Origin of the sequence: Gilliamella sp. CG35 (assembly GCF_046635745.1) — a bacterium.
In the GTDB taxonomy this organism is placed as follows: Bacteria; Pseudomonadota; Gammaproteobacteria; order Enterobacterales; family Orbaceae; genus Gilliamella; species Gilliamella apicola_I.
Map to the genome: position 1 here is coordinate 1 of NZ_JBIDFH010000007.1, position 57,671 is coordinate 57,671.

A 57,671-nucleotide genomic window follows, 5' to 3' on the forward strand; every position below is an offset into this window, starting at 1 on the left:
ACAGTAATATTTATTTGGAAATTTTTGAATAAAAAGGTTTCAATTTTTTTAATCAGTATTATAATAAGAATTCATCATATTTTCGTTAAGAAGATTGATGAATATTAATTTTTTATAAAAAATTGGAAAATAAATATAGTTATACTAAATTATGTATGTTTTTATAATTTAGTTTAAGGATGGATAAAGTGAAGTTGAATTCTGTTAAACGATCGATAAGATTTATATTATTGATCCTCTTTGTAATAGTAATAGCTTATGCATATTTTTTTGATGATCTTTTAGAAGCTATTAATCATAATAAAATTATCAATACCGCTATTATTTCAATGCAAGTTATTGGTGTAATTTATACTTTTATTGTTTCTGTTTCACTAATGAGCGGAATCAATAGCTGGAAAAAGTTTTTATCAGTAGCCTCAGAAAATCCCAATAATTTTGATAAATTAAATAACTTTCCTTTTAAAGGTGCAGTTAAAGGGTTAAGAGGGCGTGTATCTGATTTGGCACTTTCAGGTCCAGAAATCCGTAATTCTGTTCTAGACAAATTAAAAGATAGCTTTTCCCACCGTGTATCTGGCGCAGATTATTTATCAGGTTTATTAGTTGGTTTAGGGTTATTAGGTACGTTCATAGGATTAATCTTAACAATGGGCAGTATCCGTGAATCAATGGATATTGTTACTAATAATACCAGTGATATTTCAGCTTTACTTGGTGGTATTGCCGCACCTTTAGGTGGCATGTCAGCAGCATTTACTGCATCATTTCTTGGATTAATGGGTTCTTTAGTAATGGGCTTATTAGCGCATTTATTAGGCTCAATAGTTGATAATATCTATTTTTCAGTTGAAGATTGGGCTAAAACGAATGCTAATGATGTAGGCGTTTCTATATCAAGTGTAATTAATGGTTCTACTGAGTCTGCTCTTGCATCACCTTCGGACGTTAAATTGCAAACAACGAATTTAAATGCAGCTTTATTAGATTCATTTAATCAATTTCTTAATTATCAGAAAAAATTCGAAGATAATCAATTACAGCAGATTGAAAGCACCAATAAATTATCTAATTATTTTGATAAGCTTATTCAACAGCAAGAGCAGAGTTTTGCCTCACAAAACCAAATATTCAATTCTATGCAATCTGTGTTGGGGCAAATACAAAGTGAGTTAGAAGGTGTCAATTCAATGCTTGCCTCTATTGATGGTCAACAACCTATTTTACGAAGTATTCAAGTCGAATTAGAAACAGCGAATAATGCGTTAAATGCAATTGATGAACATACGGTGAAAATTAATGAGGTTCAAAGTCAAACAATTGAAGTTATTGAAAATGTTTATACCTCAACAGATAGAAATCGTACTGCTCTAGTTGAAGCAATTGGTGGAATGAATGCGGATCGCATACAAATAGTTCAAACATTTAAAGAAGTAGCTGAAACACTGACTTGTTTGCAATCTGAAATGGAAGGTGTTCGCCAACAGTTATTAACAATTGAATCCGTTGCTCGTATGAAAACAAGTGATTCCGAAGCAGTAGTACAAGTAGTGCGTCAACAAAATGAACTTTTGCAAGAATGTGTTAGTCAAATGACTACATTAAGAGCATCTGTTCAAAATTGAGTTAATACTTTGTGTAGCACAGTTAATTAACTCTATTTTATTAAAGATAAGATGGAGTTAATTATTTTTAAATAGTTATTTGTTATATGGATTATGTTGTGAAAAATAAAATTATCGTATTAAGTGTGCTTTCGTCCCTTATGATTGGTTGTACTGTTAAACATGAGCTACCAAATACCCAAAATACTTACGAAGCAAATGAAAATATTCTATTAGCTAATAAACAATTACCTAGCATATTGCAAAATGGTTTTGATATTGAATCAAGAGGATTATCTTTAGCAGAAGCCATAGAACTTGCTCAATATTACTCCTTGCGTACTGTTTCTGCGAACTCAAGATTAGAAGAAGCAGATGCAAGAATAGATGAAATGAAAGCAACATACTATCCTAAAGTTAATGTGTTAGCTAAAACCCGCGATAAAGCCTTCGATCGAATGAGCTCGATATCAAGGTCTAATGATGAATATGCTCAAGCTCAGGTCTCTTTTCAATATAACCTGCTTGATTTTGGTCGTACTCGTTATAGTGTAGATAGTGCAAAACAACTTCGTGAATCAGCTAAATATGTTGCTGATTATGAAAAAAATAAAGTTACGTTCAATGTAGTGAAAGCTTACTTTAATGTACGTCGTTACACTCAACAAAAAGATTACGCTCAAGATTATATAAAAGAAATGTCACAACTTGTAAATACTATTGGTGTACAAGTTACAGGAGGGCTTTCACCTCAGTCAGAATTAATCAGGGCACAATTAGCATTAACCAATGCACAAAATGCTTCTAAATCAATTGAACTTCAATTGAAAAAATCGATACAAGAGTTGAATTCTTTGTTGGGTCGTTCAGCGCCAACCCATCCTGTAAAATTGAAAGAAGTATTTATTACAAGTCAATTATATGACCAAATCTTGAATAATGTGTTGGAAAATAACCCTGATATTAAATCTTCTGAGGCTCAGTTAAACAGTGCTCGTTCAGAAATTGAGGTTGCAAAAAGTGCACGATATCCTTCAGTTGATGCTGTCGGATCGTATAGTAAACCTTTCCAACATCCAAGTGATAAAAATGGCAATTTCATCGGTGGTAAAGTGTCACTACAAGTTAGTATGCCTGTCTTAGATGGTGGTATTAATTCATCAAGAATCAGTCAAGCAGTAGCTCGATATAGTTATAGTATGGCTTCTTACAATCAACTGGTACGTGATATTAAAGAGGTTTCAAATAATTTGGTAGAAGATGCGCTTAACTCTACTGATACTTACCTAATACAATCGAAAGCCGAAGATGATGCAAGTAGAACTCGCAAATTATATATGGATGAATTCATTTTAGGTAAACGTAATCTAAACGATTTATTAACCGTAGAAACAGATTACTTTAGTGCGAAAGTAAGTCGATCATCAGCATTATATGATTATTATCTTTCTACACTCGGTTTATATTTACTTGCTGATAAGTTAGATGATGGAATGTTCAAACTTAGCTTAAAATAATGAAAAGAAAGGTATTTCTATGAAATCAAATTCACATTTCTGGCCAGCATATGTTGATATGATGACAGTATTATTACTTGTATATCTTCTAATCACGTTACTTTTTCAAATATTAATGATTATTGCTCAACAAAATGTTGGGATTAAATTGCGTGAGCGTAATCAATTAGTGACTAATGTTTATAAGTATGATCAGGGTGTCAATCCAAATGAATTACGTCTGGATTTTCAGGGGCCTAAAAATCGAAATTTCTTAACAGAAGCAAATAAAGAAAAATTGATTCAATGGATTGATGCGAATAAAGACCAAATCGAAGAAAAAGGTGCTGTTATTTTTGCTACTTCGTCAGATGACGCACAAGTTGGTTTTTCTTTAAGTCTACAATATCAACGAAGTTTAGAAGTGTTTAGTATTTTACAATCTCGAAAAGTTTCCGTTCAAAAAGTAAAAATAGAAAATGCTTCTGTTAATAGGAGTGATATTGGATTTGTATCTATCCGTATATTACGTGATGATGAAGTCAATGTGGTTGAAAATCAGCCTTCAGAGATTCAAAGTCAAAGAATGATACAGAACTAAAATATAGGCGCAATAAATTACTAGAACAGGTAAATTAAAGTGGTCATCGCTGCCAATTAATACCAACAAATTAATGACAATATTTGAATCAAAATGAAAGATAGATTTAGAGAAAAATTTCAAGATGGAGTGGTAGTTTTAAAAAAACTAGCTAACTATATGCCAACAGGAATAGCAGGTAGAACACTACTTGTTATCGTTCTATTTCTAATTTGGATTTCATTATTTAAAGTTGATGTGTTAGTTAAAGGTGTTGGTGTTATTCGTGTCGAAAGTCGAAATATCACTCTTCAACACCCTGAAGGTGGCGTTATTCAACAACTTTTGGTGCATGAAGGGCAGCATGTTACAAAAGGACAATTAATTGCGATTGTTGATAATAGCTATGTTAATGAAAGCTTTGCCAAAAATGAAATTGAACGCAAAGCTTTATTGGTCAGAATAGAACGACTTAATGCAGAATTAAGTAATGAAAAATTTGAACCTAAATTTACGGGTGAAAAATCATTAGATGAAATTATAACAAATGAATTGCATTTATTTGATTCAAGATCCGTAGCTTTACGGGCACAAAAACAAGTCATTAATGCTCAAGTAGAACAGAAGAAAGCGCAAATTTTAGAATTGGTCACTAAAATTGATGATCTTAGCAAACAAGCGGAGTTGGCTAAACAAGAAGTACAGCTTTACAAAAACATGGTAGCTAAGGGAGCAGCAGCACAAGGAGCTTTGCTTCAGAAAAAACTTGAAAATCAGCAAATACAAACCGCACTTAATGAGTCCAGATTAAGAGTACCACGATTAAATAGTGAACTTTCAGAATATGAAGCAAGATATGAACAGATTCAAGCTGACTTCATATCTGATGTTCAAAAACAACTAACTCAAGTTAATATCAATTTAAGCGATGTTGATAACTCGCGAACGCACAGTGAAGGACGACGAGAAAACTCAAAAATTGTCAGTCCTGCCGATGGCGTAGTTCAGCGTCTGTTTGTTGCTCATACAGGTGCAGTTATTCGAGCAGGGGGAGAAGTAGTTGAAATAGCACCTTCAGAAGTCCCTCTCATTGCTGAAGTAAAAGTAAGACCAGAAGATAGGGATCGTATTTGGGAAAAAATGGTTGCAAGATTGCATATCAGTGCTTTTGACGTTTCATATGCTAACACACTAGAGGGAAGAGTATCTGTTATCAGTGCAGATGCTGTTTCAGACGAAAATTTAGGTCGATATTACCTTGTTAGTATTGAAGTTCCTTCTGAGAAATATAATGTAACTATGTACCCAGGTATGAGTGTCGATGCATATTTGCTGACTGGAAAAAGGACATTACTGGAATACTTTTTAAAACCCTTATTGTCAAACAGTTCTCTTGTTTTTTCAGAACCTTAACTTATTTAGATGAATGGATATAAATAGATGTCACAATATAATGAATTACCAATGCCTGCATCATCAGAAACAGCTGTTGTTCCTGTTACCTATGCAGAAAACTATATACCCGTTAATTATAAAGATGTTGAATTATTAATTAATGGTACTGATTTGATTGTTCAGTCTGGTGATAAAAAATTAATATTACCATTAGCGGCTAAACTAGCATCATTAGACCCAAATATATTTACTTTTTCATTTAAAGATGGGGTTACAATCAATGCTAATGAGTTAATTTCCAAGTCTCAATCTATTAATACTGCGCCAAAGTTAACTGAAAATAATGAATCTGATGTTACTGAAAAAAATGAGATGAAGGGGCAAGATGAACATGAAGTTATCGAACCTGTCGCTAATGAATCTGTTGAAATTATCGTAGTCAATAATTTAGACAGTCAATTACAAAAAGATGAAGAGAGTATTGAAGATCTTGAAAAGTTTATTTCAAAAAATTCTTCATCAACTATCAGTGATAATGATAACAATATTTCAGAAAATATCCCGTATCCATCAACATCCGATACAGCCGAATCTTCAAAGGAAAAATTTATTGCAGAATCGCATGAAATTATCGATATCAATGATAATAATAACAATAACGACGATAGCTCTGATGAAATCGATATTCCTTCAATAAAGTTATTACAAATCAAATCGGTTGTTAATAACTCAAGTAAAATTTGGATAGCGGGTACCGGTAATGACGAAGCAGCTGAATCAGAAAATTTTAATATCCAATATGAAAATATTCATATAGATCTATCGGGAGAAACAGAAAATTGGACAATTTACGCTAATGATGAAACGAAGCTACCTATTGGGCAAATAGGGCGCGTTATAGAAATTAATGATGCAACAAGTGTCGTTTCTGTTACTGGTCAACTCGGAAATATGAAAATCATTACAGCTGATTCGGCACTCGGTAAAGAATTTGGATTAGCTGCAAATCAATTTTTAATTATTTATCCTGAAGGAATAAAATCGTCTTTTAGTCTTGCTTTAAGCTATATTGATAATCAAGGCAATACAGTAAATGAACAGGCTAATTTTGATATTACCGATCACCCAGCAATTATTGTTGATAATACTGGGCATTTTCAACTTTCATCAACCAAAAATAATGTTGATATCACCGCTGGTAGTGGGGATGATACCATTTTTGCAGGCAATCAAAATGGACATTATGATGGAGGTGCTGGTACAAATACAGTTAATTATAGCCAACTTAAAGAATCACTGGTTATTGATTTAAATAATGGAAAAACTGACGCCAAAAATACCCACCATACATTAAAAAATATTCAAAATGTAATTGGAAGTAATAATGGCGATACCATAATTGGGCATAGCCAAGAAAATAATATACTCACTGGCGGTGATGGTAATGATACGATTATGAGTGGTGGGGGTAACAACATTATTGATGGCGGTAAAGGTATCAATACCATTGCCTTTGAAAATGTGACTAGCGGTGTTCACGTTGATTTATCTGCAAATAAAGTTATTAATAACGGTAATGGCGGCACAGACTCTGTTAAAAATATTCAAAATATCACCGGTAGTGATTTTGATGATATTTTAATAGGCGATGATCAAGACAACCTCATTGTCGGTGGTAAAGGTAATGATACTTTATCAGGTCGAGGTGGAAATAATACACTCGATGGTGGTGAGGGAATTAACACCGCTGACTATTCAGACGCTGAATCTGGAATTGAAGTGGATTTAACAAAAGATAATAACCAAGTTGAAGATAATGGATTCGGTGGAAAAGATACACTAATTAATATCCAAGCTATTGTTGGAAGTGATTATGATGATAAATTCATAACAGGTGTTGGCACTACCATTATTGATGGTGGCGCTGGTGATGATCACTTTAAAGTTGGTGGTAATGAAGCGAGCATCACATTTTTAAGTGGAAATAGTGGTAATAACACCTATGAAGCAGGAGCAGGATTTAACAATTATTTAGGGGGAACAGGTTTTGACACCCTTAGTTATGTAAATGCAGCTTATGGAATTAGCATTGATTTCAATAAAAGTATTGTTTATGACAATGGCTTTTCAGGTATTGATATTTTAAAGGATATTAATAAAGTCATTGGAACTAATTTTGATGATTATTTCGTTTTAGGTAATGGCGATCATTCAGTCGATGGGGGTCTTGGTAATAATACAATCATAGCAGGTTCTGGCAACAATAAAATTGATGGAGGAAGTCAAGGCGCAGGTTTCATTAATACTGTTGATTACAGTAATGCAACTTCAGGTCTGGAAATGGATTTAGTAACGGGTGATGTTGCTAAAAATGGCTTTGGTGGTCAAGATAACATAACAAACATTCAAAAAATTATAGCGACTGATTTTGATGATGTAATCTACAGTAGTGCTAACGATCTAAGTATTTTAGCTGGGGCTGGAAATGATACAGTTTACGGCAATTATGGTAATGATATTCTTGATGGTGGAGAAGGTGTAAACACACTAAGATATGATGCTCTCAGTGACGGTGTTACTATCAATATGAGTAACGGCACTGTTACTAAAACCTCTGGTACAGATAATTTTACCAATTTCAATACTTTTATTGGTTCAAAAGGCAGTGATGTTTTCATCGCTGCAGCAGGCAATCAAACAATTGATGGTAGCTCAGGTCACGATGCCATAGATTATAGTGGTATGTCTGGAAGAATGGTGGCTCATCTTGATACTAATCAGATTGATGATGATGTTAAAGATAGACATTTATTTCATCACACCGTAAAAAATATTGATGAAGTTAGATTTTCAAATGCTTCAGGTAATGTTGGTTATACTAAAACATCGGGTTCAACAAAGTTTGTCGGCGGTTCATTAAATGATACCTTCTATATTTTAGGCGGAAATAATGAAATTTTTGGTGGAAGCGGCACAGATATAATCAGCTATCGATACTCTACTACTGGAAAAGGTGTTGTAGTAGAACTCAATCAAAGTGGTACAGGTTATGCAACACAAAATAGCTATGGTGGTAAAGACCATATTGTGGATGTCGAAACCGTTCATGGTACCGAATTCAATGACTATATTAAATCTTTCGCTGAAATGAGAGGATTTTCTGGTAACGATACACTAGAAGGCGTTGGTAAAAATGCGTGGGTTGATTATGGCGATGCATCAAATGTGGATATCGATTTAGAGAAAGGTATTGCTGTAAAAAGTGGTGGGAAAACCACAGGTACAGATAAACTAATCAATATCAATAAAGTTGTAACTGGTTCGGGTGATAGTATTGTTCGAGGCAATGATAACGACAATGTTATAACCGGACGATTTGGAAACGATACATTTTACGCTTCTACAGGAAACGATAGTTACAACGGCGATCGCGGTAATGATACGTTAATTTATAATGAATTAAATAATACTAAAATTGAAGTTAATCTTAATACTAACACAATTGTCAAAACCCATGATAATGGTAATCAAGGTGTGGATAACTATAAAAGTATTGAAAACATCATTGGAACCAATGGTAATGATATATTCAAAATTACCTCATTAGCAGATTTAAATGGCTATCAATGTATTGACGGAGGTCAAGGATTTGATGTTGTTAAAAAATCTGGTCAAACAGATAATTTCTTTTTTGGAAGTTCAACTATTTTTAAACATATAGACAGTTTTGATTTCAAAGACAATAGCATGGATAGAATTTCCATTGATTTATCGACCTTTTTTGATGCTTTGGATACAGATTCAGTTGAGTTTGTTTTAGATAGTAATGACAGTTTAGCATTAATAAATTCCTCTTCTTGGTCACATAGTGTAAATGGTTCAAAAGAAATTTGGACAGATGGTACACATGAATTAATCGTTGACCGAGTATAAATAGAGATAAGAAGTGAGACAAGTTTATGAGTAACACAAATACAGCCTTAACACCGATGGAGCCAGCTCTTTCAATTATTCCTTTTACTTATGAAGACAATAAAATTAATGCTTCATGGGAAAAAGATAAAGTATCTTTATCAATTAATGGTTCGGATTTAATCATTACTACAGGTGACAATCGTAAATTGATTTTAACGATGGGAGCCGAATTAGCTTCTTTAAATGGAGGCGTGCTTTCATTAGCATTTAATGATGGAAAAAAATTAAATTCATATGAAATTATGAGTTTAGCGAAAATTGAAGATATTACACCAGAGATAATTGAAACAAAAGCACCTGAACAACTTACCACTAAAGAGGATGACATCACTGTCGAAAGTGTCGAAGATAAAACGGTTGATCTCACGACAAACATGACAGACAATTTTATTGTTATTGATACAAGTGGTGGTGCGGACACGTCATCAAATGAAATTCAATCTTCACTTGAAAATATGATGGATTTAGACATGCAAGTGAAGCCTGCTAAACTTAAGTCACCTCATGCAGATATTGTTTTTAAGAAGAGTTCATCATCCAGTTCGGATTCTGAAAAGTTTCAATCAAGTATCGATGGCGAAGTTCCAATTGTTGAAAGTAAACCACCTGCAAGTATTACGCCAAAGATGCCTAATGTTAAACTTTATCAATGGGAAGGATTAATCGATAGTGCTCAACATGTTTACGATGTCGGTGGTGGTAATCTAACAGCAAGAACGGATGTTACAGCCAATGCGCAGTATTCAACAACACTGGTTGATCTTTCGCAAGAAAATGCTGATTGGACGGTTAACGTAGCTAATCAAAATTATATTGAAGAAGGTAAAATTCTTCGTATTGTCTCTTTTGATGATGCTCAATCAATAGGTAACATAACAGGGCTTCCTTCTGACTATGAAATTATTCGAGGCGGTACAGCGCAGGGTGATAAATATGGTTTATCGCTCAATGAAATCATTATTTTATATCCAAAAGGTCAGATTAATAAATTCTCGATTTCGGTAACATACACTGATTCAAATGGAAAAACTGTAACAGAAGACTTTAATTTTTCAGTTGTTGATTCCCCTTCATCACTTATTGATATCGATGGAAACATACTGTTATCAAGTTCCGCTAATAATGTTCATGTTGTTGGTGGTGCTGGAGATGATGTCATTATTGCTGGCACAACACAAGATATTTATGACGGTGGAGCTGGAATTAATACTGTAGATTATAGCCAAGTAAAAGGTGACTTAATTATTGATTTACATACGAAAACTGTTACAGGAGCTGTAAATCAACAGGTTGAAAATATTCAAAATATTATTGGTAACAATGGTGATAATACTTTTATCGGAAGCTTAACAGAAAGTAACAACTTGATTGGCGGTGATGGCAAGGATATCTTTTTTGTTGGTGGTGGCAAAGATAATCAGATAGATGGCAAAGGCGGTATTAATACAATAAGTTATGAAACCACTGATAACGGAGTCAATGTTGATTTAACTAAGGGCATTGTTACCGATGCATTTGGTCGAAACGACTCAATTCGAAATATTAATAACATTACTGGTACACATTTTGATGATGTCTTAATTGGAGATGATAAAGACAATATCATAATTGGTAATGGTGGTAATGATATCCTTGTAGGTATGGGGGGTAACAATACGCTAATAGGCGGTAATGGTGGAAATAGTACGGCCAGTTATCAAGAATCCGTAAAAGGAATTAATGTTGACCTTTCTAAAACAGATAAACAAGTTATCAATAATGGCTTTGATGGTTCGGATACTTTAACGAATATTCAATCAATTAAAGGTAGTCAACATGATGATATTTTTAAAACCGCCAAAGGTAGTATAACGATATATGGTGGTGAAGGTAATGATACTTTTTATATTGAAGGTGATGCAATTAGTCGAGCTGTAATTCACGGTGAAGCAGGTAATAATCTTTATGTTGCTGGGCAAGGTTATAACTCCTTTATTGGTGGTTCAGGAATTGACGTTGTAGATTATCATCTAGCGTCTTCGGCCATTGATGTAAATCTTAAAACACGACGTGCCTATTCAAATGGTTTTGGCGGTGCGGATCAGCTAACTAACATAAATGGCATTGTTGGAACTGATTTTGACGATCGTATTGAATTGGCTAATGATACTAATTATCTCATTAGTACAGGCGCTGGCGATGATTATCTTATTGTAGGCAAAGGCGGAATGTCTAATTATTATGATGGAGGAGATGGTGTCGATACTATCGATTATAGTAATGTCGCTAATGGCATTGAAATCAGCCTGAAAAATCAAGTAGCAACAAAGAACGGTACCAAAGATAGCAATGGTCTTGATGGTGTAGATAAGGTCTCAAATTTCGAAAATATTGTTGGTTCAGCTTTTGATGATATCATTGAAGGAAGCGATGCTGATAATATTATTCATGTTGGTGGCGGGTCGGAAAATATCATCTATGGTTCTTTGGGTAATGACCAAATTATCACTAAAGGTAATGGAACGAATACGTTAGATTATAGTCGTTATTCTATTGTTGCACAGAATTCTGGGATTGAGATAGACGCTACTAATGGAACAGTAATAAAAGATATCAACGGACAGACATATCAGGATAGTTTTACAGCGGGTGGATTCGCAAAATTTGTTGGTACGGAATATGATGATACATTCATTATAAACCAGAGTACAACATTTGTTGACGGTAGTGGTGGAACTAACTCGCTTATTTTAGATGAAACAATGCAAGGATCGTATATTGTTGATTTAGAAAACAATCGTATTACAGCTAATAATTATGATGCTGAAATAAAGAATATAAATAATGTGACCATTAAAAATGGTACTTTGCAGTTTTATGGAAACGAAACAGAAGGTAATACCGTTATTGCTGGTGCAGGTGATGATCATATCCATGCTAAAGGTGGTGATAATTTTATAGACGGTGGCGCTGGTAGTGACTGGCTCTATTACGATGATGGAATTCAAGGTGTGGTTGTTTCGTTAGATGCAAACGGTAATGGTACGGCGACTAATGGTTTTGGCGGAAAAGATACGATAAAAAATATCGAAAACATATATGGTTCACAATATGACGATATAATATCAGGAAAAGGAATTTTAATTGGTGGTGATGGAAATAATACATTAATTGGTATTGGCAATAATGCAGTTGTTCAATATAAATCACCAAATGGAATTAAAGCAAATCTTGACACAGGTATAGTAAGCGATAATGGGTATGGTAAAGAAGATCGTATCGTGAATATACACAAAATCATTGGAACTGATAAAGATGATGAATTTTATGGTAGTAGTGTAAGTGATGAAATTCATACTGGTGCTGGAAATGATATTGTTTACGGCAGTAGTGGTAATGATAGAATAGTGAATACTAGTGGTAATACGAAAATAGATTATACTAATTTAAGAGAAGGTATAAGAGTTTATATTACTAACAATAAAGATATGACAGTTTCTAAAGGTAATTGGGGGAGAGATACACTTACTTCCATTACCGATATTTCAGGAACTAATTTTAATGACGAGTTTCAATTCAGTTCGCTTACCGATTTCAATCGATATCACTCAATTGATGGTGGTTTAGGTATAGATAGTGTCACCAAAAAAGGAAGAGCTGGAACGTTTGATTTTAGTGTCGTTAATAAAAATTTATTTAAACATATTGATATTTTCAATTTTAAAGATGGGGTCGCTGGTGATTTTATCCTCGTAAATTTAAGTGATTTATTTGAGAATATGGATAATAACAATATTCGATTTGATACCGATAGCACTGATTCATTACAAATTTTAGATAGTGCAGGTACTTGGGTACATTCTGAAATTTCACCGGGTGTTGATCAGTGGACAGATGGAACCCATACATTAACTTGGAATCATGTATAGGTATCAGATATCTTTATGAATAGTGAATTATCTACAAATTCTGGTGATATTTTTCAACTAAAGTCGGTCTTGTCAGAGGCCGCAAAAAAATTATCTTTACCTGTTGGTCAATGGGAATGGCAGGAGCAGATTGAAAAACTAGAGCAGACTGCTAACCGAGAAATGTTGTTTGAGTTGGCACAAAAATATCTTGGTATAGAATTATTTCCTTGTTCCGAAGAACATAATGCTGTCAATAAAGGGTTATACGTTGCTTTTGAAGAACAAACAGGATGGTCTCTGCTTACCGTTCATTCTAATAAGATAAAAAATGAAAAAAATGTTAAATTAGATAAACTGCCAAAGGAGACTTGGCGTGTCTTGCTAACTGAAAGAAAAAATAAATTAAGTTGGCGTTCATTGTTGGTTATGGGGCAAAAAGAAAATAGGATTATCAGTCGTCTTTTTTGGACAACTCTGATAATCAATCTCTTTATCATGCTCATTCCATTATATTTAAATGCAATATATGATCGAGTAATACCTGGGCAAGCTGACTCTTCACTTTGGACACTATCCTTAGGCGTAATGCTGGCTATTTTAGTTGAGTATTACTTTAGAATGGATAGAATAAAATTGGGGTGTGAATATTCATCTTTAGTACAATATCGTTTAGAACCTAAAATTATTTCTGAACTTATTCAAGTTATGCCTAGCTTTAAAACTCAATGGGGACGCAAAGTAATTGAGGCAATGAACAACTGGAATGTGTTTAGAATGCAGTTTTTAACGTTCTTTTCAAGCACAGTATTAGATCTGGTTTTCAGTCTGCTTTATTTTATTGTTATTGCGATTGTTGCGGGTTGGTTAATAGTTGTTCCTATTTTTATTTTTATATGTGCAATCGTTCGTATTACGCTTTTTTATTTTGAAAATAAATCTATTCCAACGATAAATGCTCAAGTCCCTTTTTCACCGACAACTCTTGAATATTATCAGTCTTCGGTTTCTTATAAAGAAGCGACTTATACCTTTCTAGCCGGTAATGAAAAAGCGCAGCAAAATGAACAAAAACGCTATATTATTCATAACCGCTGTAGTTCTTTTTTAATGGGTTTAACTAGTTTACAAACTGTGCTTGCCGTGATTGTTGCTTTTTACCTAATACAGACAGGTCATATGTCGCCAGCAGGTTTATTTGCGACAATTATTATTGGTGGTCGTTTGAGTCAACCGTTTTTCTCGTTAATGCATATGTTACCTAATCTTGAACGTATGACTAACTCCATGAAACAGATTAATGCGCTTCTTGATAAAGAACAAAATGAAAACGGATTATTGAGTGGCTTCAACGGCCCTAAAAATGGTTGGGGGGCATCTAAAGTCAGTTTCAAATATCATCCTTCTTTACCTTGTTTAGACGATATCAGTTTGCAAATCAAGTCAGGTGAACGAATAGCGATAGTTGGTGGGCCAGGATCAGGGAAAAGTACTTTATTAAAATTATTATTAGGTATTTTAGAAGCAGATGAAGGCAACATAACATGGAATGGTTTTATGTTAACTAAATCTATTGCAGATTCATTACGAAGTGAAACTCACTATCTATGGCAATATAGTGGTATTATCGGCGAAACAGTATACGAATATCTAACATTAAATAATAAACCTGACCAAATTTCGCATGATCGCGCTTTAGAAGTATTAAAACAAGTGAATTTGCAAAATTTGTTACCTTTTTTAAATAATGGACTTGATACTTACTGGCGCCAATTGCCTGTTCCGTTAACGATTTTACAACGTCAAAAGTTAGCTTTAGCTCGATTTATCTTATCTCCGCATAGCATATCATTTTTAGATAATCCTAGCGCCGAGTTAGATCCGAATACTGAGCAGTTATTGTTAGCACAACTTGATTTACGTGCAAAACAAGGACAAACAATGGTTATTGCAACAGACAGAACTAATCTTTTGAGCTTTGTTGATCGAGTTATTATGCTTAATGGTGGCAATATTGTTTTTGACGGAAATAAGCAAGATTTCCAACAATATTTGCAAAAGACAGCTCAAGATAAATAAATTTGATTGATTACTGATAATCAATTCATTTTTCAATGATAAAAAAGGATTTGATAAGAATCCTTTTTTATTTGTTGTTTCCCTTCTATATTAAAATTATTGTCAGTAATACTGAATGATTAAAAATTCTCAAATTTAAACTTTTAACATTGGTTTAATCGATTTTAAAATTATAAAATAGGGTAATTTTTTAAAAGGCTTACTTAACTATGCTTTGTTAGATTATTCTCATTGTCTAAATTAAAAATGACTAAAATGATTTGGATTAGTCAATAAACACCAGAATAGATTACAATAGCAAATTTAATATAAAAGCATAATTCAATGGTGAATAAACAATGATTGAAAAATTATGGTATGGTAAAACACATTTTTATTGGTTACTGATGCCATTATCATGGTTGTATGGATTAATAACATTGGTTAGACGCCAACTTTACAAAGCAGGAATATTAAAATCTTGGAAATCACCTGTACCTATCATCGTAATTGGAAACTTATCGGTAGGTGGGAATGGAAAAACTCCACTGGTAATAGGATTAATTGAAGCTTTAAAGACTAAAGGTTTAAAAATCGGTGTTGTTTCACGTGGATATGGTGGAAAAGCAGAAAGTTATCCGCTTATTTTAGATGAACAAACAACCACCGCACAAGCTGGGGATGAACCAGTATTAATTTATCAACGAACACATGTGCCAGTTGCTGTTTCTCCCAATCGAAGTCAAGCGGTACAAGCTTTATTAGATAACTATCAATTAGATGCAATTTTAACTGATGATGGCTTACAACATTATGCATTAAAGCGAGATATTGAAATTGTGGTTGTTGACGGTAAACGCTTATTTGGTAACGGTTGGTGGATACCAGCAGGGCCAATGAGGGAGCGACAAAGTCGATTAAAATCTGTTGATATTATTATTATTAATGGCGAAACTAAAAGTCATTTAGCTGAAAAATTCCCCGAAAAAACTTATACAATGCAACTAAAACCGCAATATGCAGTAAATTTATTAACAAAAGAAAAAATAGAATTGCATTCATTAAAAAATATCTGTGCTATGGCCGGTATTGGTGATCCCAACCGTTTTTTTACAATGCTAAATACACTCAAAGCTGATGTGATCAAAACAGTATCATTTGCGGATCATCAAAATTATACTTTGCCATTGTTAGCGAATATTGCTACACAAGATCAAACCCTTTTAATGACAGAAAAAGATGCGGTAAAATGTTTTCAATTTACATTACCAAATTGGTGGTATTTACCCATAGAGGCAATATTGCCTAATCAGGTAACTAATCAAATCTGCTCATTGTTAGAAGAAATAAAATCTAAAAGAGAATAAAAAATGAAAGAAATCCTCCTTAAGGCGCTAGCTTGCCCTAAATGTCATGGTGAACTTCAATATGATACTGAACAAAATAGTCTAATATGTCCAAAGGATAAACTTGTTTATTTAATCAAAGATAATATTCCTGTGTTACTGGAAAACGAAGCGAAAACACTGAATTCTTCGATTTCAGTTCACGAATAGGTAAAAGGTTTTAATTATGAATTTTTCGGTTATTATTCCTGCGAGATATGCTTCAAGTCGTTTACCAGCTAAACCGCTTGCTGATATTCATGGTAAACCTATGATTGTGCGAGTGATGGAGCAAGCCAAAAAGTCTTCAGCAAATCGGGTAATTATTGCAACTGATCATCAACAAGTATTCGATGTGGTGAAATCTTATGGCGGTGAAGTAATTTTGACTAGCAATAAACATAATTCGGGTACAGAACGATTAGCAGAAGTCATCAATGCCTATCAATTTTCCGATGATGAAATTATTGTGAACGTACAAGGTGACGAGCCGCTAATTCCACCAATCATCATTGATCAAGTTGCTGAAAACTTAGTACAGTATAAAACAGGAATGGCAACATTAGCTGTTCCAATCGATTCAGCAACAGAAGCATTTAATCCTGGTGCAGTGAAAGTTGTGACTGATAAAGATGGGTATGCACTCTACTTTTCTCGAGCAACCATTCCTTGGGAAAGGGATCGCTTTGCGAAATCTGAAGATCTTTTCAAACCAACAAGTATTGGTGATTTTTATCTTCGACATATCGGGATTTATGCCTATCGAGCTGGTTTCATTCGTCAATATATCAATTGGGCACCTTCTACACTTGAGCAGATTGAAATGTTAGAACAGTTACGTGTACTTTGGTATGGTGAAAAAATTCATGTGGCAGTTGCTAAACAGGCCCCTGCTATAGGGGTTGATACACAAGAAGACTTAGAAAAAGTCAGAAAGTTATTTAAGGATTAAAATATGGCACAATTTTCTGGTTTTACCCAAACAGGACTTAATTTTTTACAAGATGTATGGATTAATAATAGTAGAGCATGGTTTGACGAGCATCGATCAATCTATGATAATGAATTAATCAAACCATTCAGGCTGTTAGTAGAACAGTTAACTCCCAACATGCTGGAAATTGATGAATGGTTTGAAACAAAACCAGCTATTGGTAAAACGATATCTCGCATACATCGTGACACACGTTTTTCGAAAGATAAATCGTTATATCGTAGTCGTTTATGGTTGACATTTAAACGACCAAACCGAGATTGGAAAGAAGCGCCAGCTTATTTTTTTGAAATAGCACCAGATTGCTATCGTTATGGACTTGGCTATTATTGTGCATCAAAGCAGACAATGGATATTTTTCGTGAAGAAATTCTTAATGACAGTGCAAAATTTTTAGACATGATTCGCTGTGTTAAAAAACCATTTGAACTTGTTGGTGAAAGTTATAAACGCCCACTAATTAAAGATCAAGATCCAAAAATAGCAACATGGTATAATCGAAAAAGTTTAGCAGCAATGGTTACAAACTCCAATATTGAAGATTTGCTAAATGGCGATCTACCTAACAAATTATCAAAGGGTTTTAAACAACTATTACCGCTTTATGATTATTTAATGCGGGTGGAAATGATAAAAAATATTCCCAAATTATGATTTAACACTGTGATTAAATGAGCTAGCCTAAGTAAACGACATTATTATTTATAAACAACTTTTTTAAAATGATTTAGTTTACTAAATATTGGGAAAGCTCATGATTAATTCTTTTACACCATTGATAATAAATTGAGTACCAACACAAACTAATAAGAACCCCATAATTCTTGAAGTCGCTTCAATTCCACTTTTTCCCATAAAACGCATAATACTGCCTGCACTTCGCATACAAAACCAAAGGATAATACACAATAAAAGCGGAACTAAGATTGAAGAAGTATAAACAACCCAACTTGAAATATCATAACCTCCACTTTTTACTGTTGAAGCCATACTGATAATCATTGCAATCGTTCCAGGACCTGCCGTACTTGGCATGGCTAGTGGTACAAAAGCAATATTATTCGATATTTCTTTCATTTTAGCATCGGCTTCTAACGTTCGATGAGAAGGTTGCTGAGGAAACAGCATTCTAAATCCAATAATACCAACAATCATACCACCAGCAATACGCAAACCTGGAATGGAAATACCAAACGTGCTCATCACTAGCTGTCCACCATAAAAAGAAACAACCATAATGATAAAAACGTAAATACAAGTCATCTTAGATTGGTAATTACGCTCTTCATTAGTCATATCACCCGACAAACCTAATAAAAGTACGACAGTAGTTAACGGATTAGTTAAAGGAATAAATAATATTAAGCCAAAGCCAACAGTTTGTATCAGTTCAAACATAACACTATAAAATGAATAAAATTGGTAGGTTATAAGTATAATTGAAATTAAAAAGATAAGAAATATGGGCGCTTAATTACGCCCAATATTTTAAATGGGAGAGAAAAATTAAAAAGGAATATCGTCATCAAAATCCATTGGTGGTTCAGGAGCTTTAGGTTGAGCAACGGGTGCGGCTTGTGGTGCTGGGCGAGCCGCAGCGGCAGGCGCAGTTGAAATATTATTAGCACTTTGGCCCCAATTTTGTGAATTATCATCAAAGTTATCATTGCCATTTCGTGAACTTAAAATTTGTAATGTGCCACCGATTGGATTAACAACAACTTCTGTCGTATAGCGGTCGTTACCTGTTTGATCTTGCCATTTACGGGTTTGTAATTGACCTTCTAAATAAACTTGCGTGCCTTTCTTAATATATTCACCAGCAATTTCAGCTAATTTACCGAAAACAACCACACGATGCCATTCAGTACGATCGCGGTTTTCACCTGTTTGTTTATCTTTCCATGATTCCGAAGTTGCTACGCTAAAATTTGCAACAGCGCTTCCGTTTGGCATATAGCGAACTTCTGGATCCTGACCTAAATTACCCACCAAAATGACTTTATTTATTCCTCGGTTTGCCATTATATACTCCTAAAAATTGCTTAAATATTTAATTTGCGTATTGTAACATGAGACAACAGCAACATCACCGTTTTTAATTTAATTCTGGAATATTACTTCTATTTTTAACATTACAAAAATAACTTTAGACATAGGAATTTAAAGATATTACGAGTATAATGCGCCACATTTGTTAATAGAATGTTCTAGAAACTTTCCTGTAAGGGGGGCCTTATGATTAATGCGTTTGGACTAAAGAACAAACAATTAGTAAAAGTTAATGAAGGCGACATCAATAATGCGGCTTGGATTGACTTAATTGAACCAGAAGAAGCCGATCGTGATTTTGTTTTAACTCATTTAGGACAAAATTTAGCAACCAGTATTGAGTTAGATGATATCGAGGCCTCTGCTCGTTTTTTTGAAGATAATGAAGGATTGCATGTTCACTCTTTCTTCTTTTATGAAGATGCTGAAGATCGGGCGGGAAATTCAACCGTTGCTTTTACTGTACACAATGGTCGATTATTTACTTTGCGTGAACGGGATCTGCCTGCTTTTCGTTTATATCGTATGCGATCTCGTTATCAAAGCATGGTTGATGGAAATCCTTATGAAATATTACTGGATTTATTTGAAGTCAAAGTTGAACAACTAGCCGATCAAATCGAAAGTATTTATAGCAAATTAGAAGAATTGAGCCAAGTAATTATGGATCGTTCTGCACAAGAGCAATACGACGAAGCAATGACATCGTTAGCTGAACTTGAAGATACGGCTTGGAAAGTAAGATTGTGCTTAATGGATAGCCAACGTGCGGTTAACTACCTTGTTCGCCGAGCAAAAATGCCGGCAGATCAACTTGAGCAAGCACGTGAAGTTATTCGCGATGTTGAATCATTGGTACCACATAATGAATCATTATTTCAAAAAGTTAATTTTTTAATGCAAGCAGCAACAAGCTTTATCAACATTGAACAAAGTCGAATTATTAAAATTTTCTCAGTGGTATCTGTTGTATTCTTACCGCCAACTGTGGTTGCATCTGCATATGGTATGAACTTTGAAAATATGCCAGAACTGAAATGGGAATATGGTTATCCATTTTCATTATTACTCATGTTATTGGCTGGTGTTGCACCCTATATTTATTTTAAACTTAAAAAATGGTTATAAATACAGAAGTTGATTAGATGTTAACCTAGACTTTTAAGGTTGTGAATAAAAAAATGCGTTAATTTCAAAAGTTAACAAAGGGAACTGAGTAACTCCACGAATAACTAGGAGACAACGAGGTTGCCTTTTATGTTTTTTAAGCTTAACTACTAAATACAATAAGTATAGAAAGATATTGATTTTAGATCATTAGTAAAATTAGTTTGTCAAAAAAGGGAGTAACATGAGTCAGTACGCACTAGTCACCGACATCGGTGGAACCAATGCCCGTTTTGCATTGTTTAATTTAGTTACAAATGAGCTATCGGCAATCACAAAAATTCTCATTTCAAAAGAAGATATATTACTGACATTAATCAAAAATTATCTTCAAGCACAATCCGTAAAAATTGAGATTGCGTGTATTGCCATCGCTTGTCCAATTGATGATGCTGACACTGTTACTATGACAAATAACAATTTGTCGTTTTCTCGCCGTGAATTAATCGAAGAACTCAAACTAAAAAAACTTGAGGTCATTAATGATTTTACTGCAGTCTCGACATCCATTCCAAGACTGTCACCGCAAGATTTGGTAAAAATTGGAGGGGATGAACCTAATCTAAATTATCCTATAGCAATTTATGGTGCGGGAACTGGGCTTGGTGTTTCACATTTGATAAAAGTTAATCAGCATTGGGTAAGTTTGTCCGGTGAAGGTGGGCATACAGAATTACCCATGATAAATGAAGAAGAAGATCGCATTTTGGTTCAGTTGCGTAAAAAATTTGGACGAGTTTCAGCCGAACGATTTTTATCCGGAAATGGTATTATTAACATTTATCAAGCCTTACAGCAAATTAATCATCAACCATTAACTGATATCACTCCAGATATCATTGTCAACAAAGCACTAACAAATAGTTGTGATTTATGTTTGCAAACCTTAAATTACTTTTGTACATTTATGGGAAGATTTGGCGGTAATTTGGCATTAACGCTAAATACTCAAGGGGGAGTATATATTGCCGGTGGTATTGTTCCTCGTTTTATTGAATTTTTTAAAGCTTCGCCGTTTAGATCTGCTTTTGAATATAAAGGGCGAATGTCTACGCTGGTCAAAAAAATTCCTGTATATGTGATTACACATGAAGATCCAGGGCTATTTGGTGCAGGTGTTTATTTACAAAATAGCCTTCTAAATATTGATTAAAGGTTTTATTTTATGATGTGGTGTTATATTTATCGTAGTCCAAAAAAAGAAAATTGTTACTTGTATATGAAAAATGAAAATGATTTTTCTGGTATACCTGAAAGAATACTCTCAATTTTTGGTTCTCCGATATTTGTTATGAAAGTATTATTAGATGGAAAAAGACGTTTTGTAGTTGGAACATCCGAAGAAATCGAAGAAAAGATTAAAACGGATGGGTTTTTCTTACAAATGTTAAAAGAAGATGATTTTAAAGCATGATTGAGCCATTTTGGAAAGGTAAGACATTAGATCAACTTAGCGATGACGAATGGGAGCAGCTATGTGATGGTTGTGGTCAATGTTGTCTGAACAAATTAATGGATGAGGACACTGACGAAATCTTATACACTAATGTAGCTTGCAATTTGCTCGACGCCAACACATGCCAATGTAAACATTACGTTAATCGATTCAAATATGAACCCGATTGTATTAAGCTCACTCGAGAAAATTTACTTACTATTGAATGGCTACCTTTGAGTTGTACTTATCGATATTTCCAAAAAAATGGGGATTTACCTGAATGGCATCCACTAATAGTGGGCAACAAAAAACTGATGCATGAATTAAAAATATCGGTTAAAAATCGAATTGTATATGAAAAAGATGTGATTTGTTGGGAAGATCATATCATTTAAAAAAAGGAGCAACAGCTCCTTTTTAAATCATCTAAAGAATGATCCACAGAGCACCAAAAATTTTGGTGGCAAAATAGTTCATAAACATTAGCACGACAGCCACAATAGCAAACGTAACATCGATCATGCCAATAGGTGGAATAAAACGACGAATTGGTGCCATTAATGGCTCTGTTAATTGGTAAAGAATTTCGTCAGGTACTGATTGTCCACGACTAATCCAACTCAAAATCGCTCTGAATAGCAATAACCAAAATAACAGGTAACCCATAGCATGCAAAATTGCGACCAAAGCAAACCATAAATAATCAACATTAAATGGTAAATTTATGGGGATAAAACTAAAAATAAACAAAATTTTAATTAAGGCAACTAAATACAAAAGTAGCCACGTTGCATAATCAAATTTTCCTACTGAAGGAATAAATCGGCGCAATGGCCCGATAATAGGTTGAGTAACTTTTACAATAAATTGAGTGATTGGATTATGAAAATTAACCCTGACTTGCTGCATCCACAAACGTAAAATTAAAACATACAGACAAAACGTTATTACCGTTTTGCCAAGAAAGTAGATCAATTCCATTGAAAACTCCTTAAATGAAAGTCATTGAGCCAATATATCATAAATACTTTCGCTCGCCAAAGATTGCCGTACCAATACGAACCATTGTGCTACCAGCTAAAATCGCCGCTTTCATGTCTCCACTCATTCCCATAGATAATGTATCAACACAAGGAATATCAATTTTTAATTGTTGTAAAAGCGCCGTCATTTTTGAAAAAATAATGAATTGTTTATCGAAATCATCTTCGACTTCAGGGATAGCCATTAAACCACGTAAACAAAGGTTAGGTAATGTAATAATCTGGTGAGCTAAATCGAACACTTCTTCTGGTTTTACGCCGGATTTGGTAGCTTCTTGACTTATATTAACCTGAATAAGTACATTTAATTTAGCCATATTGGCAGGGCGCTGATCACTTAAGCGCTGAGCGATCTTGAAACGATCAATTGTATGCATCCAATCAAAGTGTTCTGCAACCAACTTGCTTTTATTCGACTGCAAAGGTCCAATAAAATGCCAAATAAGGGGACAATTTGGCATCGCTTTTTGAAAATAATTTATTTTTTCTACACCTTCTTGTACATAATTTTCACCAAATGCGAGCTGTCCTGCGTCTATCGCTTCTGTAATCAATGTAACTGGTTTGGTCTTACTTACCGCAATAAGTTCAATTGTTTTGGGATCTCGACCGCAATTTGAAGCTATTTTCTCAATATCTTTTTTTATAGCCATTAAATTGTCATGTACTGTATTCATGTTTATACCTAATTATCATTAGTATGTCTAAATTAAAATTACATTCTTTATTATCGCTTAGTGTAACCCAAAAAGCCTCCGATTTGCACCTATCTAGTGGCGAAGTGCCTTGTATGCGCATTAATGGACAACTGCAATTTTTGTCTGTTTCTCAACTATCAGCACAAGTTTTGGAAATAGAATTATTTAAATTACTCAATGATTCCCAGAGAAATCGATTACAACAAAATGGTCAAATTGATATCGCTTATCATCCCACAGAAATAGGGCGATTTCGAGTAAATATATTTTATCAAATGCGAGGTATTTCAGCTGTCTTTCGTGTCATCAATCACCAAATTCCAAGTTTACAAGAAATTAATGCCCCCAAAATTCTACCTGAATTAACACAAACTCAAAGCGGGATTATTTTAGTTACCGGTGCAACTGGTAGCGGTAAATCAACAACGCTGGCGTCATTGATACAATATATCAATATGACAGCAACTAAACATATTATTGCTTTAGAAGATCCGATAGAATTTATTTATCAAAATAATAAATCGCTTATTCAACAACGCGAGATTTCTGATTTTGGCTCTGCAATTGATAGTATTTTAAGACAAGATCCCGATATTATCATGCTTGGTGAATTACGGCATAAACAATCTATTCAAGCTGCGTTAACCGCTGCTGAGACAGGACATCTAGTCTTTGCAACTTTACATACAAGCTCTGCAATTAAAAGTATCAACCGAATTATTGATGTCTTTGAAAATCATTCACATAATTTTATACGAGCACAATTATCGACAAGTTTAAAAGCGATTATTACCCAAAAATTAGTCACAAATAACCGGCAGCGTAAAGCATTATTTGAAGTTTTGATTAATACGCCTGCGGTAAGCAACCTTATCAACGAAGGCAAAACTAAACAAATACTTTCATTAATGCAAACGGGTCAACAATATGGTATGCAAATAATGCAAAATGATGATTTGTAATGATCAGTAATACAATAAAATTATCATTATATTAAAATAAAAAATGATTGGATAAAATTTAAAGTTTTCTAAAAAAATAAATTATACTAGTGTTAAAAAGTTCAAATGAAAAAGGGGTAAATAATGGAACAACGCATTGGTTTAATTGGTTTAGGTAATATGGGTAATGCTATCTTACAAGGTATTTTATCAAGTAAAATTGTATCAGGTAATCAAATCAATATTTATGATACCCATCCAGAAAAAGGGATTTCACTTAATCAATCTTATGGAATTAATAATTTAGATTCAGCCAGAAATGTAGCAAAAGAATCGGATATGGTTATTGTGGCTGTTAAACCCAATGCTATTATTGATGTTTTAAATGATATCCAAAAAGAGTTAAAAAAAAGTACTATTGTTATTTCTATTGCAGCAGGGGTTAGTATAAAAACGATTGCAAAATGTGTGGGATATGAACAAAAAATTATAAGAGTCATGCCAAATACACCTGCCTTAGTCAATGCAGCAATGTGTTCAATCACGCCAAATACAGAAGTCACAGAAGAAGAATTAGCTACGGTTCAAACATTATTTAATTTTATTGGTGAAACTGAAATTGTACCTGAATATTTAATCGATGCTGTAGTCGGCGCAAGCGGATCCTCTCCTGCGTTTGTATTTATGTTTATTGAAGCTTTAGCTGATGGGGCAGTAAAAGGCGGTTTATCCAGAAAACAAGCCTATAAATTTGCTGCCCAAACAGTAATGGGATCTGCGAAGATGTTACTTGAAACGGGTAAGCATCCTGGTGAATTAAAAGATATGGTATGTTCACCAGCCGGTACGACCATTGAAGGCGTGCAAATGCTTGAAGAAAAGGGATTCAGAGCGGCGGTTATTGATGCTGTTGAAGCAACAATAAATAAGTCTCAAAGCATGAGTGAAAAATAACTTAGTCTCAAAATTTACATTTGGCAAAACTCTAAAATTAATTAAAACAAAAAAATTAAATTAATTTAACTAATGAATGCAAGTTAGGTTTTGCCTATTAAATAAATTTGTAAAACTTTACAAACAACACTTGCATTAACAATTAATATATGAGTTAATAGTTTACAGCATATAACGTGCAGATTTATTTAGTGACATCTTGATTTAAGCAGTTTGTAGTTTACTTTCTATTTACATTAGTATTAGTTCTCTTCAGCTTTCACGTTTCAGTGTTTATAAGTAGTCCAAGTTTTATGTTTTTTTTAAATTAGCCTTGTTGGCTTAAATTATTTTATAGGAAGATTATTATGTCTAAGAAAACTGGTCAAGTTAAGTGGTTCAACGAAAGTAAAGGTTATGGTTTCATTTCTCCTGCTGATGGTAGTAAAGATGTATTTGTACATTTTTCTGCAATCTCTGGTGAAGGTTTTAAAACTTTAGGTGAAGGTCAACAGGTTGAATTTTCAATTCAAGACAGTGAACGTGGCCCAGCTGCAGCAGATGTTGTTGTAATGTAATTCTGCACCCATCTTTATATTTTATCAGCATATTATAAATATGCTGATAATTTCCTACATCCTATAAAATATTTTATTTGCTTTTCCAAAATCTCTAATGTATTATTTTTTGCGATATTAGATGTGATAAATATACTAATATTATCAAAAAGATATTTTTTAAATCGAAAGGAAAAGTAAATAATGAAAAAAATACTAGTTTCAGCTGTACTTTTAAGCCTATCTTCAGCTGCGATGGCTGATTTATCTGATAGTTGTAAAACTTATTTTGAAAAAGTGGATAAATTAGTTGAATCTTTACCTAAAGATGCAGCAACAAAACAGCAAACTGATATGATGAAACAAAATTTAGAAGCAGGTAAAAAACAAGTTGCTGCTATGTCTTCAAGTGATCAAGAAACAGGTTGTAAACAAGGCTTAGATGCACTTAAACAATTAGAATCTCTTTATCCTGCTTTAAAATAAATTAATAAATTCTTGATGAAAAATCTATTTCTGATTTAAGCGTCGGAATTTCCATGGGGCTATTGGATTTTTATCTTTCCATAGTCCCTTTCTATTTTGTTTGGCTTGCGATTCAAGGGCTATTAATTGCTTATTTTTAGCAACACCTTTATAGCGATATACCCAAGCATATCCACTTGCAACCATTTTCTGATTGATATTAATGCCATTATAAAAAACGGTTCCTAATGTTCTGTTATAAATATCTTTGTTACTTTCTTTAATATAAACAGATTTTCCTGCGATGAGTGAAGCTAGGTATTTTCTAGATGCATTACCGTAGGCTTGTTTGCTTTCTGGTGCATCGATATCAACTAAACGGATTCGGATTTTTTGTTTCACAGGGGTTAATACATCAATTGTGTCACCATCTATTACTTTAACGACTTTTCCACTGAAATTAGCATAGGCAACGGTATTGAAAAAACAAGATAAAATAAAAAAAACAACAAAACGATTAAGTAAACTCATGATTAATAAAGACTATAAAAAAATTGCCACATTATACCTTGAATAACAAAAAATACGAATGAAAAATCATTAACCTAAAGAAAATTTGTATTCAATAGTTAATTTTTTAAGACAATAAAAACGGGCGAAAATATATTATTATACAAGGGATAAATGTATCATCAGAAACTGCTTGGATAATCGATATTCAAGGTAGCCTTACCGAATAATGTGTAAGGCTAGTTAAAATCAAAAAAATTAAAATTCGCTGGTATCTTTGAATAACCCAACTTTAAGATCGGTAGCTTCGTAAATCAATTTACCATCTACATAAACTTCGCCATCACCGATTCCCATAATTAACTTGCGGTTAATCACACGTTTAAAATGGATTTTATAGGTAACTTTTTTGTTTTTAGGTAATATTTGACCTTTTAATTTTAATTCTCCAACCCCAAGAGCTCGACCTTTACCCTTACCGCCAATCCAGCCAAGGTAAAATCCGACTAATTGCCATAAAGCATCAAGCCCAAGACAACCAGGCATGACAGGATCATTTTTAAAATGACATTTGAAAAACCACAAATCTGGATTGATATCAAGTTCCGCTTCCACATAACCTTTATTAAAGTTTCCACCTTCTTCATTCATTTCGATAACACGGTCCATCATAAGCATTAAATCTGATGGTAAAGGCGGTCCGTCATGACCAAAAAGTTCACTATTTCCTGATTTAATCAGATCTGCTTTATCGTACGAAGATTTACGTTCAAATGTCATAAAAAAACCTTTTATTTTCTGTCATTACTTACATGATTATAAAAATAATTATTCAATAAAATATTATGAATAACCAATACTGTAAAATCCTTTGCCGCTTACTAAAATGTTACATCTCAACCAAATTCGGCTTTCAAGTTTATTGGGTATTACTATTTTTTGCAATATCTTTGCCATTTTGCAAACCAACCATCTTGTTTTTTATCTTGTAATAGCATAGTTTGCATACGTGCATAAATAAGCTTATAAAGACTAATTGCATTATCATCTTTATAAGGAATTCCTGTTAATAAATAAAGTGCATCCGCAATATGTTCAACAGTCCAAATAGAAAACTTTTCTTGAGCTATTGCTTCAATCACATTATCACTCAAGCACAAATGGCGTTGATTAGATGCGGGAATAATAACGCCTTGCTGACCGGTTAACCCCTGATGCTGACAAACAGTAAAAAAACCTTCAATTTTTTCGTTGATACCACCAATTGATTGTACATGACCAAATTGATCTACCGATCCGGTAACAGCTAATTGTTGATCGATAGGCTGACCTGAAAGCGCACTAATAATTGCACATAACCCAGCAAGCGATGCGCTGTCTCCGTCAATTTCATTATAAGATTGTTCAAATACTAAAGAGGTTGAAAAAGGTAATTGATGATTAATAGCAAATTCTGACATAATAAAAGCCTGCATGATCATCATACCTTTAGAATGAATATTTCCTGCAAGTTCAGTTTTGCGCTCGATATCAATTAACTCACCGTCTCCAAAATGAACAAGGCAACTTAAACGCGTTGGCTCACCAATCGCTAAAGGATAGCCAGGATATTCAACAACAGATAAACCATTAATTTGACCAACAACCTGATCTTGAGTATTAATCATGATCTGTTTATTAAAAAACTCTTCGTGAAATCGTTTTTTAAGATAATCTTCACGCCATAATTTATTCTTAGTCGATGAAGCCACTGATAACTCATCAATAACCTCATTTTTGGCATAATAACTAGCATTAACTAATAAACCATGAACCCAATCAATCGCAAGGGGAAGATAAAACTGATCGCCTGTAAAACGCACCGCTTCTTGATATATTTTGTTAAAGGCGGATGGTGCAATACTTGGCAAATGAAATTTATCAGCAATAAATTGTAAATAATCTAGCCACGTAGTGAGCTTGTCAGATGAGGTAATCTGCAATTCATTTTCAAATTCAGCATAGATAGACGTATTATAAAATTCTGGATCAAAATCCTGTAATTCAGCTAAACTTAGCCGATCACCAACCAATATAATTCTTAAATCCAGTGGCATTGAAGGAATAGATAACGGCAATGGATGCGACTCATCAGCTGAAAACCAGTCGAATTCCTGTTTAAATACCATCTGCTTTAATTTAATCAATAAAGTAGGTTGGCTTAATAAAGATCGTAAACCTAAAATTAAAACCCCACCATTAGCCTGATGCACTAAACCTGGATCGAGTTTAATTGGGCTATTTTCTGGTTGTCGAACACAACCAAATAATTTCTCGCCATCAACATAACTTGATGCTAAACAATCATCTAAAATGGCAAAGTTATCCTGCTTGCTTTTGGCCTCAGTCAAAGTGACTTTATTATCATTAATAAAATAGCTGTAACCCAACGTTGAAGAGGAAGCATGTAATTTAACTGCTTGTTTTAACAAATCAAAAAATAGTTCACTTTCTGACGCTTTCAGTAACATAAAACGAGGGTGATAACTTGCTCTTTTACTCGGGCATAACATGGATAATGCAGACGCAATCCGAGGTTGCCAAGAAAGAATATTGTTTGACTTTTCTATCACAGATTTAGTTTCTGCTTTACTAGGGTTACCAAGCGCACTAATCTGAGACAAATCAGGTTGGATTTGATGTATTTTAAGTTGTGAGATAGCCAAAATTATTATCTTTGTTGTTAGCGAATTTAATCCTTAAATTATAACAAGTATCGATTATAACGCCAAGATCATACCAAAATCTTTATGCTAACAAATAAAAAAATTACAGAAAGATTTTTCAAAATCAGGTAAACTGTAAAGTATCTTACAGTAAATATTCTTCATTACTATCGTTACCAATAATAAATATGCTCAAACTCAAAAATAATCATATCAAAGATACCCAATCCTCACAAATTGTAAGCTGGGGACACTGGTTTACATTATTTAATATTTTTGTTGTTATATCTTTGGGTAGCCAATATTTAATCATTGCAGACTGGCCAAGAACATTTATGGGGCGGTTTTATGCAATCATTAGTGCAATTGGGCATTTTAGCTTTTTAACGTTTATAACCTACCTCATATTACTTTTTCCATTAAGCTTTTTTATTCACTCAGCGCGTTGGCATCGAATATTAGCAACCATAATTGCCACATTAGGAATCGCCTTACTTTTAGTTGATATTGATATCTTCTCGCATTTTAGAATGCACTTAAATTTATCCATATGGCAGTTATTTACAGCGCAAAACGCCACTTTTTTAAGTAGTGCGTTTATAATTATTCCATTTATTTTATTAATTGAAATATTATTTGCATTATGGAGTTGGAAAAAATTACGCAGCTTAAATAAGCGTAAACGTTATGCAAAACCAGTCGTGGTTATATTTATTCTTTGTTTTGTCTTTTCGCATCTGATTCATATTTGGGCCGACGCAAATTTTTATCGCCCAATAACCATGCAACGTTCAAGCTTACCATTATCCTATCCATTGACCGCAAGACATTTCCTTGAACGATATGGATTTATGCCAGAAAATGATTACCGAACTCGGGTTAGCCAAGAAGGTAATCCTTTTGCTATTGCTATAGAATATCCTCTTGCACGGCTGAGTTATGATGAAAAACAAGCAACTCAAAATATACTAATGATAGTTATTGACGGATGGAATAGTCGTTTATTAAACGACAACATGCCATGGTTAAATGAATTTGCGAAAGAAAACCTTAAATTTGCGGATCATTACTCTGCAAGTAACCAAACAAATATTAATAAATTTTCATTATTTTATGGACTCGATCCCAACTATTACAACAGCATATTAGCGGGTCATAAACCTTCAGTACTATTTGATGCTATTAATTATCGTCATTACAACTTAGGGATGTTTTCGTACGATGGATTTGATGAACCATTGTATCGATATGCATTGCTATCCAATTTTTCAATACCGCCGGCAAAAAAAATGACTAATAAACAGGTTACTGATAATTGGATGGCGTGGCATGATGAACAAAATAAATTAGAAAATCATGCACCACTATTTTCACTGGTACAATACTCACTCGGCGTAAAACATAAAAATATACCGCTAAAAGAACTTGAAACAGAAGCAAGAAAATTAGATCAATATCTTGAATCATTAATAGCGTATTTAAGACTAACCAATACCTACGAAAACACCGTAATTGTCATTACCGGAACCAATGACATCACTATAAAAGAAGCGAAAAAAACAGCGATACGTAATGACGACATTAATTACAGCCGAGAATCGCTTAATGTGCCACTGATTATCTCATGGCCAAATAAAGAACCCGCTCAAATCAGCCGACTAACATCGCAAACTGATATTATGCGCACCTTAATGCAAGATGTGCTTTATGTTAACACCTCACCACATTTATATAATCAAGGTGAAAACTTATTCAACAGCAAGCCACGGCAATGGATAGTGGCGGGGAACGAAAAAGAAATCGCTGCACTATACAATGATAAAACAATTGTTTTAGATGGATTTGGACGATCTAAAATTTACGATATCAATAATACACTACAAAAAGAAGAAAAAATAAGTCTTCCTATATTTTTACAAATTGTCACGGCAAACCGTCGATTTATGGTGATGTCTAATTAATTTAACGACTTAAAACACTAATGTTTAAAACAGTGGACTTAAAATAAGAATATAACAGTATGATCATCTTTAATGATTGATATTTTTCTATACAGCACATGTATAACATAGCTATCACAAATTAAAATGGCTAGAAATATCGCTCAAATTTGTTAAACACTAACTATCAATTTTTAACGGCTGGATAAAATCATTCAAATTGGCTTTATTCAGCGCAATAAAAAACCAATAACTCATCATACAGTACATTTAAAAAAGTAAATTTTTCTAGATGATATTGTTACTTTCTAAACAAAAAATAAAACTCTCTCATCCCAACCCCTAAAAAAAACCAAATTTACCTAAAATTACTGATTATTTATAATCATAATAAAAAATAAATAAAAATGTTGACTGTTTAAACAAAAGCCCCTATTTTGTAAACTTTAAATTTAATTTATAAAAAATTTACGAAACTTATAAAAATACATTATAGAGTAAAGAATCAAAAGTAAGGATTTGTGGCATGAATATAATGGATAAGTTGACAAATAGTATTTCTTCACTTAGTGAAAATTTGCCTTTTGCTAGCTCTGCACTGAATAACTATTCCCTTTCAATTGAACGACTTGATGCTTCATCAGATATATCAATATTATCGATTGAAGGAAAGGAACAAATTAATCAGCCATGGCGATACATCATCAATTTAACAAGCCAAAATAAACAGATATCAATTAATTCGGTATTAAGCCAAGCAGCATCGTTGACTTTCCATCCACGGGGTAAATTACTCGAATTAAAACAAATAAGTTCACAAGACATTCATGATAAGCCCAGAACAATATACGGGGTGATTACCGAATTTAGCTTAGTATCCATGAGCGAGGATCAAGCACAATATCGAGTAGTGCTTGAACCAAGAGTTGCACTGCTATCTAACAATTATCAAAGTGCTATTTTTCAAAATAAAAGTGTAGTAAATGTTGTTGAAGAAGTATTACGAAATCATGGATTAACCGGTATTGATTTTCGATTTGAACTAAACGAAACCTATCCAGCTCGTGAATTTATAACTCAATGGCAAGAATCCGATTTAGTCTTTATCCAAAGGTTGCTTGCTGATGTAGGTATTTGGTTCTATTTTGAAACCCATCCAGAACATCACTGTGATGTCATGGTAATTAGTGATTACGAACAAGGGTTTGATAATGCGGGTAGCATCATTATTAGACAACCAAGTGGCTTAAATGATAAGCAATCTCATAGTGTATGGGATCTACAGTTCAGCAGTAAAACAAAACCAAATCAAGTAAGTGTCAATGATTACAACTACCGTATAGCAAACAACTCTCTACATGGTATAGCCAACAGTCAACCCAAAGATATCACAACGCGTGGTGATGATTATCGTTACGAAGAACATCATAAAACACTGGGTGACAAACACACAGTAGAAAGTGGACAATGGTATGCGAATATACGGCATCAACACTACATATCTGAACAACTATTTATTTACGGTAAATGCAATAATTACACATTAGTACCCGGTCAACGCATTATCATTGAAGGATGCCCAATTAATGATATAAAAGATGGTATTATCATTCTGACTACAGAGTGTCAGGGTGATCGAACAAATTCATACCAAACTCATTTTACAGCAATCCCTTATGACGTATTAAAACCTTATCGCCCAGCCCCCCTTAAATGGCCTCAAGTTACGGGTACATTACCTGCACGAGTGACGAGTCCGGATGATGACACCTATGGATACATAGATACTAAAGGGCGTTATCGCATCAAATTCAATTTTGACTTAAAAAACTGGAAAAAAGGCGAAGAAAGTTTATGGGTAAGGCTTGCCAAACCTTATTCAGGTAATACTTATGGCTTCCACTTTCCGCTTATTGACTCAACCGAAGTCGCTGTAGCTTTTACCAATGGTAATCCAGACAGACCTTACATTGCTCACGCAATGCATGACAGTACCCATCCAGACCATGTTACGACAATTAACAAACACCGAAATGTTATTCGAACACCAGCTAACAACAAATTACGCATGGATGACAAACGAGGGCAAGAACATATCAAGCTGGCGACTGAATACGGTAAAACTCAGCTAAATATTGGTCATCTTGTTAATGAAAAGAAAGAAAAACGTGGCGAAGGTTTTGAACTACGAACAGATGAATGGGGAGCGATACGTTCGGGAAAAGGGCTATACATAACCACTGAAGAACAAGTTAAAGCCGGTAAAACTCAACTTGAAATGGGTAGCGCAATTGAATCATTACAACAAGCAAGTGAAATGGTCAAACGGCTTAATGAGCTGGCTGAAGCGGCCGAAGCTGAACTCGCTGATTTATCGACGCAAAAAAAACTATTAGAGCAAAGTTTAAATGAATTAAAAGAACCGGCAATTTTAAATTATGCACCTTCTGGTATTGCACACACAACACCGAGTTCTATCCAGCACAGTGCAGGTGAAAACATCATCCAAACAGCACAAAACACGGTAGACATCAATGCTTTCAAGCGTTTTATGGTGACTGCGGGCAATATGATAAGCCTATTTGCAAATAAAATGGGGATTAAAATATTTGCTTCAAAAGGGAATGTCGATATACAAGCACAAAATGAAGAAATGCATTTAACTTCTAAACAAGATATGAAGATCACAAGTACAGACAGTGAAGTCATCGTATCGGCGAACAAAAAACTGACCTTAAGCTGTAATGGTGTTGCCATCGTATTAGAAAATGGCGAAATAAACTTTTATGCACCAGGTGATGTTAAAGTGAATGCTGCCAGTTTTGGCTTAATCAGTCCAGCGACATTATCCGTTGATCAAACAGCGTTACCATCAGGCAGTACATGTAAGGAAAATGCTTAATGAAACAGCAATTATTAAACCTATTAAATAGTGAAAGCAATCAACAATATTATCGATATTTACTCTTAGATCCACTTGTAGCCGTAAGCGAATTGGATTTTATCAGCCTCAATAATATTAAAGATCATTATGGTGAACAAGCGGTTACCCCTGTAATAAGAACAGACTTAGCCTACGATCTTGATGCGTGTCCACAGCTTGTAATACTTGGAAAACCTGAGCAACCGATTGAAGAACGATTATTAAAATTTAGTTTAATAGAAGCCGAAAGTGAATTATTACAAAGCAAGCGTTATGTCTGTAGTTGGCTAGTGAGCCAACATCCACCGAATATAATAGCTCAAATATTAGCTGACATAGGTAAATATTTAACTCAATTTATTGGCACAAAATTTGTTCCTTTTTATGAACCATTCCGCATGCAGTTATTACATCAAGGTAACATGATATGTACTGAATTTTTAGCGGATGTATTTAACAGTCTAATCAGTTACAGCTATTTAACCACTAATAAAACCATTTCGACAATCAATCGGTTAAATTACAAACCCGATTCATATAGTATTTTTCTTAGTGAGGAAGCAAAATTTTATCAACAACATATAAAAGTCATATTCGACATCTACTTATCTCAAGTTAATATTTATACCAAACTGGGCAAAGATGTGACGCAAATCAACTTAATTCAATTAGCTAATACCTATCAAAAAGCGTGTCAGTATGGATTAACAGATTTAAATGACCAAAAGATTTTTGTATTGATGTCATTACGTTATGGTGATTTGCTTAGTGTCAGCAAAATAAAAAATGCAATCGACCAAGCAAAACAAGATAAAGGAAGTCTGGCAGAAAGATTTCAAGCAATCGATAGGCAACAATTTTTATCAATAAAGCAATAAGATAGATAAATACAGGAATAGAAAAATGGAAAAGCAAGAAACAAACAAAACCACAGAAGAAGAACAACAAAAAAAACGAAAAGAAGAACAAGCCGCTGAACTCGAAGATCGCATTATTTATGCCGAAGCAAACAAAGATGGTAAAGACTCCCGTTCAGCTTTAGCAAATGGCGGTTGTGGCGTTTGTGAACGTAAAGGATTTCCCATTTTTCTAGTTCGAAAAGCCCCGATTAGTACAAGCTTTAGCTTAGCCCAACAAATGGGAGAAGCTATTAAATTTACCGATACAAAGCGTGAGCCACAAGTTGACTTGCTTACCCATAAATACGTTTATCGAACGTTACGAGTTGGTTACGTTTATATCTTAGTGAAACATAAAACCAAAGGATGGGAATTTTTAGGATACGAAGTGACACCATCAGGGGTATTTCGTCATAAAACCATTACTGACTTAAAAGAGCGAAACGTTAAAGAGATCCCCGCAGCGTGTACCAAAGACGGTAATAATCACCATATACCTGGATCCTTTATCAATATTGACATCACGGTATACGAAGGCGAAGCCTACATTGCCTATACCCGTCGAGCATGGTCTCAAGGTGAAAACAGTGCGGTAGAAAAGTACCTAAAATTAATGAATGAATCCTCGATCACCATTGATTTACCATCCAAACAAGATCAAAAAAATGATTCATCGCAAAATGGGCAAAATAGTAATACCGAATCGGCAAAACGCAATACTAAAACTATCGATTTAAATACGGCGTTAAAACGGTTTACCAAAATCAATTTAAATCAGGAAACTTATAAAGATCCCACCAAATTGGCTGACAAAGATGGACGAAGTTTTGCATTCAACCAATTATTATCAGATAATTCATTATTAGAATTAGCCGCAAAACCGACAAACATCATACATAATCAAGGTAATGATGATGAAAGTGAACATGATAGCGATGATAAAGAACTGATTGAAGATAAAGATACCTTTATTACAGCACACAAATTCAACTCGTTACGAGATCGCCATAAAGCAAATAATAAAGAATATTTGAATTCACATGATGTGTTAAAAGAGCAAATTAATACATTTGAAAAAGATAAGCGTTTTGTTGTGCCAGTTGTTGTGATTGAAGATCCCTTTGGTATCGCAGAAGAGCTAAGCTTACAACGACAGCTAAAAATCGAACCCATCACGCAGTTAATTATTCAATCGGAAGAAATCTATGCCAAGAAAATCGATGAAAATTACAAAAAAATCATTGAAGCAAACAAACGGTTAGATGAAAAATACAATGCAATATTAAACAATAAAGAGCCTGCACGTGATAAAAGTATTTTTGATGACATTAACGAAAAACAATATTATGACACTTACAACTCGTTGAGTTCAGATATTATCAGTAAGCAATATTTTAAAGAAGAAAGATTGCATAAACGCAAAACATTAGCGTTAATAAATGAATACCGCAACCAAATTATCTCGTCTGAAACAGCGAAAGCGAAGGATAAGGTATTTTATGACTATTATGTCATCAGAAACCAGTCAGAAGCCTTTCCAATTATTGAAAATTTTCCTAAATCCCAAAGTTATTTAAAGCAAGGCTTTGTCGAGATAACCATGAGCAAAGAGGAAAAAAGTAGACATTTAGAAAAATTTAAAAGTTTATATAACACAACATATCTTGATGTTAAAGCTTTCAAGCAAAATAACACTGCTGAACAAGCCGCCAAAGAAAACATAGATAAACAATTAGAAAAATACAACAGTTTAATAAGTACTCTTGATGAGCAAATTTTTATAGCAATAGAACAAGCGGACTATAACAAGTTTGTCGAATCAATTACTAAGCTTTCACAAGATTATTTTTATTACTTAACCTGGTTATTTGGCTTCAAAGGATGTTCACAATATGCCCCTTCAGCAATTGAGCAGTATAATGATTGTGAATTTTGGTTAATCGAGTGTGATACTAACTGTTCCAATAATCATGTTGGCTACCTAACCGATTTTCTAAAACTGATTGATTTTACTTGTCTGGGTAATGTAAAAATGGAAGAGCAATCAGCGGTATGGGATACTCTGCTAAACAATGAAAACAGTCTGTTTTATCACCTGATTGACGGTCAACAAGGCAGTTTTTGGGAGTTAGTTTTCAATAAACGCCTGGATATTATGCAAGACGAACTCGCATCACATTCGAGTTTTACACCACAATTAACGAATAAAACCGAAGATCAAATTAAAGCTTATTTGCAACAGCAGTATGACAGCGAACAAGCAGCGAAGCAAAAGCGCGTAGAGCAAACAAAAGTCCTTTTACAAGAACTGGAACAAGATTTAGGACAAGGCAAGTTAGCGAATAACTTTTTTGCCGAAAAAGGTGAACTTATGCTAAATCTCTATTTCATGCTATTTGCGCGTGTTTCAGCAGGATTGGCAAACCGCCCATCAATCCAATCTCAAACCAACGACCAACAAGATACAAAACAAGCGGACGCCTTGCTATTAAAAGTTATACCATTAATTATTCAAAGTAATCTGGTTATTCATGGTTACTTAATGCTGTATATTAAGCTGCAAAATATCCCGATTGCAAAATTATCTGAAGTTTTGAATTACTGGGAACCATTTGAAAGTAGCGATCAAGAACTGTCTTATAAAAATTACACCCTAACGGATGATCAAGACAGTACCATCGATTGGAATTTGCAGTCTACTTATGCCGATTATCTGGCATTCGGATCAAAAATAATCGAAATTGGCGCAAATGATAAGATATTACAAAATGGTAAAGAGCTGTTTCGAGCGATTAAAGCGACGTTAACATTTGCATTGAGTCGAAATTGGTTGTATGCAGCATTAACGTTTGGATTTGCCCAAAGCCGAAGCTTAAATATTGTCAACCAAATCAAAATTGATTTTTGTACGAGTATATTGAAAGATATTAAAGAAACCCGCATAAGTACTCGCTTACCAAAAACAGCCGATATGGTAGTTGGTATCAGTAAAATGGCAGTCGCTGGCGTACAATCCATAGTTGCCCATATGCAATATTTGGAAAATTTGAAAAAATTAGATGATCCCACATTAAGTGAAACCGTTCGCTTTGAAATAAAACGCGATGTGCAATTTGGCTTATGTAAAGTAGCTGCAAACCACGCATCAACAGTTAATGAAGTGTTATTATTTTTGAATAAAACACTACCAAGAGTCTGGCGAAGAACATTAAGATTTAATAAAAGTATGAGATTGATTAGCAATAGTGTTCTTAAAGGTTCGGTAGGGGTAACAGCGGTATTAGGCTCCATAACCAGTTTTATCACTATACTCGAAGGGAGCATGTTATTTTTAAAAGGTTATGCCAAAGGGGGCAAAGTAGGCACAGCCTATATGATTGCAGGTGGCTTGCAAATGTTTTCGGGTTTTGTATGTCTAATGCAAACAGTTGGAATATTGGGGTTATTTTCTGGCCCGATTGGCGCAGCAATATTTATTCTAGGACTAGTTGCAGGTGTCGCTGCTGCAATTATACAAATGATCTATAAAGATGAAACCGATGACTGGGATAAAATGCAAATCTGGTTTAATTACTGCCTATTTGGATTACAACAACCAAGTGATAAAGGCGTACCTTATTTAGCCAACTTTGACAGCATGGCATTAGCCATTAATGACTTTATGGTGGCAAGAACAGGGCTCTATGCGGTGCTTCAGTTCGAAAATAACAAAGTATACTATAAGGACGAAATGAGGAAAGTACAAGAAATTCTAGAATTAGAAAATCAAATACTAATAGTTGACGTCGGTTCCTACCCAATAGGCGGTTACGTAAATAATACACCTTTTTGTAAGGAAATATATCTTTCGGTTGGGTTACCTAATTTTAAATCGGAACTGAGTGATTATGAAGGTAAAATTCGACTTTTAGATAAACATACGCAAGAACTAGTGACATTAAATATTAGTAATGGCAAACAGTATCCGATTCTTACCTTTACGCAGGATTCGGTTGAAGATTTACTCATTAAACGCAAGGATCCTTTAAATCCAGTGACAATAAAAAGTAAGTTAGAGAAAAGTAAAGTTGGAAAAGTGGAATCTTACAATGATGCAATAGATGAAGATCAAAAAAAATTGGGTTACTTTAAAATCTACTATAAAACAGGTGAATGTTATTTTTCGACTAATAACGAAATTAATTTACAACTCTACTATTGGCCAACCGGCAGAACCACCAAAGATAACCAAGGCAATACAGTGGATGCCAATCCAATTATTATTTCGGATACATACAAAAGGTAATGATTTATGCAACAAAAAAACAGTAAATTCATCAAACTATTAGCACTATTGATCGCGGGTAGTAGTTTAGTTGGTTGTTATAACAAAGAAGAATTTAAACGCATTATTCAAAACGGGTATGACGAAGCACGTGCCAATACGAAAGTAAAAGGCGATTTTTGCTATTACTTAGGGGTACTAAAATTCCCCTATACCGATCAGCCAAAATTAGACGAAGACAGTCGGTGGACAACTTGGAATAAAGAAGATCTTGCTGTAAGTTTACCCCTATTTGCCGAAATTGGTTTATTAAGTCGACAACCCGTTGAGGGTCAATCGGGACTGTATCATTATGACTTAACCGACTTGGGTCGAGAATATTTGCATGAATATATTGATAACAGAGGTATAAGAACTAAATACCACAATGAATTTTGTTATGGACCGATCGTGGTGGAACGAGTGACAGATGTCACCAAAAATGAGTATACCCGAGCACAAGGTTATAGCTATAACGAAGTCAATCTTGAAGTAGATTTTGATTATCATGTTATCGAAGTGCCAGATTGGGTAATAAACAATAAAGAAAAACTGAATTCGATATATCCACAATCAGATGTAATGTTACCAAATGAAAGTTATTCGCATACCATAAAATTTTATGTGGGTAAGGATGATAAATTGTATCAAGATAATCTTTCCTATTTTCAATTTAAACCATAAATTCTAAACCATAAATTCAAAGGTTTTAAAAAAGATGAGTAAACAAACCCAACTACTAGCCCTATTGATCGCTGGTGGTAGTCTAATCGGTTGTTATAACAAAGAAGAATTTAAACGTATTATTCAAGACGGTTATGACGAAGCACGAGTCAAAACGAAAGTAAAAGGCGATTTTTGCTATTACATAGGAGATCTTAGATTCCCTTATACCGATGAGCCGGTGAAGGAAAACGATACCAGAGGTATGATTTGGAATAAGGAAGATCTTGCTAAAAGTTTACCTTTATTTGCCGAAATTGGCTTATTAAGTCGACAACCTGTGGAAGGGCAAGTAGGACTGTATCACTATGACTTAACTGACTTAGGTCGAGAATATTGGCATCAATATATTGATAATAGATTTAAAAGAACACGCTACTATAATGAATTTTGTTATGGACCGATCGTGGTTGAACGGGTGACAGATGTCACCAAAAATGAGTATACCCGAGCACAAGGTTATAGCTATAACAAAGTCAATCTTGAAGTAGATTATGAATATCATGTTATCGATGTGCCAGATTGGGTATTAAACAACCGAGAAAAACTGAATGCGGTATATATACAAGGAGATGTGAGATTACCGAATAAAAGTTATGTGCAAACTATAACATTTAATGTTGGTAAAGGTGATAAATTATATCAAAATAGCCTGTCCTATTTTCAGCTTAAACCCTCAAGTGAAACAATGGAAAATAGCAAATAGTTTATGAAACTAAAAAACAGTAAATTGACCATTCTATTAGCGCTATTGATTGCTGGCAGTAGTTTAGTTGGTTGTTATAACAAAGAAGAATTTAAACGCATTATTCAAAACGGGTATGACGAAGCACGTGCCAATACGAAAGTAAAAGGCGATTTTTGCTATTATTTAGGAGATCTTAGATTCCCTTACACCGATGAGCCAGTGAAGGAAGACGACACAAGAGGAATGATCTGGAATAAACGTAAGTTGTCAAGGTCATTACCCCTATTTGCCGAAATTGGTTTATTAAGTCGACAACCTGTTGAGGGGCAGTCGGGACTGTATCATTATGACTTAACTGACTTGGGTCGAGAATATTTGCATGAATATATTGATAACAGAGGTATAAGAACTAAATACCATAATGAATTTTGTTATGGACCGATCGTGGTTGAACGGGTGACAGATGTCACCAAAAATGAGTATACCCGAGCACAAGGTTATAGCTATAACAAAGTCAATCTTGAAGTAGATTATGAATATCATGTTATCGATGTGCCAGATTGGGTAATAGACAATCAAGATAAACTTAATGAGATTTATACACAAACTAAAGCACAGCTACCCGGTAAAACCTATGAGGATGTTATAACATTTAATGTTGGTAAAGAGGGTAAGTTATACGAAAATAGTCTTACTTACAAACAAATTAAACCGTAAGAATGTAGGTGATTAAAAAGATGAGTAAACTCATTCAACTATTAGCGCTATTGATCGCCGGCAGTAGTTTAGTCGGGTGTTATAACAAAGAAGAATTTAAACACATTATTCAAGACGGTTATGACGAAGCACGCGCCAAAACAAAAGTAAAAGGCGATTTTTGTTATTACATAGGAGATCTTAGATTCCCTTATACCGATGAGCTGGCGAAGGAAGACGATACCAGAGGTATGATTTGGAATAAGGAAGATCTTGCTAAAAGTTTACCTTTATTTGCCGAAATTGGCTTATTAAGTCGACAACCTGTGGAAGGGCAATCAGGAATATATCAATATGATTTGACCGACTTGGGTCGAGAATATTTACATGAATACATTGATAATAGATTTAAAAGAACACGCTACTATAAACAATTTTGCTATGGACCGATCGTGGTTGAACGAGTGACAGATGTCACCAAAAATGAGTACACCCGAGCACAAGGTTATAGCTACAACAAAGTCAATCTTGAAGTCTATTATGAATATCATGTTAACGAAATTCCCGATTGGGTAATAAACAATCAAGAAAAACTTAATGCGGTATATACTCAGATAAAAGCAAGACTACCTGAAAAAACCTATAAAGATATAGTTAAATTCTCTGTAGGAAAAGGTGATGCATTATACCAAAATAGTTTAGGTTATAAACAGTTTAAACCGTAGAAAAGAGACCATAAATAACAAATAAAAAATTTATGAAACAAAAAAACAGTAAAATCATCAAACTATTAGCGCTATTGATCGCTGGCAGTAGTTTAGTTGGTTGTTATAACAAAGAAGAATTTAAACACATCATTCAGGATGGTTATGACAAAGCACGAGCCAAAACAAAAGTAAAAGGCGATTTTTGCTATTACTTAGGCGTATTAAGATTCCCTTATACCGATGAGCCAGTTCTAGAAACGGATATAAGATGGGATATTTGGAATAAACGTAAATTATCAAGGTCATTACCCCTATTTGCCGAAATTGGTTTATTAAGTCGACAATCTGTGGAAGGGCAAGCGGGACTGTATCATTATGACTTAACCGACTTGGGTCGAGAATATTTACATGAATACATTGATAATAGATTCAAAAGAACTCGCTACCATAATGAATTTTGTTATGGACCAATAGTGGTTGAACGAGTGACAGATGTCACCAAAAATGAGTATACCCGAGCACAAGGTTATAGCTATAACAAAGTCAATCTTGAAGTAGATTTTGATTATCATGTTATCGAAGTGCCAGATTGGGTAATAAACAATAAAGAAAAACTGAATTCGATATATCCACAATCAGATGTAATGTTACCAAATGAAAGTTATTCGCATACCATAAAATTTTATGTGGGTAAGGATGATAAATTGTATCAAGATAATCTTTCCTATTTTCAATTTAAACCATAAATTCTAAACCATAAATTCAAAGGTTTTAAAAAAGATGAGTAAACTCACCCAACTACTAGCCCTATTGATCGCTGGTAGTAGTCTAATCGGTTGTTATAATAAAGAAGAATTTAAACGCATTATTCAAGACGGTTATGACAAAGCACGCGCCAATACGAAAGTAAAAGGTGATTTTTGTTATTACATAGGTGTACTAAAATTCCCTTATACCGATGAGCAAATACTAATGCTATAAAAGGCATTCAAACAGAAATCTAAGACAAATATGAACCCAATAATTGTATAAAAACTAATGGAATATTAATTAAAGATAATAACTTTAATTTGAATGTTAATTAGCTATAATTAGTTGCAGTATAAACAAATAAAAAAGTTAACAAAGGTAAATAAAAAAGGAATTAAAAATGACTAATTTACGAGGCGTTATTCGTTTAGGTGATGATACTAATCATGGCGGTAAAGTTATTACCGCGTCAACCACAATGAAAGTAATGGGTAAACCTGTTGCTCGAGTCGGTGATTTAGTTAGTTGCCCCATTCATAAGCATGGTGTCAATTCAATTATAGAAGGTGAACCAACAATGACAGATCAGGGTAAAAAAATTGCTTTAGATGGGCATAAAAGTGCTTGTGGTTGTTCGTTAATTTCATCTATCTCTAAAGTAGGAAAAAGCTAATGCCCGTTAATCTAAATGCTATCCCTGACTCACTGCCTAAACAGAAAAAAGGTAACTTTTGGCTTTGGCTTGGTTTTCTTATCTTGTCTGTCGCTTTAGGTGTATTGGGTACTTTAATTTACAGTGTTTTTTATAACCTTTCTAATTTTTGGTTTATTTGTTTTTCGATTATTTTTCCAGTCTCAATATGGATGTTTTGTTTTTTTTATAATCTTTATATTCGTTTTTGTAATGATATATATATTGAAAATTGGAATATTGATTGTGAAATCGAACGCCAAGAGCTAATTGAATTTGCAAGACGAGGTTTATACGTGTTAAGTCATTCTCTTGAAACACATCATGGCAAACAGGGTAGTGGTGTCGGCGTGGCTAACAATAAAGTGTTATTAAGTTCGATGCCTGTTGTTAGTGGTAGAAAGTCTATTGCATATAGTTCATTAGCTATACCTGAAAGTTTGTTAGGTAACTATATTGAACAACGATTAAAAGCAAAATTTGATGAGTGGAAACTTGAATACCAAACAATATTTAATCGTCTTTCTCCAAAATTAAATATTCATGTACGATTGTTCATTGATTCAGAACCAAGTATTGATAATCTTGAAGATATTTGGACACAAACCTTAGGAAAATTAATTAAACCTACTAGTTTTGAAATAAAAAACCCTAAAAATAGTACTTTATTCACTGAGTCATGGTTGGATCATCGTGATCATGATTCTGATTTATTAATTGTCATTGCTGGTCATCTTTTTCAAATACCTTCTGAAAATGAAGGCGAATTTTTATCGTTCATGTTGTTTGCTGGTGAAGAAGCGATTAATGATCTTTGTCTTTCTGATTTTAGAGAATCAGCTATTAAAGTCTATCGTAGTGAACAAACTCAAACATTAGAAGAAACAATCGACAAGGCATTACTTTGGGGTGATGGTAAAGATAAAGATTATGACGGAATTTGGACAAGTTTTATCAGTGAAGATCAAAACAAAGCGGTATTAAATCATTTAAATATTATTGATTTTAAACCAAATAATTTTTTTAGTGTCGATAATTCAATTGGTAAATCAGGTAATTGTGCTTTATGGTTGGCAACGGGATTGGCTATTGAACAAGCGTTAGATAGTAAAAATAAGCAGTTTATCTTAATTGGTCAACCTGAATTAACTGCTTCTGTTGTTGCTTATCCTCAGCTCAGTTAAAAGTAATGAGTGATGAATGACTTAAAATGTTCTTCATTTAGGCAATGGTATATAGCTTCGAGACGTTTTAACAATTAAAATGAACATAATTGACATTAGTTATTGTTGATTCGCGTTTAAATTATTTAACCATAACATTATGGAATCTAGTTTAAACTTTTTCGAAGCTTTTTAAGCATTCAAGAAATATCCGTAGTTGAAAATTACCGTTTAAAAATGGCGTTACGGTTAAGTAATATAAACATTTAATTTGTCTAACTAGTTGTAATAATTAAAAGTTTGTATATACAGTGACCGCACCGCAAACTTTAACAAATCAATAACATTCGCATATCTATAAAGTCTATGTTTTAAAGCAGAAACGAACTGGTAGCGAAGTGTTAAAACATCTTAGAACCCATACCCCGTTTTTTTCTTGTGCGAAAACGCCTTTTTTAGAACTGCAAAAACTTATATTTAGTCAAGATCATTTATTATTAATGACTAAAAATAGCAAACAAATTAATTCATATCGATATCAGTCTAAACCAGACGATCAAGATTATTTTGATGAAAATATGGAGTTAAAAAAGAGTTTAACGGAAGCATAAAAAGAGCCATGAAAAACCCATGCATAAAAAAAATTGGAATGCCTAGGCTACCATGTTCATACCTAACTGATACGAAAAAACTGTTTAGAATAAAAAATCATGACAATGTTAACGTCGAAATTCTAAATTTACCAACGATGTTACGCGGTAAAACAATCGACCTAATGGAAAAATTATAATTGATAGGGCTACTTTGAATGCCGTTCGGTAAATTGATTTAAGTTAGATTATTTGTGCTCAGGGTTATCGAGCGCAATAATATGTAGGACTATTTTGCTTTAATTGCATTCTAATACTACTTACTATTACATATATTTGTCAAAAAATAAAAAAAAAACATGAACATTTAAATAATTACTAATTGTGGCACGAACGAGCATGAGTTATTTAAACTGATTTACTCACGTCAACTATTAGTAAAATCGAGAAAGGAATCGACTATTGCAGCATGAAAACACTATTTTTAAATATTTGGATGGATGTAAATAGACGACGATTTTGTCAAATCCTATAACAAACATTGGTTATTGTAATAATTTTATAGCTATGTAATCTAATTGTTTTTTAGTAAATTATTGTCAATTAATAATATCCAGTGTATATTTAGTGGTCGTATTATTTGTAAATAATAATTGAGAATATTTAATTAGTGAAAGTGTTTGTAATAAATTTGAGCAGTGCGGTAAATAGACGGTATAGAATTTCTAATTTATGTAAAAAATTGAAAATGGATTTTGAAATTATTACAGCGATTGACGGGCGTGAATTAGATGAAAATTTTATTAATGACAATGTTTATGATTATAAAAATTGTTTTTTAACGAAAGGTGAAATTGGATGTGCCCTCAGTCATATAGGTGTGTATAAAGAAATTATAAATCGGAGGTTACCTTATGCACTAATTATTGAGGATGACGCAATCTTCGATAGTAGAACAGTAGATTTTATGAGTGCATTCGAAAAAAAACCAAAAAACGGAATTTTTTTGCTAACTGGTGACGTGGAATACGCAAAAAATAAAAAAATGAGACTTGGCGATTTTAATGTTTTCCCAATAGCTAAGGCTATTCGCGCTACAGGCTATATAATTACATTAAAAACAGCAAAAAAGATGGTTGAGTTTCTAATGCCTATCAGATACGAGGCAGATATGTTTGAAATTTTCAGAACGTGCGGAAATATAAAAACATACTTTACCCTACCACATCTCATTGAAACCAACGATCGCGATAAGAACGATTCCTCACTTGAAGCGGAGCGCAAATTGGTTGTTGCTAATCGAGAAAATTACCGAAAAAAATTATATAGCCTAGAGAAACGACCTAAAGTCAATTTTATTGTTTCGATACTGCAAATGTTTTCAAAAAAACCTAAATATAGGAATTATTTTGATTACTGATTGCTAAACAAACGGTATGAGTTTGCAATATCAACATTATTAACATTAATACGTACTAATAGTAATTGGTATTTTTTACAATTGTGTTCCCTATACATATGGGTATAGATATTTAATAACACAGATTAAATATCTATCCCTTGTCTTTTGAAAATACTTCCCATCAACATTTATCAACAAAATATTTCATCACCCGATTATCGTTAGATAGCTCGGGATGAAATGAGCAGACTAAAATATTATCTTGTTCTGCCATTACACAGTGATCATCAATAAATGCCAGTTGTTTTACTGGGTTACCTGCATGGATGATATAAGGAGCACGGATAAAGATGGCTGGAATGTGCTTGCCAATTGACGCTATATCTAAAAAGGTTTCAAAACTTGCTACTTGCCGACCAAACCCGTTGCGTTCAACGGTAATATCCATTAATTCAAGAAGTTCAACTTCATGATGAGTGGTTGTCATACCACAAAGAACTAAGCCGGCACAGGTGCCTAAAATACCTTTGCCTTGACGGGCAAATTCTTTAATTGGGTCAAATAGTCCATTTTGTTTAATTAGTCGGCTAATTGCGGTAGATTCCCCGCCTGGAATAATTAAACCATCTAACCCCGCTAAATGGTCAGGTTTTTTTACTGTCACCGCAATCACATTTTCGATACTCAGCAACATGGTTATATGTTCACTAACCGCGCCTTGTAAGTTAAGCACGCCAATTTTTTTTAACCGTAAGGGTTTGAGTGATTGCATCGTTACCATCCTCGTTCTTGCATTCTTTCGGATTCAGACAATTTACTGATCTCAATGCCTTTCATTGCCTCACCTAATCCTTTAGATAGTTCTGCTAAGCGTGGATAATCGTCATAATACGTCGTTGCCTGCACAATCGCTTTTGCAAATTTTTCAGGATGTTGCGATTTAAAAATACCCGAGCCAACAAAAACGCCGTCTGCGCCAAGTTGCATCATCAAGGCTGCATCGGCTGGGGTTGCAATGCCTCCGGCAGCAAAGTTAACAACAGGTAATTTACCCAACTGTTTGATTTGTATGACGAATTCATAAGGCGCACCGATTTCTTTTGCCAATGTCATTAGTTCATCTTTAGATTTACTCTTTACTAATCGAATTTGTTCGTTAACTCTGCGCATATGGCGTACCGCTTCAACAATATTACCTGTACCCGGTTCCCCTTTTGTGCGTAACATCGATGCCCCTTCACCTATTCGACGCAGTGCCTCGCCTAAATCTCGACACCCGCAAACAAAAGGTACGGTAAATTCATCTTTGAGTAAATGGTACTGTTCATCGGCAGGTGTTAATACTTCGCTTTCATCAATATAATCAACGCCCATTGATTCTAAAATACGGGCTTCAACAATATGACCAATACGCGCTTTTGCCATAACAGGAATTGTAACCGCATTCATTACAGCTTCAACAATAGTTGGATCTGCCATTCGGGCAACACCACCAGCAGCACGAATATCTGAAGGAACCCGTTCTAGTGCCATAACGGCGACAGCGCCAGCTTGTTCAGCGATTTTGGCTTGTTCTGCATTCACCACATCCATTATCACGCCACCTTTTTGCATTTGTGCCATACCCCGTTTTACGGTCTGTGTTCCGATAATTTTATTCATCACGTCTCCTGATTTAAATTAATTAATGCTTAGTTATGTATTATTTAAAATTAACGATAGGTAAGATACAGCCAATTGGACTATAATTAGGTCATCCAATTTTTTATGCGTTGTCTGGCAAGGTTTAAAATGTTGAGTAATCGATAACATGTGGAATCATCAGAAATTAAATGCCTATCAAGGCGCACTTTTTAATAAAGTAAGTCAACTAATTGAATATTATATTGAGCAAGGCATATTGATTGCTGGCGAACGATTACCATCAGAACGTGAACTTGCTAACATTTTAAACATCAATCGAACAACGGTGGTTCGTGCTTTGGATAATCTCTCTGAACGAGGACTTTTAATCCGCAGGCAAGGAAGTGGAACATTTGTTAATGATAAAAAATGGGGTGTTCAGGCGCATACTTCAATAAATTGGCGGTTACCAGCACGTTTTTATCAAAATAAACAATCTCGTTATCAACAAAAAGTCGAACTCATACGACGTCAGCAATCTAACATCATCGATCTTGCTAATGGGGACTTACCCACAATTTGGATGCCCAAATTGTTATTACCCAATATCAGCTCAGATGAGCTTATCATGCATGAAAAAAATAGTGACCAATTACAGTTAGGTTTGCCAGCACTAAAAACGCAAATAGCCAATTACATGCAACAACGTTTTGCTATGTCGGTAGAGACATCTCAAATACTCATTACATCAGGCACACAGCAATCACTATTTTTAATTACCCAGGGATTACTTAAATCAGGCGATGCAATTGCTATCGAATCGCCTTCTTATTTTTACTCTTTGCCACTTTTCCAAGCAGCAGGGTTACGCTTATATGGGATTGAGTGCGATAATGAAGGTATTACCTTAGACAGTTTAAGTAAAGTCGTTAGTCAGCAACCCATAAAATGGCTGTTTCTCAATCCTATCTTTCAAAATCCATTAGGTTTTGTGATGAGTGATAAACGCAAAAAAGAAATATTAGCATTTTGTCGTTCGCAATGTATTGGTATCGTTGAAGATGATGCTTATAGTGGTTTAGCATTTAATTCTCAATTATCCATTTCACCCATTAAAAAGTTTGACCATCATAATCAAGTTATCTATTTAGGATCGCTTTCTAAATATATTGGTCGAAATATACGGGTGGGTTGGATGATAGCACCTCGTAATATTATTGAAAATCTAGCGAATATTCGTCAACATATCGATTCTGGGTTGAGTATTTTGCCGCAATTATTAGCAGAAGAATATCTAAAAAATCATTATTTCACTCATCAACACTTTTTGAGTGAACAGCTCAATTTTAAAGCGAATCAATTAATGGTATGGCTCAATAATTATTTTGATGACACAATAAATTATCAAAAACCTTTAGGTGGTTTTCATTTATATGCCCAATTACCTGTTAAATCATCACAACAAGAAATCGCTATTTTAAATCAATTGCTTGCTCAAAATATTATCGTATCACAAGGAAGTGATTATGGTGATAAATTAGGGTGGATACGTTTAAGCTATGGACATTTCAATCAGAATTTGGTTTGATCTTAAAAAATTACTATTATTTTTATGTTATGCAATATTCAACAAAACGCTCAATATCAACCAAAAAACTTTTATTTATTGCCGGTACAGGCTGGCTGTTTGATGCGATGGATGTCGGATTACTGTCGTTTATACTCGCCGCCTTAAAACAAGATTGGGGATTAAGTCCTGAACAACTTAGCTTAATTGGCAGTGTCAATTCTATCGGTATGGCGATAGGCGCTTTTCTGTTTGGGATCTATGCGGATAAAAAAGGACGTAAATCGGCATTTTTATTTACTTTATTAATGTTTAGTATTGCCAGCGGATTAAGTGCATTTGCTTGGGGACTAGCAAGTTTAGTTATTTTACGTTTTTTTATTGGTATGGGATTAGGCGGTGAATTACCGGTTGCTTCTACTTTAGTAAGCGAAAGTGTCGAGCCTGAACATCGGGGTCGAATTGTCGTATTACTTGAAAGTTTTTGGGCTGTCGGTTGGATTTTAGCTGCTCTAATCGCTTATTTTCTTATTCCTATTCCGGCAATAGGTTGGCGAGGAGGGATGATTATTTGCGCTATCCCTGCGTTTTATGCGCTTTACTTACGTTTTAACTTACCCGATTCATCGGCTTTTAATAGTTTGAATGCAAACTCTAAAAATGATTCGGTAATTAAAAAAGTTAATTCATTACTCACTTCAGAGTTTCGCCGTTCGACCATCATGTTATGGATAGTATGGTTTTGTGTGGTTTTTTCATATTATGGCATGTTTTTATGGTTACCGAGTGTCATGATGATAAAAGGATTTTCCATGATAAAAAGCTTTCAATATATTTTAATTATGACATTTGCTCAGTTACCGGGGTATTTTTCGGTTGCTTGGTTGATTGAGCGAGTAGGGCGTAAATGGGTGCTAATCACCTATTTATTAGGTACATTAATTAGTGCCTATTTATTTGGTGAGGCTAAATCTGTTAATCATTTACTCGTGTATGGTGCTTTTTTATCATTTTTCAATTTAGGTGCTTGGGGTGCTATGTACGCTTATACTCCAGAGCAATATCCTACCAATATTCGTGCAACAGGTTCAGGTATTGCTGCTTCGGTTGGACGAATAGGGGGAATATTAGGCCCTCTCATGGTTGGTTTTTTAATGGCTAAAGATATTCGTTTAAGTGTGATTTTTGGGTTATTTAGCTTATCTATTTTAATGGCAATAATGGCTATTGTCCTATTAGGTAAAGAAACAAAGCAAACACCATTAACCTAACTGTTTCCTAAAATGTGAGTTGTATAAATTCAGCGTTGACCTATACTAGTAAAGTCATCCGGTCGCTTCGTGTAATAAATAAATGATAAACATGAAGCGATAACACTGAATTTAACTTTAACGTTGATACCGTTGCTCAAATCTTTTCGTTCTTTATTAATTAATCTTTAGTCATGAATGAGTTTTATACCATTTAAACGTTTTCATTCAAAATGATGAGTATTGCAGCTATCAACATTATCGATTTAACTAATCATTAGGAGGTCATTTTGTATCTTTCAGCAAAAGCTTTCCATTATCTGGGTATTATTGCAACCATTGCTTCACTGGGTATGTACATTTCTTACATTCCACAAATCATTGATAATTTACAAGGTATGAAATCGAATCCTACTCAGCCATTAGCGGCAGCAATCAACTGTTCCTTATGGGTCAGTTATGGTCTTTTACGTGAAAAAAAGGATTGGCCTATTGCGATAGCGAATTCACCAGGAGTGATTTTTGGCCTCATCGCTTTTTTTACCGCCTTATAATTGTCAATGAAAGCGGAAGTATTTGCTTCTGCTCATTTATCTGAAGTCTTTTTTCGTCTATTTAATCCGTCTTAATTTAGCCTAATTTTAACAATTTAATACTTGATTTTTTCTTTAAAATAATATCATTTTTGAGGTCGTTTATTATTTAATCTGAATGATAAATTACTAATAATTAATAAGATAAAGAGTTATCAACAGGTTTGTTAAATACTTATCAAATAGTACAGTGCATAATTTTGATGTTACTCACAGCATCAATAATTATGTTTAAAAGTTTCCGTCTGTTCGATTATTCGTGTACCTATTTGAAAAGGGTATTTGAGTTTATTTGTCTTAAAATCTGCTAAGATAATTGTATGGCAAGGTTAATCGTTATCATTTAATAAGTAATTATAACAATCTGATTTATTTTATTTTTATAGAATATTATTAAGGAAAGACATGAAAAAAGTAGTTTCTGTTTTGATGATATGTATGCCAACATTTGCGCTGGCATCAAATTGTGACGCTATTTGTGCCGATATTGCTGAAAAAATTGAAAATAATGGTGTAAAAACGTCTGACTATATGTTAAAAATTTCACCCACCGATATTGCCGATCAAGTTGAAGGTAAAATTGTCGGATCCTGTGAAGCTGGACAGAAAAAAATTATTTATCTTCGGTTAAATCATGTCTCAGCGGAATTTTTAGATTTATCATCAGAACATCATTCAGGGGTCATTGAATGTACAAAAAGAAGGTGATTTAAAGCAAAGTACAGAAAACAAAATTGAATGAACAGCGTGAATAATTGAAGAGGGATAAAGTTATGTTATTCGGTGATCTAAGCAGGTCATTTTTCTAATCAGAAGTGAGTAATATCTCTTCTACCATGAAAATAGAAGAGATAATCATTACATTATAATAAATTAGTGTAATTTTGATGAGTTACTTCGTTCCAAACACTTGATTGTACTTGTCCAATATGTTTTTGTTGTAAAAGTAGCATCGCTAAACGAGATTGACCAATTCCACCCCCTATAGTTTGAAGTAGATCACCATCCACTAAAGCTTTATGCCACGCATATTGTAAACGATCTTCATCATTGGTTGCTTTTAATTGGCGTTTTAAAGCTTCTGGATTAACTCGAATTCCCATAGACGAAATTTCAAACGCACTATTTAAAATTGGATTCCAAACTAAAATATCGCCATTTAAACCTTTTGATCCCATTTCATTATCGCTACTCCAATCATCATAGTCGGGTGCACGTACATCGTGTTTTTCATTGTTAGACAAATCACCCCCTATACCGATCAGGAACACAGCGCCAAGCTCTTTTGTGATGGCATTTTCACGTTCTTTAGGTGATAAATTAGGATAACGTTTTAATAATTGCTCACTATCGATAAATGTGATCGATTCGGGTAAAAATCGTGATAGATGATATTTATCGGATACTGCACTTTCAGTCGCTTTGATGGCGGCATAGATCTTTTCGACAGTTTGCTTTAAATACCCTAAATTACGATCTTCTGGTCGCATTACTTTTTCCCAATCCCATTGGTCAACATAAACAGAGTGAATAGGGGAAAGTTGATCTTCGTCGGGGCGTAATGCTTTCATATTCGTATACACGCCTTCGCCGACAGGAAAATGATGCATACTTAATATTTTTCGTTTCCATTTTGCCAGCGAATGAACAACTTCAAATTGTGATTGAGGAATAGCTTTAACTTTAACTTGAACGGCTTTTTCAGTTCCCGATAAATTGTCTTGTATCCCATCACCTACTTGACTTAATATGGGGGCTTGCACTTCAATAAGCGATAAGTTTTTTGCTAATTGTTCAGCAAAAAATTGTTTTACAAAACTGATACGTTGTTGTTGTTCTTTAAATGATATCGTCATGTTTACTCTTCAATTATTAGTTAATCCAGATAGCTAAATTAAACTAGAAAATAAAAATATGCAAGTTAGAACATATCGGCACTTTTTCAAAAATACTAAGCAAAATAGTTAACGAGTTTACTTTGGACTTTTCATCAATGATAGGAGCCGATATTAAATGTAAAAACTAAAAATTAAAACGCCTAATAAGACAAGATATTAGGCAATATTTTAATAACACCAGAAAAAGATAAATGGGTTAATTATTGATTAATATAGGTGGTAATAATATTCGCTAAATTTGGTTTTTGCCATTTTGCGGTCAGCACAAAATTAGGCACTTTAAATGGATATCGTTTATTTTCAGTAGTCGTAAATTCAAATTTGCTGTTAATCCAACCTTTTTTGAAGGTCATATTTGAAATTGATGTCATCGGTATTTGGAGAACATTATAGGTAAAATCTCCTGTTACAGTTAAACCTATTAAAATAATTTCATTGGAATCAAAATAAATAAGGAAATGTTTAATATCTAAAACAGCTAATTCCTGATAAAGTGCAAATTTCCAAAATTTTGGGTTGATACAACCATAAATTACTGATGAGCTGTTAAAATTGGGTAATTCAAATTTTTCAAATAATGCGTTAATGTTTTCTAACTTTAAGCCTTCGTTCATGTTAATATTCCTTATGTATCGAGAATTTATTTTTAGTTTTTATTAAAAAAAATTATTTTTTAGTTTATATACTGTTTAATGTTAGTTCTAAGGATTTTCGTATTTTACTCTAATGAAATGTTTCATGATATTACAAAGTAGTGAAATAATTGTTTTATCTTCCGTTTTTCGTCATAGGTAATATTCTTTTTTTCAAAAAAATTTTGCAACAATTTTATAGCAGAAGTTTTAGATTCTGAATCTGTTTTAAAATCAGCTTCCATTTCTGCACAATATAAACCGTTTTTTTAAATTTATTATTTCACTTCTTTACCCATAGCCTGTAAATCAGCATGATACGATGAACGGACAAAGGGGCCACATGCGGCATGAGTAAATCCCATATTTAAGGCAATTTGTTTTAATTCATCAAATTCTGATGGTGATACATAACGCTCAACAGGAAGATGATATTTACTTGGTTGTAAATATTGCCCTAAGGTTAACATTGTCACACCATGACTACGCAAATCTTTTAAGACTTGGATAAGTTCTTCATTTGTTTCACCCAAACCAACCATTAAGCCCGATTTTGTTGGAATATCCGGATGTTTTTCTTTAAAGGCTTCTAATAACTTTAAAGAGCCTTCATAGCTAGCACCGGGGCGTATTTTCTTGTATAAACGAGGAATGTTTTCAAGATTATGATTGAAAACATCGGGCGGGTTTTGACTTAAAACTTCGACAGCTTCATTTATGCAGCCTCGAAAGTCTGGTGTTAAGGTTTCGACTTTAATAGTCGGGCTTAATGCGCGAATCTCTTTTGTACATGCTGCAAAATGACTTGCACCACCATCTTTTAAGTCGTCTCGGTCAACCGAGGTAATAACCACATAGCGCAATCTCATCTCTTGAATCGTTTTAGCAAGTTTAATGGGTTCTTCATGGTCTGGTGGTAATGGTCTACCGTGCGCAACATCACAAAATGGGCAACGGCGTGTACATATATCACCTAAAATCATAAAAGTAGCCGTTCCGTGATTAAAACATTCCGCTAAATTTGGACAAGACGCTTCTTCACAAACTGAATGTAAACCATGTTTACGCATAGTATTTTTTATATGGGCAATATTATCACTGTTAGCGGATAATTTAATTCTCATCCATTCAGGTTTTTTTAAGGGGGCAGAATCTTCCACCGTAATAGTTGGAATTAAACGTGTTTTATCTGCATCACGGTATTTTGAGCTTCGGATTATTGGTTCATCATTTTGCATAATTTTATCTTATTGATTTTGTAACTGGCTAATAAAGTTATCCGTTAATTGTTGTTTAATAACTTTGCGATCGATTGAAGAGACATATTCTTTTAATTGTGTCATTTGCAATCCAGCATAGCCACAAGGATTAATATAAGTAAAGGGAGTGAGATCCATATCAATATTTAAAGCAAGTCCATGCAATGTGCAACCACGTTGAATGTGCAAACCAAGTGAACAGATTTTTTTTGTATCAATATAGACGCCAGGTGCATCAGGTTTGGCATAGGCTATGATATCATAATTAGCTAAAGTTTGTATGACACTGTTTTCCAGATAACTGACCATATCACGAATGCCGAGTTTTGCTCTTTTTAAGTCAAACAAAATATACATAATTTGCTGACCGGGAGCATGGTAGGTGATTTGTCCACCTCGATCAGTTTGTACGACAGGAATATTGGTTTGTTTAAGTAAGTGTTCAGGTTTACCTACTTTACCTTGAGTAAAAACAGCATTATGTTCGACAAGCCAAATTTGATCTGGCGATTGATTATCACGACGTTGAGTATACTCATGCATAGCTTGATACGTTTGCATGTAAGGTTGTAGGTTCAAATCTTTGATAATGATGTCTTTCTTAGTCATGCTTGTTTTTTTCAATCTCTACGTTGCATTGCTTTAAAATTTACATTTATATATCAGATTTTACTATAGCTTGACAACCTATGCTTGAACAAGGTATAACCATATAAATAATTCTTTAGTTTTTCACTTCTTAAAAACTCTTTTATATCAATAGAATATGTGTTCAAAGTTATATTTATTGGAATAGTTGATTAATTTGATAGGAATTAACATTCTTTTCTAAACTCAGGTTTACTTTACTTTTTTTGTGAAAATGGCAGACTGATATTAGTAAAGCTCCATAGTGCAGAATTGAAGCTAATATATTTAGTTATGCTTTTGTGATAGCTAAGGATAGCAAAAACTGCATTTTTTTTAACAAAAAAGAGGTTTTTATATGTCGGACATGCAAATGAATGATATCGATCCATTTGAAACGCAAGATTGGCTTAAAAGTATCGAGTCAATTATCCGTGAAGAAGGTATCGAACGTGCTCAGTACATTATCGAACAAATAGTCAACAAAGCGAGAGATGGTGGTGTTCCACTACTTTTCGGTTCTTCAACAAGTAATTATATCAATACCATTCCAGTAGAAGAACAACCTGCTTATCCAGGGGACTGGGAGATTGAAAGGCGCATTCGTTCAATTGTTCGTTGGAATGCTATCATGATGGTATTACGAGCGTCTAAAAAGGATTTAGAGCTTGGCGGTCATATGGCTTCATTCCAATCGGCAGCCACTTTTTATGAAGTCTGTTTTAACCACTTCTTCCGTGCACGCAACGATAAAGATGGTGGTGACTTGGTCTACTTCCAAGGTCATATTTCACCGGGTATCTATTCTCGTGCTTTCATCGAAGGACGTTTGACTGAAGAACAATTAGATAACTTCCGTCAAGA

The 57,671-nt window shown here is 33.9% G+C and carries 51 protein-coding genes (1 of these 51 running past the window's edge); 38 read left to right on the forward strand and 13 right to left on the reverse strand.

Annotated elements, in window-relative coordinates:
- Nucleotides 1-188 precede the first annotated feature (188 nt).
- The 11 genes from ACGH4F_RS04455 to ACGH4F_RS04505 all read left to right on the forward strand — a co-directional run bounded on the left by ACGH4F_RS04455 (nt 189) and on the right by ACGH4F_RS04505 (nt 18,028).
- Nucleotides 189-1,625, forward strand: a complete 1,437-nt coding sequence (locus ACGH4F_RS04455; RefSeq protein WP_267380711.1) for a MotA/TolQ/ExbB proton channel family protein — start codon at nt 189-191, stop codon at nt 1,623-1,625.
- A gap of 98 nt (nt 1,626-1,723) precedes the next feature.
- Entirely contained in the window at nt 1,724-3,121 is a 1,398-nt protein-coding gene (locus ACGH4F_RS04460) for a TolC family protein (RefSeq protein ID WP_179855830.1), read from the forward strand.
- Nucleotides 3,122-3,140: 19 nt separating this feature from the next.
- Nucleotides 3,141-3,701 carry a hypothetical protein gene (locus ACGH4F_RS04465; RefSeq protein WP_267352498.1) on the forward strand — a complete coding sequence of 187 codons (561 nt, stop codon included), beginning with the start codon at nt 3,141-3,143 and terminating at the stop codon, nt 3,699-3,701.
- Between the two features lie 93 nt (nt 3,702-3,794).
- Nucleotides 3,795-5,093, forward strand: a complete 1,299-nt coding sequence (locus ACGH4F_RS04470; protein WP_267352499.1) for an HlyD family type I secretion periplasmic adaptor subunit — start codon at nt 3,795-3,797, stop codon at nt 5,091-5,093.
- Nucleotides 5,094-5,120: 27 nt separating this feature from the next.
- On the forward strand, nt 5,121-9,008 hold the full coding sequence (locus tag ACGH4F_RS04475) for a beta strand repeat-containing protein (protein ID WP_411590156.1): 3,888 nt from the start codon (nt 5,121-5,123) through the stop codon (nt 9,006-9,008).
- Between the two features lie 26 nt (nt 9,009-9,034).
- Nucleotides 9,035-12,958 carry a beta strand repeat-containing protein gene (locus tag ACGH4F_RS04480; RefSeq protein WP_267352501.1) on the forward strand — a complete coding sequence of 1,308 codons (3,924 nt, stop codon included), beginning with the start codon at nt 9,035-9,037 and terminating at the stop codon, nt 12,956-12,958.
- A 15-nt stretch (nt 12,959-12,973) separates the two neighbouring features.
- Nucleotides 12,974-15,016 carry an ATP-binding cassette domain-containing protein gene (locus ACGH4F_RS04485; protein ID WP_267352502.1) on the forward strand — a complete coding sequence of 681 codons (2,043 nt, stop codon included), beginning with the start codon at nt 12,974-12,976 and terminating at the stop codon, nt 15,014-15,016.
- A gap of 338 nt (nt 15,017-15,354) precedes the next feature.
- Nucleotides 15,355-16,362, forward strand: coding sequence for a tetraacyldisaccharide 4'-kinase (lpxK, locus tag ACGH4F_RS04490; RefSeq protein ID WP_411590159.1), 1,008 nt, complete (start codon nt 15,355-15,357; stop codon nt 16,360-16,362).
- A 3-nt stretch (nt 16,363-16,365) separates the two neighbouring features.
- Entirely contained in the window at nt 16,366-16,551 is a 186-nt protein-coding gene (locus tag ACGH4F_RS04495; RefSeq protein WP_267352504.1) for a Trm112 family protein, read from the forward strand.
- Between the two features lie 16 nt (nt 16,552-16,567).
- A complete protein-coding gene (kdsB, locus tag ACGH4F_RS04500; protein WP_267352505.1) occupies nt 16,568-17,332 on the forward strand; it encodes a 3-deoxy-manno-octulosonate cytidylyltransferase in 765 nt (254 codons plus the stop codon).
- Between the two features lie 3 nt (nt 17,333-17,335).
- Nucleotides 17,336-18,028 (forward strand): DUF2461 domain-containing protein, encoded by a 693-nt coding sequence (locus ACGH4F_RS04505; protein ID WP_411590162.1) that lies wholly within the window; start codon nt 17,336-17,338, stop codon nt 18,026-18,028.
- Between the two features lie 81 nt (nt 18,029-18,109).
- Here ACGH4F_RS04505 and ACGH4F_RS04510 read toward each other — a convergent pair whose 3' ends face one another.
- Nucleotides 18,110-18,772, reverse strand: coding sequence for a MarC family NAAT transporter (locus ACGH4F_RS04510; protein ID WP_267360224.1), 663 nt, complete (start codon nt 18,770-18,772; stop codon nt 18,110-18,112).
- Nucleotides 18,773-18,880: 108 nt separating this feature from the next.
- Nucleotides 18,881-19,399, reverse strand: a complete 519-nt coding sequence (locus ACGH4F_RS04515) for a single-stranded DNA-binding protein (RefSeq protein ID WP_411590164.1) — start codon at nt 19,397-19,399, stop codon at nt 18,881-18,883.
- A gap of 213 nt (nt 19,400-19,612) precedes the next feature.
- On the opposite strand from ACGH4F_RS04515, the gene corA reads away from it, so the two are divergent.
- The 4 genes from corA (at nt 19,613) to ACGH4F_RS04535 (ending at nt 22,426) form a co-directional block, all read left to right on the forward strand.
- A complete protein-coding gene (gene corA / locus ACGH4F_RS04520) occupies nt 19,613-20,554 on the forward strand; it encodes a magnesium/cobalt transporter CorA (protein WP_267352509.1) in 942 nt (313 codons plus the stop codon).
- A gap of 223 nt (nt 20,555-20,777) precedes the next feature.
- Entirely contained in the window at nt 20,778-21,746 is a 969-nt protein-coding gene (locus ACGH4F_RS04525; protein ID WP_411590165.1) for a glucokinase, read from the forward strand.
- A 12-nt stretch (nt 21,747-21,758) separates the two neighbouring features.
- Nucleotides 21,759-22,007, forward strand: coding sequence for a YcgL domain-containing protein (locus tag ACGH4F_RS04530; protein WP_081299176.1), 249 nt, complete (start codon nt 21,759-21,761; stop codon nt 22,005-22,007).
- On the forward strand, nt 22,004-22,426 hold the full coding sequence (locus ACGH4F_RS04535) for a YcgN family cysteine cluster protein (protein WP_411590167.1): 423 nt from the start codon (nt 22,004-22,006) through the stop codon (nt 22,424-22,426). Before ACGH4F_RS04530 ends, ACGH4F_RS04535 begins: the two co-directional genes overlap by 4 nt.
- Nucleotides 22,427-22,457: 31 nt before the next feature.
- Here ACGH4F_RS04535 and ACGH4F_RS04540 read toward each other — a convergent pair whose 3' ends face one another.
- Nucleotides 22,458-23,012, reverse strand: coding sequence for a YggT family protein (locus tag ACGH4F_RS04540; RefSeq protein WP_411590169.1), 555 nt, complete (start codon nt 23,010-23,012; stop codon nt 22,458-22,460).
- 37 nt (nt 23,013-23,049) lie between these two features.
- Nucleotides 23,050-23,751, reverse strand: coding sequence for a YggS family pyridoxal phosphate-dependent enzyme (locus tag ACGH4F_RS04545; RefSeq protein ID WP_267380698.1), 702 nt, complete (start codon nt 23,749-23,751; stop codon nt 23,050-23,052).
- 23 nt (nt 23,752-23,774) lie between these two features.
- Here ACGH4F_RS04545 and ACGH4F_RS04550 point away from each other — a divergent pair, with 23 nt between their 5' ends.
- The 4 genes from ACGH4F_RS04550 (at nt 23,775) to ACGH4F_RS04565 (ending at nt 26,689) form a co-directional block, all read left to right on the forward strand.
- Entirely contained in the window at nt 23,775-24,734 is a 960-nt protein-coding gene (locus ACGH4F_RS04550; RefSeq protein WP_411590170.1) for a type IV pilus twitching motility protein PilT, read from the forward strand.
- 123 nt (nt 24,735-24,857) lie between these two features.
- Complete coding sequence (gene proC, locus ACGH4F_RS04555) at nt 24,858-25,667, forward strand: pyrroline-5-carboxylate reductase (RefSeq protein WP_411590172.1); 810 nt, start codon at nt 24,858-24,860, stop codon at nt 25,665-25,667.
- 347 nt (nt 25,668-26,014) lie between these two features.
- Entirely contained in the window at nt 26,015-26,224 is a 210-nt protein-coding gene (locus tag ACGH4F_RS04560) for a cold shock domain-containing protein (protein WP_065559356.1), read from the forward strand.
- Between the two features lie 183 nt (nt 26,225-26,407).
- Complete coding sequence (locus tag ACGH4F_RS04565) at nt 26,408-26,689, forward strand: DUF5339 domain-containing protein (RefSeq protein ID WP_267352516.1); 282 nt, start codon at nt 26,408-26,410, stop codon at nt 26,687-26,689.
- A gap of 24 nt (nt 26,690-26,713) precedes the next feature.
- On the opposite strand, the gene ACGH4F_RS04570 is transcribed toward ACGH4F_RS04565, so the two are convergent.
- The 3 genes from ACGH4F_RS04570 to ACGH4F_RS04580 form a co-directional block, all read right to left on the reverse strand.
- Nucleotides 26,714-27,199 (reverse strand): thermonuclease family protein, encoded by a 486-nt coding sequence (locus ACGH4F_RS04570; protein ID WP_411590174.1) that lies wholly within the window; start codon nt 27,197-27,199, stop codon nt 26,714-26,716.
- Between the two features lie 237 nt (nt 27,200-27,436).
- Complete coding sequence (gene fabA / locus ACGH4F_RS04575) at nt 27,437-27,958, reverse strand: bifunctional 3-hydroxydecanoyl-ACP dehydratase/trans-2-decenoyl-ACP isomerase (protein WP_267352518.1); 522 nt, start codon at nt 27,956-27,958, stop codon at nt 27,437-27,439.
- A 152-nt stretch (nt 27,959-28,110) separates the two neighbouring features.
- A complete protein-coding gene (locus ACGH4F_RS04580) occupies nt 28,111-29,883 on the reverse strand; it encodes an AAA family ATPase (protein WP_411590175.1) in 1,773 nt (590 codons plus the stop codon).
- A 188-nt stretch (nt 29,884-30,071) separates the two neighbouring features.
- Between ACGH4F_RS04580 and ACGH4F_RS04585 the strand changes: the two genes are divergently transcribed.
- The 14 genes from ACGH4F_RS04585 to ACGH4F_RS04650 all read left to right on the forward strand — a co-directional run bounded on the left by ACGH4F_RS04585 (nt 30,072) and on the right by ACGH4F_RS04650 (nt 47,376).
- Nucleotides 30,072-31,844, forward strand: a complete 1,773-nt coding sequence (locus ACGH4F_RS04585; protein WP_411590177.1) for a DUF3413 domain-containing protein — start codon at nt 30,072-30,074, stop codon at nt 31,842-31,844.
- A gap of 505 nt (nt 31,845-32,349) precedes the next feature.
- Entirely contained in the window at nt 32,350-34,725 is a 2,376-nt protein-coding gene (locus ACGH4F_RS04590) for a type VI secretion system Vgr family protein (protein ID WP_411590178.1), read from the forward strand.
- Nucleotides 34,725-35,624: a hypothetical protein gene (locus ACGH4F_RS04595; RefSeq protein WP_267352522.1), complete on the forward strand. Its 900-nt coding sequence runs from the start codon at nt 34,725-34,727 to the stop codon at nt 35,622-35,624. The genes ACGH4F_RS04590 and ACGH4F_RS04595 overlap by 1 nt, the downstream gene beginning before the upstream one ends.
- Before the next feature lie 25 nt (nt 35,625-35,649).
- Nucleotides 35,650-39,930 (forward strand): toxin VasX, encoded by a 4,281-nt coding sequence (locus ACGH4F_RS04600; RefSeq protein WP_411590180.1) that lies wholly within the window; start codon nt 35,650-35,652, stop codon nt 39,928-39,930.
- A 6-nt stretch (nt 39,931-39,936) separates the two neighbouring features.
- Nucleotides 39,937-40,632: a hypothetical protein gene (locus tag ACGH4F_RS04605; protein WP_411590182.1), complete on the forward strand. Its 696-nt coding sequence runs from the start codon at nt 39,937-39,939 to the stop codon at nt 40,630-40,632.
- A 34-nt stretch (nt 40,633-40,666) separates the two neighbouring features.
- Nucleotides 40,667-41,377, forward strand: a complete 711-nt coding sequence (locus ACGH4F_RS04610) for a hypothetical protein (protein WP_411590183.1) — start codon at nt 40,667-40,669, stop codon at nt 41,375-41,377.
- A 3-nt stretch (nt 41,378-41,380) separates the two neighbouring features.
- Nucleotides 41,381-42,076 (forward strand): hypothetical protein, encoded by a 696-nt coding sequence (locus ACGH4F_RS04615; protein WP_411590185.1) that lies wholly within the window; start codon nt 41,381-41,383, stop codon nt 42,074-42,076.
- Between the two features lie 20 nt (nt 42,077-42,096).
- Nucleotides 42,097-42,780 (forward strand): hypothetical protein, encoded by a 684-nt coding sequence (locus tag ACGH4F_RS04620; protein WP_411590186.1) that lies wholly within the window; start codon nt 42,097-42,099, stop codon nt 42,778-42,780.
- A 32-nt stretch (nt 42,781-42,812) separates the two neighbouring features.
- Nucleotides 42,813-43,508 carry a hypothetical protein gene (locus tag ACGH4F_RS04625; protein ID WP_411590187.1) on the forward strand — a complete coding sequence of 232 codons (696 nt, stop codon included), beginning with the start codon at nt 42,813-42,815 and terminating at the stop codon, nt 43,506-43,508.
- A gap of 34 nt (nt 43,509-43,542) precedes the next feature.
- Entirely contained in the window at nt 43,543-43,743 is a 201-nt protein-coding gene (locus ACGH4F_RS04630) for a hypothetical protein (RefSeq protein WP_411590189.1), read from the forward strand.
- Between the two features lie 169 nt (nt 43,744-43,912).
- Nucleotides 43,913-44,185, forward strand: a complete 273-nt coding sequence (locus tag ACGH4F_RS04635) for a PAAR domain-containing protein (protein ID WP_267352526.1) — start codon at nt 43,913-43,915, stop codon at nt 44,183-44,185.
- Nucleotides 44,185-45,387 carry a hypothetical protein gene (locus tag ACGH4F_RS04640; protein WP_411590190.1) on the forward strand — a complete coding sequence of 401 codons (1,203 nt, stop codon included), beginning with the start codon at nt 44,185-44,187 and terminating at the stop codon, nt 45,385-45,387. Before ACGH4F_RS04635 ends, ACGH4F_RS04640 begins: the two co-directional genes overlap by 1 nt.
- A 377-nt stretch (nt 45,388-45,764) precedes the next feature.
- Complete coding sequence (locus tag ACGH4F_RS04645) at nt 45,765-45,977, forward strand: hypothetical protein (protein WP_267352528.1); 213 nt, start codon at nt 45,765-45,767, stop codon at nt 45,975-45,977.
- A gap of 649 nt (nt 45,978-46,626) precedes the next feature.
- Nucleotides 46,627-47,376: a glycosyltransferase family 25 protein gene (locus tag ACGH4F_RS04650; RefSeq protein WP_411590191.1), complete on the forward strand. Its 750-nt coding sequence runs from the start codon at nt 46,627-46,629 to the stop codon at nt 47,374-47,376.
- A 163-nt stretch (nt 47,377-47,539) separates the two neighbouring features.
- On the opposite strand, the gene pdxT is transcribed toward ACGH4F_RS04650, so the two are convergent.
- A complete protein-coding gene (gene pdxT, locus ACGH4F_RS04655) occupies nt 47,540-48,130 on the reverse strand; it encodes a pyridoxal 5'-phosphate synthase glutaminase subunit PdxT (RefSeq protein WP_267352530.1) in 591 nt (196 codons plus the stop codon).
- Nucleotides 48,131-48,132: 2 nt separating this feature from the next.
- Entirely contained in the window at nt 48,133-49,020 is an 888-nt protein-coding gene (gene pdxS / locus ACGH4F_RS04660; RefSeq protein WP_411590193.1) for a pyridoxal 5'-phosphate synthase subunit PdxS, read from the reverse strand.
- Between the two features lie 148 nt (nt 49,021-49,168).
- Here pdxS and ACGH4F_RS04665 point away from each other — a divergent pair, with 148 nt between their 5' ends.
- From ACGH4F_RS04665 to ACGH4F_RS04680, 4 genes are all read left to right on the forward strand, one after another.
- On the forward strand, nt 49,169-50,569 hold the full coding sequence (locus tag ACGH4F_RS04665) for a PLP-dependent aminotransferase family protein (RefSeq protein ID WP_411590194.1): 1,401 nt from the start codon (nt 49,169-49,171) through the stop codon (nt 50,567-50,569).
- A gap of 29 nt (nt 50,570-50,598) precedes the next feature.
- Nucleotides 50,599-51,819 (forward strand): MFS transporter, encoded by a 1,221-nt coding sequence (locus tag ACGH4F_RS04670; protein WP_411590249.1) that lies wholly within the window; start codon nt 50,599-50,601, stop codon nt 51,817-51,819.
- 269 nt (nt 51,820-52,088) lie between these two features.
- Nucleotides 52,089-52,352: a SemiSWEET family transporter gene (locus ACGH4F_RS04675; protein WP_081299178.1), complete on the forward strand. Its 264-nt coding sequence runs from the start codon at nt 52,089-52,091 to the stop codon at nt 52,350-52,352.
- A gap of 444 nt (nt 52,353-52,796) precedes the next feature.
- Nucleotides 52,797-53,099 carry a DUF1161 domain-containing protein gene (locus ACGH4F_RS04680; protein WP_411590195.1) on the forward strand — a complete coding sequence of 101 codons (303 nt, stop codon included), beginning with the start codon at nt 52,797-52,799 and terminating at the stop codon, nt 53,097-53,099.
- 155 nt (nt 53,100-53,254) lie between these two features.
- On the opposite strand, the gene asnA is transcribed toward ACGH4F_RS04680, so the two are convergent.
- The 4 genes from asnA to lipB form a co-directional block, all read right to left on the reverse strand.
- The gene (gene asnA, locus ACGH4F_RS04685) at nt 53,255-54,247 is read right to left on the reverse strand and encodes an aspartate--ammonia ligase (protein WP_411590197.1); all 993 of its coding nucleotides are present in this window, start codon (nt 54,245-54,247) and stop codon (nt 53,255-53,257) included.
- A gap of 242 nt (nt 54,248-54,489) precedes the next feature.
- Nucleotides 54,490-54,903 carry a hypothetical protein gene (locus ACGH4F_RS04690; RefSeq protein WP_411590198.1) on the reverse strand — a complete coding sequence of 138 codons (414 nt, stop codon included), beginning with the start codon at nt 54,901-54,903 and terminating at the stop codon, nt 54,490-54,492.
- A gap of 296 nt (nt 54,904-55,199) precedes the next feature.
- On the reverse strand, nt 55,200-56,159 hold the full coding sequence (gene lipA, locus ACGH4F_RS04695) for a lipoyl synthase (RefSeq protein ID WP_267352536.1): 960 nt from the start codon (nt 56,157-56,159) through the stop codon (nt 55,200-55,202).
- 9 nt (nt 56,160-56,168) lie between these two features.
- A complete protein-coding gene (lipB, locus tag ACGH4F_RS04700; RefSeq protein WP_411590200.1) occupies nt 56,169-56,789 on the reverse strand; it encodes a lipoyl(octanoyl) transferase LipB in 621 nt (206 codons plus the stop codon).
- Between the two features lie 376 nt (nt 56,790-57,165).
- Here lipB and aceE point away from each other — a divergent pair, with 376 nt between their 5' ends.
- A protein-coding gene (gene aceE, locus ACGH4F_RS04705; RefSeq protein WP_267352538.1) for a pyruvate dehydrogenase (acetyl-transferring), homodimeric type crosses the window boundary here: on the forward strand, nt 57,166-57,671 show its 5' portion. Its footprint extends 2,161 nt past the window's final position; the window shows 506 of its 2,667 coding nt (coding positions 1-506); it begins with the start codon at nt 57,166-57,168; its stop codon lies beyond the right edge, outside the window.

Excerpts from the sequence above, each read along its gene's own strand:
- ACGH4F_RS04635 (WP_267352526.1), top strand. The coding sequence starts at position 43,913 with ATGACTAATTTACGAGGCGTTATTCGTTTAGGTGATGATACTAATCAT.
- ACGH4F_RS04540 (WP_411590169.1), bottom strand. The coding sequence starts at position 23,012 with ATGGAATTGATCTACTTTCTTGGCAAAACGGTAATAACGTTTTGTCTG.
- ACGH4F_RS04605 (WP_411590182.1), top strand. The coding sequence starts at position 39,937 with ATGCAACAAAAAAACAGTAAATTCATCAAACTATTAGCACTATTGATC.
- ACGH4F_RS04560 (WP_065559356.1), top strand. The coding sequence starts at position 26,015 with ATGTCTAAGAAAACTGGTCAAGTTAAGTGGTTCAACGAAAGTAAAGGT.
- ACGH4F_RS04475 (WP_411590156.1), top strand. The coding sequence starts at position 5,121 with ATGTCACAATATAATGAATTACCAATGCCTGCATCATCAGAAACAGCT.
- ACGH4F_RS04570 (WP_411590174.1), bottom strand. The coding sequence starts at position 27,199 with ATGAGTTTACTTAATCGTTTTGTTGTTTTTTTTATTTTATCTTGTTTT.
- ACGH4F_RS04690 (WP_411590198.1), bottom strand. The coding sequence starts at position 54,903 with ATGAACGAAGGCTTAAAGTTAGAAAACATTAACGCATTATTTGAAAAA.
- ACGH4F_RS04515 (WP_411590164.1), bottom strand. The coding sequence starts at position 19,399 with ATGGCAAACCGAGGAATAAATAAAGTCATTTTGGTGGGTAATTTAGGT.
- fabA (WP_267352518.1), bottom strand. The coding sequence starts at position 27,958 with ATGACATTTGAACGTAAATCTTCGTACGATAAAGCAGATCTGATTAAA.
- ACGH4F_RS04620 (WP_411590186.1), top strand. The coding sequence starts at position 42,097 with ATGAGTAAACTCATTCAACTATTAGCGCTATTGATCGCCGGCAGTAGT.
- ACGH4F_RS04480 (WP_267352501.1), top strand. The coding sequence starts at position 9,035 with ATGAGTAACACAAATACAGCCTTAACACCGATGGAGCCAGCTCTTTCA.
- ACGH4F_RS04565 (WP_267352516.1), top strand. The coding sequence starts at position 26,408 with ATGAAAAAAATACTAGTTTCAGCTGTACTTTTAAGCCTATCTTCAGCT.
- ACGH4F_RS04625 (WP_411590187.1), top strand. The coding sequence starts at position 42,813 with ATGAAACAAAAAAACAGTAAAATCATCAAACTATTAGCGCTATTGATC.
- asnA (WP_411590197.1), bottom strand. The coding sequence starts at position 54,247 with ATGACGATATCATTTAAAGAACAACAACAACGTATCAGTTTTGTAAAA.
- ACGH4F_RS04585 (WP_411590177.1), top strand. The coding sequence starts at position 30,072 with ATGCTCAAACTCAAAAATAATCATATCAAAGATACCCAATCCTCACAA.
- ACGH4F_RS04495 (WP_267352504.1), top strand. The coding sequence starts at position 16,366 with ATGAAAGAAATCCTCCTTAAGGCGCTAGCTTGCCCTAAATGTCATGGT.
- lipA (WP_267352536.1), bottom strand. The coding sequence starts at position 56,159 with ATGCAAAATGATGAACCAATAATCCGAAGCTCAAAATACCGTGATGCA.
- ACGH4F_RS04505 (WP_411590162.1), top strand. The coding sequence starts at position 17,336 with ATGGCACAATTTTCTGGTTTTACCCAAACAGGACTTAATTTTTTACAA.
- ACGH4F_RS04600 (WP_411590180.1), top strand. The coding sequence starts at position 35,650 with ATGGAAAAGCAAGAAACAAACAAAACCACAGAAGAAGAACAACAAAAA.
- ACGH4F_RS04510 (WP_267360224.1), bottom strand. The coding sequence starts at position 18,772 with ATGTTTGAACTGATACAAACTGTTGGCTTTGGCTTAATATTATTTATT.
- ACGH4F_RS04640 (WP_411590190.1), top strand. The coding sequence starts at position 44,185 with ATGCCCGTTAATCTAAATGCTATCCCTGACTCACTGCCTAAACAGAAA.
- ACGH4F_RS04610 (WP_411590183.1), top strand. The coding sequence starts at position 40,667 with ATGAGTAAACAAACCCAACTACTAGCCCTATTGATCGCTGGTGGTAGT.
- ACGH4F_RS04680 (WP_411590195.1), top strand. The coding sequence starts at position 52,797 with ATGAAAAAAGTAGTTTCTGTTTTGATGATATGTATGCCAACATTTGCG.
- pdxT (WP_267352530.1), bottom strand. The coding sequence starts at position 48,130 with ATGCAATCACTCAAACCCTTACGGTTAAAAAAAATTGGCGTGCTTAAC.
- ACGH4F_RS04665 (WP_411590194.1), top strand. The coding sequence starts at position 49,169 with ATGTGGAATCATCAGAAATTAAATGCCTATCAAGGCGCACTTTTTAAT.
- ACGH4F_RS04545 (WP_267380698.1), bottom strand. The coding sequence starts at position 23,751 with ATGAATACAGTACATGACAATTTAATGGCTATAAAAAAAGATATTGAG.
- proC (WP_411590172.1), top strand. The coding sequence starts at position 24,858 with ATGGAACAACGCATTGGTTTAATTGGTTTAGGTAATATGGGTAATGCT.
- ACGH4F_RS04615 (WP_411590185.1), top strand. The coding sequence starts at position 41,381 with ATGAAACTAAAAAACAGTAAATTGACCATTCTATTAGCGCTATTGATT.
- ACGH4F_RS04470 (WP_267352499.1), top strand. The coding sequence starts at position 3,795 with ATGAAAGATAGATTTAGAGAAAAATTTCAAGATGGAGTGGTAGTTTTA.
- lipB (WP_411590200.1), bottom strand. The coding sequence starts at position 56,789 with ATGACTAAGAAAGACATCATTATCAAAGATTTGAACCTACAACCTTAC.
- pdxS (WP_411590193.1), bottom strand. The coding sequence starts at position 49,020 with ATGAATAAAATTATCGGAACACAGACCGTAAAACGGGGTATGGCACAA.
- ACGH4F_RS04670 (WP_411590249.1), top strand. The coding sequence starts at position 50,599 with ATGCAATATTCAACAAAACGCTCAATATCAACCAAAAAACTTTTATTT.
- ACGH4F_RS04630 (WP_411590189.1), top strand. The coding sequence starts at position 43,543 with ATGAGTAAACTCACCCAACTACTAGCCCTATTGATCGCTGGTAGTAGT.
- ACGH4F_RS04465 (WP_267352498.1), top strand. The coding sequence starts at position 3,141 with ATGAAATCAAATTCACATTTCTGGCCAGCATATGTTGATATGATGACA.
- ACGH4F_RS04550 (WP_411590170.1), top strand. The coding sequence starts at position 23,775 with ATGTCTAAATTAAAATTACATTCTTTATTATCGCTTAGTGTAACCCAA.
- ACGH4F_RS04525 (WP_411590165.1), top strand. The coding sequence starts at position 20,778 with ATGAGTCAGTACGCACTAGTCACCGACATCGGTGGAACCAATGCCCGT.
- ACGH4F_RS04595 (WP_267352522.1), top strand. The coding sequence starts at position 34,725 with ATGAAACAGCAATTATTAAACCTATTAAATAGTGAAAGCAATCAACAA.
- corA (WP_267352509.1), top strand. The coding sequence starts at position 19,613 with ATGATTAATGCGTTTGGACTAAAGAACAAACAATTAGTAAAAGTTAAT.
- lpxK (WP_411590159.1), top strand. The coding sequence starts at position 15,355 with ATGATTGAAAAATTATGGTATGGTAAAACACATTTTTATTGGTTACTG.
- ACGH4F_RS04530 (WP_081299176.1), top strand. The coding sequence starts at position 21,759 with ATGATGTGGTGTTATATTTATCGTAGTCCAAAAAAAGAAAATTGTTAC.
- ACGH4F_RS04590 (WP_411590178.1), top strand. The coding sequence starts at position 32,350 with ATGAATATAATGGATAAGTTGACAAATAGTATTTCTTCACTTAGTGAA.
- ACGH4F_RS04485 (WP_267352502.1), top strand. The coding sequence starts at position 12,974 with ATGAATAGTGAATTATCTACAAATTCTGGTGATATTTTTCAACTAAAG.
- kdsB (WP_267352505.1), top strand. The coding sequence starts at position 16,568 with ATGAATTTTTCGGTTATTATTCCTGCGAGATATGCTTCAAGTCGTTTA.
- ACGH4F_RS04535 (WP_411590167.1), top strand. The coding sequence starts at position 22,004 with ATGATTGAGCCATTTTGGAAAGGTAAGACATTAGATCAACTTAGCGAT.